The organism is Lachnoclostridium sp. An196, assembly GCF_002160135.1.
GTDB classification, from domain to species: domain Bacteria; phylum Bacillota; class Clostridia; order Lachnospirales; family Lachnospiraceae; genus Hominiventricola; species Hominiventricola avistercoris.
Genome location: NZ_NFJZ01000017.1, coordinates 1 through 47,763, shown reverse-complemented (window position 1 = coordinate 47,763; position 47,763 = coordinate 1). Strand labels below are relative to the sequence as shown.

Annotated in this window: 64 protein-coding genes and 1 pseudogene; 59 read left to right on the top strand and 6 right to left on the bottom strand. The window is 51.3% G+C overall.

The features are described from left to right. Both B5F29_RS16505 and B5F29_RS15445 read left to right on the top strand, forming a co-directional pair. Positions 1-461 (top strand): annotated as a pseudogene (locus tag B5F29_RS16505) (PD-(D/E)XK nuclease family transposase); the annotation flags it as partial. Between the two features lie 68 nt (positions 462-529). Next, the gene (locus B5F29_RS15445) at positions 530-721 is read left to right on the top strand and encodes a helix-turn-helix domain-containing protein (protein ID WP_191398082.1); all 192 of its coding nucleotides are present in this window, start codon (positions 530-532) and stop codon (positions 719-721) included. Between the two features lie 91 nt (positions 722-812). Here B5F29_RS15445 and B5F29_RS15440 read toward each other — a convergent pair whose 3' ends face one another. Next, a complete protein-coding gene (locus B5F29_RS15440; RefSeq protein WP_206414225.1) occupies positions 813-1,688 on the bottom strand; it encodes a glycosyltransferase family 8 protein in 876 nt (291 codons plus the stop codon). A 226-nt stretch (positions 1,689-1,914) separates the two neighbouring features. On the opposite strand from B5F29_RS15440, the gene B5F29_RS15435 reads away from it, so the two are divergent. Both B5F29_RS15435 and ftsH read left to right on the top strand, forming a co-directional pair. Next, positions 1,915-2,376 carry a hypothetical protein gene (locus B5F29_RS15435; protein ID WP_087155493.1) on the top strand — a complete coding sequence of 154 codons (462 nt, stop codon included), beginning with the start codon at positions 1,915-1,917 and terminating at the stop codon, positions 2,374-2,376. Continuing rightward, the gene (ftsH, locus tag B5F29_RS15430) at positions 2,369-4,186 is read left to right on the top strand and encodes an ATP-dependent zinc metalloprotease FtsH (RefSeq protein WP_087155492.1); all 1,818 of its coding nucleotides are present in this window, start codon (positions 2,369-2,371) and stop codon (positions 4,184-4,186) included. Before B5F29_RS15435 ends, ftsH begins: the two co-directional genes overlap by 8 nt. A 9-nt stretch (positions 4,187-4,195) precedes the next feature. Here the strand turns inward: ftsH and B5F29_RS15425 are convergent, their stop codons facing one another. Together B5F29_RS15425 and B5F29_RS15420 are read right to left on the bottom strand one after the other, a co-directional pair. Continuing rightward, positions 4,196-5,044, bottom strand: coding sequence for a TylF/MycF/NovP-related O-methyltransferase (locus tag B5F29_RS15425; protein WP_162608456.1), 849 nt, complete (start codon positions 5,042-5,044; stop codon positions 4,196-4,198). 152 nt (positions 5,045-5,196) lie between these two features. Then, positions 5,197-5,445 (bottom strand): hypothetical protein, encoded by a 249-nt coding sequence (locus tag B5F29_RS15420; RefSeq protein ID WP_087155490.1) that lies wholly within the window; start codon positions 5,443-5,445, stop codon positions 5,197-5,199. Between the two features lie 127 nt (positions 5,446-5,572). Between B5F29_RS15420 and B5F29_RS15415 the strand changes: the two genes are divergently transcribed. From B5F29_RS15415 to B5F29_RS15340, 16 genes are all read left to right on the top strand, one after another. Then, entirely contained in the window at positions 5,573-8,320 is a 2,748-nt protein-coding gene (locus B5F29_RS15415) for a molybdopterin-dependent aldehyde oxidoreductase (protein ID WP_087155489.1), read from the top strand. Between the two features lie 116 nt (positions 8,321-8,436). Further along, on the top strand, positions 8,437-10,653 hold the full coding sequence (locus tag B5F29_RS15410) for a pyridine nucleotide-disulfide oxidoreductase/dicluster-binding protein (protein WP_087155488.1): 2,217 nt from the start codon (positions 8,437-8,439) through the stop codon (positions 10,651-10,653). 9 nt (positions 10,654-10,662) lie between these two features. Further along, a complete protein-coding gene (locus tag B5F29_RS15405; RefSeq protein WP_087155487.1) occupies positions 10,663-10,881 on the top strand; it encodes a DVU_1557 family redox protein in 219 nt (72 codons plus the stop codon). Continuing rightward, complete coding sequence (locus B5F29_RS15400) at positions 10,878-11,576, top strand: class I SAM-dependent methyltransferase (RefSeq protein ID WP_087155486.1); 699 nt, start codon at positions 10,878-10,880, stop codon at positions 11,574-11,576. Before B5F29_RS15405 ends, B5F29_RS15400 begins: the two co-directional genes overlap by 4 nt. After that, positions 11,563-11,988 carry a DVU_1555 family C-GCAxxG-C-C protein gene (locus tag B5F29_RS15395; RefSeq protein WP_087155485.1) on the top strand — a complete coding sequence of 142 codons (426 nt, stop codon included), beginning with the start codon at positions 11,563-11,565 and terminating at the stop codon, positions 11,986-11,988. The genes B5F29_RS15400 and B5F29_RS15395 overlap by 14 nt, the downstream gene beginning before the upstream one ends. Then, a complete protein-coding gene (locus B5F29_RS15390) occupies positions 11,952-13,088 on the top strand; it encodes an NTP transferase domain-containing protein (protein WP_087155484.1) in 1,137 nt (378 codons plus the stop codon). The genes B5F29_RS15395 and B5F29_RS15390 overlap by 37 nt, the downstream gene beginning before the upstream one ends. Further along, on the top strand, positions 13,081-14,190 hold the full coding sequence (locus B5F29_RS15385; protein WP_087155483.1) for an aminotransferase class V-fold PLP-dependent enzyme: 1,110 nt from the start codon (positions 13,081-13,083) through the stop codon (positions 14,188-14,190). Before B5F29_RS15390 ends, B5F29_RS15385 begins: the two co-directional genes overlap by 8 nt. Positions 14,191-14,193: 3 nt before the next feature. Next, positions 14,194-14,472 (top strand): hypothetical protein, encoded by a 279-nt coding sequence (locus tag B5F29_RS15380; RefSeq protein WP_087155482.1) that lies wholly within the window; start codon positions 14,194-14,196, stop codon positions 14,470-14,472. After that, positions 14,448-15,830, top strand: a complete 1,383-nt coding sequence (gene trsS, locus B5F29_RS15375; protein WP_087155481.1) for a radical SAM (seleno)protein TrsS — start codon at positions 14,448-14,450, stop codon at positions 15,828-15,830. Before B5F29_RS15380 ends, trsS begins: the two co-directional genes overlap by 25 nt. Continuing rightward, entirely contained in the window at positions 15,827-17,029 is a 1,203-nt protein-coding gene (locus B5F29_RS15370; protein WP_087155480.1) for a DVU_1553 family AMP-dependent CoA ligase, read from the top strand. The genes trsS and B5F29_RS15370 overlap by 4 nt, the downstream gene beginning before the upstream one ends. Beyond that, positions 17,026-17,397, top strand: coding sequence for a winged helix-turn-helix domain-containing protein (locus B5F29_RS15365; protein ID WP_087155479.1), 372 nt, complete (start codon positions 17,026-17,028; stop codon positions 17,395-17,397). The genes B5F29_RS15370 and B5F29_RS15365 overlap by 4 nt, the downstream gene beginning before the upstream one ends. A gap of 155 nt (positions 17,398-17,552) precedes the next feature. Next, positions 17,553-18,494: a molybdate ABC transporter substrate-binding protein gene (gene modA, locus B5F29_RS15360; RefSeq protein ID WP_087155478.1), complete on the top strand. Its 942-nt coding sequence runs from the start codon at positions 17,553-17,555 to the stop codon at positions 18,492-18,494. A gap of 117 nt (positions 18,495-18,611) precedes the next feature. Then, on the top strand, positions 18,612-19,280 hold the full coding sequence (gene modB, locus B5F29_RS15355) for a molybdate ABC transporter permease subunit (RefSeq protein ID WP_087155477.1): 669 nt from the start codon (positions 18,612-18,614) through the stop codon (positions 19,278-19,280). Continuing rightward, positions 19,277-20,332, top strand: coding sequence for a sulfate/molybdate ABC transporter ATP-binding protein (locus B5F29_RS15350; RefSeq protein WP_087155476.1), 1,056 nt, complete (start codon positions 19,277-19,279; stop codon positions 20,330-20,332). The genes modB and B5F29_RS15350 overlap by 4 nt, the downstream gene beginning before the upstream one ends. 24 nt (positions 20,333-20,356) lie before the next feature. Further along, positions 20,357-21,289, top strand: coding sequence for an MOSC domain-containing protein (locus tag B5F29_RS15345; RefSeq protein ID WP_087155475.1), 933 nt, complete (start codon positions 20,357-20,359; stop codon positions 21,287-21,289). 27 nt (positions 21,290-21,316) lie between these two features. Further along, entirely contained in the window at positions 21,317-22,339 is a 1,023-nt protein-coding gene (locus B5F29_RS15340; RefSeq protein ID WP_087155474.1) for a molybdopterin-binding protein, read from the top strand. 60 nt (positions 22,340-22,399) lie between these two features. Here the strand turns inward: B5F29_RS15340 and B5F29_RS15335 are convergent, their stop codons facing one another. Next, complete coding sequence (locus tag B5F29_RS15335) at positions 22,400-23,413, bottom strand: XdhC family protein (RefSeq protein ID WP_162608455.1); 1,014 nt, start codon at positions 23,411-23,413, stop codon at positions 22,400-22,402. Positions 23,414-23,691: 278 nt separating this feature from the next. Between B5F29_RS15335 and B5F29_RS15330 the strand changes: the two genes are divergently transcribed. The 38 genes from B5F29_RS15330 to B5F29_RS15155 all read left to right on the top strand — a co-directional run bounded on the left by B5F29_RS15330 (position 23,692) and on the right by B5F29_RS15155 (position 44,347). Then, positions 23,692-24,024 carry a hypothetical protein gene (locus B5F29_RS15330; protein ID WP_087155472.1) on the top strand — a complete coding sequence of 111 codons (333 nt, stop codon included), beginning with the start codon at positions 23,692-23,694 and terminating at the stop codon, positions 24,022-24,024. Further along, positions 23,993-24,184, top strand: a complete 192-nt coding sequence (locus B5F29_RS15325) for a helix-turn-helix domain-containing protein (protein WP_087155471.1) — start codon at positions 23,993-23,995, stop codon at positions 24,182-24,184. The genes B5F29_RS15330 and B5F29_RS15325 overlap by 32 nt, the downstream gene beginning before the upstream one ends. A 28-nt stretch (positions 24,185-24,212) precedes the next feature. Next, positions 24,213-24,596: a hypothetical protein gene (locus B5F29_RS15320; protein WP_087155470.1), complete on the top strand. Its 384-nt coding sequence runs from the start codon at positions 24,213-24,215 to the stop codon at positions 24,594-24,596. A 377-nt stretch (positions 24,597-24,973) separates the two neighbouring features. After that, entirely contained in the window at positions 24,974-25,363 is a 390-nt protein-coding gene (locus tag B5F29_RS15315) for a hypothetical protein (protein WP_206414223.1), read from the top strand. Then, positions 25,269-26,249, top strand: coding sequence for a DNA cytosine methyltransferase (locus B5F29_RS15310; protein WP_087155469.1), 981 nt, complete (start codon positions 25,269-25,271; stop codon positions 26,247-26,249). Before B5F29_RS15315 ends, B5F29_RS15310 begins: the two co-directional genes overlap by 95 nt. Then, on the top strand, positions 26,246-26,530 hold the full coding sequence (locus tag B5F29_RS15305) for a hypothetical protein (RefSeq protein ID WP_087155468.1): 285 nt from the start codon (positions 26,246-26,248) through the stop codon (positions 26,528-26,530). Before B5F29_RS15310 ends, B5F29_RS15305 begins: the two co-directional genes overlap by 4 nt. Next, a complete protein-coding gene (locus B5F29_RS15300; RefSeq protein WP_087155467.1) occupies positions 26,493-26,894 on the top strand; it encodes a hypothetical protein in 402 nt (133 codons plus the stop codon). Before B5F29_RS15305 ends, B5F29_RS15300 begins: the two co-directional genes overlap by 38 nt. Continuing rightward, a complete protein-coding gene (locus tag B5F29_RS15295; protein ID WP_087155466.1) occupies positions 26,887-27,216 on the top strand; it encodes a long-chain fatty acid--CoA ligase in 330 nt (109 codons plus the stop codon). The genes B5F29_RS15300 and B5F29_RS15295 overlap by 8 nt, the downstream gene beginning before the upstream one ends. 168 nt (positions 27,217-27,384) lie before the next feature. Further along, positions 27,385-27,600 carry a hypothetical protein gene (locus tag B5F29_RS15290; RefSeq protein WP_087155497.1) on the top strand — a complete coding sequence of 72 codons (216 nt, stop codon included), beginning with the start codon at positions 27,385-27,387 and terminating at the stop codon, positions 27,598-27,600. A gap of 44 nt (positions 27,601-27,644) precedes the next feature. Next, positions 27,645-27,920, top strand: a complete 276-nt coding sequence (locus B5F29_RS15285) for a hypothetical protein (protein ID WP_143449176.1) — start codon at positions 27,645-27,647, stop codon at positions 27,918-27,920. Next, positions 27,917-28,654: a single-stranded DNA-binding protein gene (locus B5F29_RS15280; RefSeq protein ID WP_087155496.1), complete on the top strand. Its 738-nt coding sequence runs from the start codon at positions 27,917-27,919 to the stop codon at positions 28,652-28,654. The genes B5F29_RS15285 and B5F29_RS15280 overlap by 4 nt, the downstream gene beginning before the upstream one ends. Beyond that, positions 28,644-28,976, top strand: coding sequence for a hypothetical protein (locus B5F29_RS15275; RefSeq protein WP_087155464.1), 333 nt, complete (start codon positions 28,644-28,646; stop codon positions 28,974-28,976). The genes B5F29_RS15280 and B5F29_RS15275 overlap by 11 nt, the downstream gene beginning before the upstream one ends. Then, entirely contained in the window at positions 28,973-29,470 is a 498-nt protein-coding gene (locus tag B5F29_RS15270; RefSeq protein ID WP_087155463.1) for a DUF7768 domain-containing protein, read from the top strand. The genes B5F29_RS15275 and B5F29_RS15270 overlap by 4 nt, the downstream gene beginning before the upstream one ends. A 15-nt stretch (positions 29,471-29,485) precedes the next feature. Further along, positions 29,486-29,692, top strand: coding sequence for a hypothetical protein (locus B5F29_RS15265; protein WP_087155462.1), 207 nt, complete (start codon positions 29,486-29,488; stop codon positions 29,690-29,692). Positions 29,693-29,876: 184 nt separating this feature from the next. Then, positions 29,877-30,644 (top strand): rolling circle replication-associated protein, encoded by a 768-nt coding sequence (locus B5F29_RS15260; protein ID WP_087155461.1) that lies wholly within the window; start codon positions 29,877-29,879, stop codon positions 30,642-30,644. Between the two features lie 6 nt (positions 30,645-30,650). Next, the gene (locus B5F29_RS16500; RefSeq protein ID WP_162608454.1) at positions 30,651-30,821 is read left to right on the top strand and encodes a hypothetical protein; all 171 of its coding nucleotides are present in this window, start codon (positions 30,651-30,653) and stop codon (positions 30,819-30,821) included. Continuing rightward, on the top strand, positions 30,808-31,218 hold the full coding sequence (locus tag B5F29_RS15255) for a VRR-NUC domain-containing protein (RefSeq protein ID WP_087155460.1): 411 nt from the start codon (positions 30,808-30,810) through the stop codon (positions 31,216-31,218). Before B5F29_RS16500 ends, B5F29_RS15255 begins: the two co-directional genes overlap by 14 nt. A 68-nt stretch (positions 31,219-31,286) precedes the next feature. Next, positions 31,287-32,084: a ParA family protein gene (locus B5F29_RS15250; RefSeq protein WP_087155459.1), complete on the top strand. Its 798-nt coding sequence runs from the start codon at positions 31,287-31,289 to the stop codon at positions 32,082-32,084. A gap of 212 nt (positions 32,085-32,296) precedes the next feature. Further along, positions 32,297-33,586 carry a ParB/RepB/Spo0J family partition protein gene (locus B5F29_RS15245; protein ID WP_087155458.1) on the top strand — a complete coding sequence of 430 codons (1,290 nt, stop codon included), beginning with the start codon at positions 32,297-32,299 and terminating at the stop codon, positions 33,584-33,586. Between the two features lies 1 nt (position 33,587). After that, positions 33,588-33,755 (top strand): hypothetical protein, encoded by a 168-nt coding sequence (locus B5F29_RS16495; RefSeq protein WP_162608453.1) that lies wholly within the window; start codon positions 33,588-33,590, stop codon positions 33,753-33,755. Further along, positions 33,752-34,279, top strand: coding sequence for a hypothetical protein (locus tag B5F29_RS16930; RefSeq protein ID WP_242955697.1), 528 nt, complete (start codon positions 33,752-33,754; stop codon positions 34,277-34,279). The genes B5F29_RS16495 and B5F29_RS16930 overlap by 4 nt, the downstream gene beginning before the upstream one ends. Further along, positions 34,280-34,513 carry a hypothetical protein gene (locus B5F29_RS15235; RefSeq protein WP_087155457.1) on the top strand — a complete coding sequence of 78 codons (234 nt, stop codon included), beginning with the start codon at positions 34,280-34,282 and terminating at the stop codon, positions 34,511-34,513. 84 nt (positions 34,514-34,597) lie between these two features. Further along, the gene (locus tag B5F29_RS15230; protein WP_242955696.1) at positions 34,598-35,215 is read left to right on the top strand and encodes a sigma-70 region 4 domain-containing protein; all 618 of its coding nucleotides are present in this window, start codon (positions 34,598-34,600) and stop codon (positions 35,213-35,215) included. A 1-nt stretch (position 35,216) separates the two neighbouring features. Beyond that, a complete protein-coding gene (locus B5F29_RS15225; protein WP_087155456.1) occupies positions 35,217-35,441 on the top strand; it encodes a hypothetical protein in 225 nt (74 codons plus the stop codon). 217 nt (positions 35,442-35,658) lie between these two features. Next, entirely contained in the window at positions 35,659-35,958 is a 300-nt protein-coding gene (locus tag B5F29_RS15220; protein WP_087155455.1) for an HNH endonuclease, read from the top strand. A gap of 105 nt (positions 35,959-36,063) precedes the next feature. Further along, a complete protein-coding gene (locus tag B5F29_RS15215) occupies positions 36,064-36,417 on the top strand; it encodes a hypothetical protein (RefSeq protein ID WP_087155454.1) in 354 nt (117 codons plus the stop codon). A gap of 25 nt (positions 36,418-36,442) precedes the next feature. Next, positions 36,443-38,077: a terminase large subunit gene (locus B5F29_RS15210; protein WP_087155453.1), complete on the top strand. Its 1,635-nt coding sequence runs from the start codon at positions 36,443-36,445 to the stop codon at positions 38,075-38,077. An 18-nt stretch (positions 38,078-38,095) separates the two neighbouring features. Continuing rightward, complete coding sequence (locus tag B5F29_RS15205; RefSeq protein ID WP_087155452.1) at positions 38,096-39,376, top strand: phage portal protein; 1,281 nt, start codon at positions 38,096-38,098, stop codon at positions 39,374-39,376. Next, a complete protein-coding gene (locus B5F29_RS15200) occupies positions 39,366-39,962 on the top strand; it encodes an HK97 family phage prohead protease (RefSeq protein ID WP_087155451.1) in 597 nt (198 codons plus the stop codon). The genes B5F29_RS15205 and B5F29_RS15200 overlap by 11 nt, the downstream gene beginning before the upstream one ends. Positions 39,963-39,986: 24 nt before the next feature. Next, on the top strand, positions 39,987-41,216 hold the full coding sequence (locus tag B5F29_RS15195) for a phage major capsid protein (RefSeq protein ID WP_087155450.1): 1,230 nt from the start codon (positions 39,987-39,989) through the stop codon (positions 41,214-41,216). A gap of 13 nt (positions 41,217-41,229) precedes the next feature. After that, on the top strand, positions 41,230-41,616 hold the full coding sequence (locus tag B5F29_RS15190) for a hypothetical protein (protein WP_087155449.1): 387 nt from the start codon (positions 41,230-41,232) through the stop codon (positions 41,614-41,616). A gap of 78 nt (positions 41,617-41,694) precedes the next feature. Continuing rightward, positions 41,695-42,036 (top strand): phage head-tail connector protein, encoded by a 342-nt coding sequence (locus tag B5F29_RS15185; RefSeq protein WP_087155448.1) that lies wholly within the window; start codon positions 41,695-41,697, stop codon positions 42,034-42,036. Next, entirely contained in the window at positions 42,029-42,358 is a 330-nt protein-coding gene (locus B5F29_RS15180; protein WP_087155447.1) for a phage head closure protein, read from the top strand. The genes B5F29_RS15185 and B5F29_RS15180 overlap by 8 nt, the downstream gene beginning before the upstream one ends. A 1-nt stretch (position 42,359) precedes the next feature. Beyond that, on the top strand, positions 42,360-42,791 hold the full coding sequence (locus tag B5F29_RS15175) for a hypothetical protein (RefSeq protein WP_087155446.1): 432 nt from the start codon (positions 42,360-42,362) through the stop codon (positions 42,789-42,791). Then, on the top strand, positions 42,784-43,110 hold the full coding sequence (locus B5F29_RS15170) for a hypothetical protein (protein ID WP_087155445.1): 327 nt from the start codon (positions 42,784-42,786) through the stop codon (positions 43,108-43,110). The genes B5F29_RS15175 and B5F29_RS15170 overlap by 8 nt, the downstream gene beginning before the upstream one ends. 6 nt (positions 43,111-43,116) lie before the next feature. Further along, a complete protein-coding gene (locus B5F29_RS15165; protein WP_087155444.1) occupies positions 43,117-43,680 on the top strand; it encodes a major tail protein in 564 nt (187 codons plus the stop codon). An 80-nt stretch (positions 43,681-43,760) separates the two neighbouring features. Beyond that, the gene (locus tag B5F29_RS15160) at positions 43,761-44,135 is read left to right on the top strand and encodes a hypothetical protein (RefSeq protein WP_242955695.1); all 375 of its coding nucleotides are present in this window, start codon (positions 43,761-43,763) and stop codon (positions 44,133-44,135) included. A 26-nt stretch (positions 44,136-44,161) separates the two neighbouring features. After that, positions 44,162-44,347: a hypothetical protein gene (locus tag B5F29_RS15155; protein WP_235853183.1), complete on the top strand. Its 186-nt coding sequence runs from the start codon at positions 44,162-44,164 to the stop codon at positions 44,345-44,347. A 7-nt stretch (positions 44,348-44,354) separates the two neighbouring features. On the opposite strand, the gene B5F29_RS15150 is transcribed toward B5F29_RS15155, so the two are convergent. Together B5F29_RS15150 and B5F29_RS15145 are read right to left on the bottom strand one after the other, a co-directional pair. Beyond that, entirely contained in the window at positions 44,355-44,669 is a 315-nt protein-coding gene (locus tag B5F29_RS15150; RefSeq protein ID WP_087155442.1) for a hypothetical protein, read from the bottom strand. Positions 44,670-44,752: 83 nt separating this feature from the next. After that, positions 44,753-44,986 (bottom strand): hypothetical protein, encoded by a 234-nt coding sequence (locus B5F29_RS15145; RefSeq protein ID WP_087155441.1) that lies wholly within the window; start codon positions 44,984-44,986, stop codon positions 44,753-44,755. A 78-nt stretch (positions 44,987-45,064) separates the two neighbouring features. Between B5F29_RS15145 and B5F29_RS15140 the strand changes: the two genes are divergently transcribed. Beyond that, a partial coding sequence (locus B5F29_RS15140; protein ID WP_087155440.1) for a phage tail tape measure protein occupies positions 45,065-47,763 on the top strand: 2,699 nt, incomplete at its 3' end.

The window sequence follows — 47,763 nt, the reverse complement described above, 5'->3', positions numbered from 1 at the left end:
CGAAGTTTGATACGGGCCTGGAACTGTCCCTTCTTCAGGAATATTGCCTGGTATGCCTTGACGTGTTCCGGGAATTCCCTTATGCTAAAGATAAGAACGAACAGACGGCGTGGCTGAGTTTCCTGCTGACAGAGACGGTGGAAGAGGCGGAGAAGCTGGTAAGCGAATATCCGTGGCTGGAGGAGATCTACCGGGAACTGGCCATGCTGCGTCGGAAGCCAGAGGAGGTATTGGGGATGTTTTCAGACGCGTTGAAGATCATGGATCAGAATACAGTGAAATATATGATTGACGAACAGAAGCAGGTTATGAACGAGCAGCAGAAAAAAATTAACGAACAAAAAGAAGAATTAATAGAAAAAGACAGGAAATATGAAGCCCTAAAAACGGAAAGCGACCGAAAAATAAAGGAGCAGGCGGATCGCATACGTGAACTGGAAGCGCTAGTTGCGCAGAAATAGAACAGGGAGGGAGCAGTTGCTCCCTCCGATTGTACAAAAGGCGATTATAGGGAGAGGACAGGGAAAGCGTGAAAACATTAAAACAGTTCAAAAACAAGCAAATGACTGATCATGACTTTGCTGAGGAATATCAAGCTCTCCAGCCGGAACTTGATGTAATAAAAGCTATTATTGAGGCTAGAACTTCCCAAAATTTAACACAAAAGCAGCTGGCCGAACGTACTGGGATTAATCAGGCGGATATCAGTAAACTTGAATAAAAGTATGCCTGAAATGTTTCGGTGATCTGAATGTCTTTAAACAGTTCTTTCTCCGCATGCCCTTCGAACCATTTGTCTGCTTTCAGTTCTTTTAATTTATGAAAGACATATTCCCCGATTTTTTGCCGATAGCGGAAACTTCCAGAGAATGGGTCAAATGCTCATAATGCTTATACAGGATGCCGAAGCGGTAGGGATATCCCGGTTTCCAGGGCTTTGCCCGGCCGCAGAAATGGAGGATAGCCGTATGAGATATTACCCAGTCAAGATCTGCTTTTCCGGAACTGCGCAGCAGATAGCTGTTGTAGTTGCGGGCGTCATAATTCCAGACGGCATCGTCCACTTCCCAAATCTGATTTCCATACATGGCGTTGAGAATGTCCTGATCCGGCAGGAGCAGGCTTGCGCTGTGTTCGGAAAAGTAAGAAAACACATCTTCCGGCAGGATCTTCTCTCTGCCCAGTTTTAAATCCATCAGGAGTACGCCGGAATTGAAATAATCACTGTCGGTCCCCAGACGCAGCCGGTTGACGTTGTTGGCGATCTCCGTTATCCCGGTATGGGATGCCGCGGCGAAAAGATTTCCGTTTAAGTTTGTTTCCCACAAAGGACGCAGCGCGTTGATCACCAGTGTGTCGGGATCCAGATACAGGATCCGGTCCAGATCTCCCGGCAGCAGATGCGGGGCCAGCAGCCGGTAATACATCTCCTGAGGATACCGCCTGGATACCGGCGCGTTCTGAAAAAAGGACGCGTCCACCTGGATAAGGTGCAGGGAGTAATGGAAAGAACGACATTGCATACGCAGTTTTTCCAGAGATTTCTCCGGTATGTTCCTGTGTATCAGGTACAGTTCCATCTTTTCTTCAGGATTGTTGATAAAAACAGATGTCAGAAGCACCTGGAGCCGGGGAAGATAATTTTCGTCCAGGGTAGCCAGCAGCCGAATGGGCGATTGATTTAACATTGTTCACACCTCTGAAATTTTTCTGCCTACAGAATAACAGACAAGCTGCCGGCAGGGTAGTCACACTTTTTCATATTTGTCCTTACAGAATCCGCAAAGTGTCAAAAAGACTTACATTTTGCGGATTTTGTCCATACAGATCAAAAAAACTGCAAGTGGCGGGGTAAGGGAAGCTCTGTTATAAAAGAAGACAGGACATAGGATATTTGCGAAAGGAGTCTTGTCAGTGAAACTGAACGAAGGGCTGTTTGCGATAAAACTGTATGAACTGGAACAGCAGTACGGACGGATGCAGACCCGCCTGCGGATCTGCCAGCAGGAAGACCATTCCAGAATCCGGCAGGAACTGCAGAGGGCGGAGGACGATTACAGAGAGAACGAGCTTCTTCTTCAGAAGAATGTGGAGAGCAGCCGTTCTCCGGCGGTGGCGGCGCTGTCTGACGCGCAGCTTTCCTATTTTCAGAAAGCCAAGGAACTGCTGGAAACCGAGCTGCCGGAATACCTGAGCAGCGAAGCCGGCACTCCTGCAGAGAGCCGTATGGAAGCCGCCGCGCTCTATACAGAATATGCCATCGACTTTGCCGTCCAGTCCATGCGCTATGCTCTGGTCGCCGCACTGAAAGCGATCGACCTGCAGATGAGCGCGGAGGAAAATAATGAACAAAAGGAGGAATTCAATCATGAATGAAGTGAAACAGCCGAAAAAACCGTTGATCTATTATTATGTTATCGTGCTTCTGGTTCTGATGCTTTTTAACTTCCTGGCTATGCCCTGGATACTGCAGCGGCAGGTGCGGGAGGTGGATTACGGTACTTTTATTTCCATGACGGAAGAAAAGCAGGTCGGCCAGGTAGAGATTCAGGCAGAGAGCAACCAGATCATTTTTACAGATAAAGACAACACTGCCGTATACAAAACTGGTATGGTGGATGATCCGGATCTGACAGCCCGGCTGTATAATTCTGGAGCGAAATTTTCCGGTCAAATTATTGAACAGATGTCTCCGATCCTGAGTTTCCTTCTGACATGGGTGCTGCCGATCGTCATTTTTATCGGAATCGGACAGTGGATGTCGAAAAAAATGATGGACCGGGCAGGAGGACCCAACTCCATGGCGTTCGGAATGGGAAAAAGCAACGCCAAGATCTATGTAAAATCCTCTGAAGGCATCCGCTTTTCCGATGTGGCAGGCGAGGATGAGGCGAAAGAGAATCTGAAAGAAATCGTGGATTATCTGCACAATCCGAATATATATAAGGAAGTGGGAGCCGCCATGCCCAAGGGCATCCTGCTGGTAGGGCCTCCCGGTACCGGTAAAACCATGCTGGCAAAGGCAGTGGCGGGCGAAGCGAATGTTCCGTTCTTTTCCATGTCCGGCTCCGAATTTGTAGAGATGTTTGTCGGCATGGGAGCCGCGAAAGTCCGCGACCTGTTCCGGCAGGCAAAGGAAAAAGCGCCCTGCATCGTATTCATCGATGAGATCGACGCGATCGGAAAGAAGAGAGACGGCCAGATCGGAGGAAACGACGAGCGGGAACAGACGCTGAACCAGCTTCTGACAGAGATGGACGGTTTTGAGGAAAACAGCGGCGTCATCCTTCTGGCTGCTACGAACCGTCCGGAGTCTCTGGACCCGGCGCTGACGAGGCCGGGACGTTTTGACCGGAGAGTTCCTGTAGAACTGCCGGATATGAAGGGACGGGAAGAGATCCTGAAAGTACATGCCCGGAAAATAAAAGTATCCGATGACGCGGACTTTGGAAAAGTTGCAAGGATGGCGTCGGGCGCGTCCGGAGCAGAACTGGCCAATATAGTCAATGAAGCCGCCCTGCGCGCCGTGCGCAGCGGAAGAAAGGTCGTCACGCAGGCAGATCTGGAAGAGAGTATCGAAGTTGTCATTGCCGGATACCAGAAAAAGAACGCGATCCTGACGGACAAAGAGAAGAAGATTGTTGCCTGCCATGAGATCGGGCATGCCCTGGTGGCGGCCATGCAGAGCCATTCGGCGCCCGTACAGAAGATTACGATCGTACCGCGTACTTCGGGCGCTCTGGGATATACCATGCAGGTGGAAGAAGGAGAACATTACCTGATGAGCAAAGAAGAGATCGAGAATAAGATCGCCACGCTGACAGGAGGCCGTGCGGCGGAAGAGCTTGTCTTCGGCTCGATCACCACCGGCGCGTCCAACGATATCGAGCAGGCGACAAAACTTTCCAGGGCCATGATCACACGCTACGGCATGAGCGAAGAATTCGACATGGTGGCCATGGAGACAGTCACCAACCAGTATCTGGGAGGAGACACTTCTCTTGCCTGCTCTGCGGAGACACAGACACAGATCGATCAGCAGGTAGTAGAGACAGTGAAGAAACAGCACGAGAAAGCCCGCCGGATTCTGAGCGAGAACCGGCAGAAACTGGACGAGCTGGCAGACTATCTGTATGAGAAAGAAACAATTACCGGGGATGAGTTCATGGCTATCCTGAATGCGTAAACCGGCTTTTTAACCCTGGCGGACCAGTACTCCGCTTCCGTGGAGATCCGCCAGAGGAAGCACGGTCAGATTCTGCTCCCGGCAGAACCGGCGGACGGCTTTGCCCACACCTTCAAACTGCGCGCTGAAGCAGTCGTGGATCAGGATGACGCCTCCGGGGACCAGACGCGGCCAGAAAGCATTCAACCCATGCCAGACCGGTTCATACAGATCCGGATCCAGGCTGACGAAAGCAAGGGGAGGAAGATCCTGCGGCAATGTGTCCGGGAAATGTCCTTTACATATGATCGCCTGCTCCGGATACGGCAGCTTGGCAAGCACCTCTTCCACACCGGTGTCCTGAAAATCTTCGGCGGACACGCGGGTGGAAGGGGTTATTTTTTTCTCTTTTTCGATGTCTTCCTGCGAAAATCCCTCAAAGGTATCGAACAGGTACAGCGGACGGTCCGGAAAAAGGCGGTTGATCTCCGCGGCGAACACGCCCTGGTAGACTCCCAGCTCGGCCGCGGCGCCGGGCAGGCCTCTGTCCCGGATCTGCTCTGCAAGAAGGCGAAGACAGGCAAGGCGCAGATCCAGACGCTCCCGCAGCGGCGTCAGGCTTTGGATGAGGCCATGGTAGCCAAGACCGCGGAGCTGCCGCTCGATGGACAGAGAAGCCTCCCGGTTGACGACCGCGATCCACACCAGATCCGGCTGAAAAGACAGAAGATCTGAGGGAGGAATAACCGGAACCTGGCATATATAAGTTCCCCATTTCCGGGGATCATTGTCGGCGTATGCGACGGGATTATTCCCGGCCGGAAGCCAGTTTAGTACCATGCGGCCGGCCTGTCCGCAGCCAAAGATGACGATGTTCATAAGCACTCCTCTCCCTTTTTCCATACGTTTTTATTATCCTCAAAATAGAATAATAGACGAAGGAAAATTGCGTTGACCCTTATTATACAATAAACTATAATCGAAGTATAAAGACAGAAAATATTGTGCAAAACAGACAAATTTTGCGCATTTTATACCGTATGTGAACCGCAGGGATCCTGATCGGGTCCGTGTCCCGTCAGATCGTTCAGACGGCGCATCCCTGTATGGGTAATGAAAACCAGTTCACTGGGACTCCCGTCCATATTTTCTCCGCGTAAACGGAGAAAATTGGCATTTTCATAATAATCGATGGGAAGTTCCCGGCGGAAGACCTGGCCGGTGACCTCGTCGGTGACTTCCACTGTGACCAGATGAGCGCGTATTTCGTTCAGTTCCATGTACAGCCTCCAATAAGTTCTGATAAAGCCATTTTATCAGAGAAAGAGGCGTTTGAACAGATATAACGAACACAAAAGGACAGGAATATAGAGACTGCTTCAGAAGAATGTGAGAGGAGGTTATAGCATGATCAAAAAAGTCCTGATTATCAACGGAGTGGAACGCACTCTGGTGCTGGAGGGCACAGAAACCCTGGCGCAGGTGCTCAGGGACCGCCTTCTGCTGACCGGCTGTAAGATCGGCTGCGGGGAAGGCCACTGCGGAGCCTGCAACGTTATCATGGACGGGAAAGTGACCCGCTCCTGCATCACCAGGATGTCCCGCGTTCCCGACTACGCAAAGATCGAGACCATCGAGGGGATCGGCACTCTGGATAACCTGCATCCGCTGCAGGCGGCATGGGTGGCGCATGGATGCGCCCAGTGCGGATTCTGTTCGCCGGGCTTCATCATGAGCGCAAAGGTGCTGCTGGAAAACAATCCGTCTCCCACCAGGGAGGAAGTCCGCGACTGGTTCAACAAGAACCGCAATCTCTGCCGGTGTACCGGCTACAAGCCGCTGATTGACGCGGTGATGGATGCGGCGAAGGTACTGCGCGGGGAAATGTCCAAAGAAGACCTGATGTTCAAACCTACTGAAAACCGGATCCTGGGCACGACCTACGCGCGTCCGTCGGCGGTGGCAAAGGTGACGGGAAGCTGGAATTTCGGAGCGGATGAGATTAAAAACCTTCCGGAAGATACTTTGCAGATAGCCCTGGTGCAGGCAGAGGTGTCCCACGCTCTGATTAAAGGCATCGATACTTCCGAGGCGGAAAAGATGCCGGGTGTTTACAAGGTCATCACGTACAAGGATGTGCCGGGCAAGAACCGGATCACCGGCCTGATCACATTCCCGACCAATAAAGGCGACGGATGGGACCGCCCGATTCTGTGCGATGAAAAGGTATTCCAGTACGGCGACGCTATCGCTATGGTCTGCGCGGATACAGAAACGCATGCGAAGGAAGCCGCGAAGGCGGTAAAGGTCGACCTGGAGATCCTTCCCGCATATATGTCCGCGCCGGAAGCCATGGCTCCTGACGCCATCGAGATCCATCCGGGTACGCCGAATGTCTATTATGAGACGAACTGCATCAAGGGAGAAGACACGGCTCCGATCATGGAGAGCGCTCCCAATGTAGTGGAAGTAGACGCTTACTGTTCCCGTCAGCCGCATATGCCGATTGAACCGGATGTGGCGTATGCGTACATAGACGAAGAGGGACGCGTGACGATTCATTCCAAATCCATCGGTATCCATCTGCACCATGCCATGATCTGCGCCGGCATCGGCGTGGAGCCGGAGAAGCTGAGACTGGTCCAACTGCATGCGGGAGGAACCTTCGGCTATAAATTTTCCCCGACCATCGAGGCCCTGGTAGGAGTGGCCGCTCTGGTGACGGGACGTCCGGTGGCGCTGAACTTTAATATGTATCAGATGATCACTTATACCGGAAAGAGAAGCCCGGGCTTTATGCATATCAAGCTGGCGGCGGATGAAAAGGGAAAGATTCTGGCTCTGGAAGGAGACAATTATATCGACCATGGTCCTTATTCCGAGTTCGGAGACCTGCTTACCATGCGCCTGAGTCAGTTCGTAGGAGCAGGTGTGGATATTCCGAATATCCGCAACAAATCTCAGACAGTCTGTACCAACCATGCGTACGGCGCCGCGTTCCGGGGATACGGAGCGCCGCAGTCCTTCATGGGCGGGGACATTGCCATGGATATCATGGCCGAGAAGATGGGCATCGATCCTTTCGAGTTCCGCGCTATGAACTGCTACAAAGAGTCCGCAGGCTCCACTACGCCGAACGGATGCAAGCCGGATGTGTACTGTCTGGAAGATCTTTACGATCTGGCGCGCCCGAAGTGGCAGGCGAACAAGGCCTACGCAGAGAAACTGAACGCGGAGCAGAGCGAAGGCGGCAAATATAAATACGGCGCCGGCGTCTCCCTTGGCGTATACGGCTGCGGCCTGGACGGCGTGGACTCTTCCGAGGCCTGGGCGGAGCTGAATGAGGACAATACTGTGACGGTCTATGATTCCTGGGAAGACCACGGACAGGGCGCGGACATCGGAACCCTGACCCATGCCCATGAGACGCTTCGTCAGGCGGGATTCACTCCGGATCAGATACGCCTGGTCATGAACGACACTGGCCTGACTCCCAATTCCGGGCCCGCAGGCGGTTCCCGTTCCAACGTCATGACCGGAAACGCGGTGCGCGTGGCCTGCGAGATGCTGGTGAACGCCATGAAGAAACCGGACGGCACTTACCGCACCTATGAAGAGATGAAAGCGGAGAATCTGCCGCTGAAATACGAGGGCAAATGGGTGGCTACCGCATGTTCCGACTGCGATCAGGAAACAGCACAGGGCAATCCGTTCTCCGTTTATATGTACTGCATCAATCTTCCGGTTGTCCGCGTGGAGATGGCTACCGGAAAGGTGAAGGTGATCCGTTTCACCATGGTTTCCGATTTCGGAACCATCATCAACAAATCCGTGGTGGACGGCCAGGTCATGGGCGCCATTGCCCAGGGTATCGGCCTTGCGCTGTCGGAGGATTTTGAAGACCTGAAGAAACACACGTCGCTATTGAAATGCGGCATTCCGTACCCCAACGATATTCCGGACGATATCGAACTGATCTATCAAGAGAACCATCCGCGTCCGCTTGGACCGTACGGCGCTGCAGGCTGCGGCGAGGGCCCGCTGGCGGCTCCGCATCCGGCTATCCTGAATGCGATCTTCCAGGCGACCGGCGCGCGTATTACCAGAGTGCCGGCAAGGCCGGAGGTTGTGAAAGCGGCCATCGACGCTTTATAATGTATGGGACGAATCCTGCGCCGCGGCGCGGGAGCAACATGGCAGGGCTGCTTGGCGGCAGCCCTGTTTTATAAAAACACTTATCTATTTTAAGGATAATTGGAGGGAAGCGGTACATGGAGAAAAAAGAGTCTGCCCTGGTGGGAAAACATTATCTGATGAAGCAGGCTTTCGGGCAGGATGAGCTTCATGAGCGGGAAGCGGTGTGCACCCGGACAGATCCGCCTCCCTGCATGGCAGCCTGCCCGCTGGGCATCGACATGCGGAGTGTGTGCGATCATGCGGCGAAAGGCGATTTTTCCAAGGCTGCGGGGATTATCCGGATGTCTACGCCTTTTTTGTATACGCTGTCCGGGAACTGCAGCGGTGAATGCGAGAACAGATGTACGCTCTCCCGTCTGGGAGACGGTGTCCGTCTGCGGGCGCTGGAGAGAGCATGCGCCATGTACGGGGGAAGCGGCGCGGTCAGCCGGTTTATGCTTCCGAAAAAACAGAAGAAGACGGCGGTGATCGGGGACGATCTTTTTGCGTTGGCATGCTGTTGGGAGCTGGGAAAGAAGGGGTATGAGGTTTCCTGGCATACTTCCTGCGGATCACTGGTGGAACCATTGCTGCGGCTGGGGCTTCCGGAAGCGGAAGCAAAAGCGGATCTGACAGCGCTTCAGAATCTGCGGATCTTACGAAAAGAAGAGAAGGCCCTGTCGATAGAATTAATTGAGAAGGTATCAGAGGAAGCGGATGCCGTATGTATTTCGCCGGATCCGGGATTGGCCTGTCAGAAGGAGAACTGCTTCGCCGGACAGAAAGAAGAAAGCGTCGCGGGGCTTCTGGCTTCCGCAAAGAGGACGGCGCTTCTTGCCGACTGCTTTCTGCAGGGCGCGGGGACACCCCCGGAAGAAGAAAACAGAGAGAGCCGGCTCTTTGTAACCATGGATGGGGTGGAAGGATCGGAGAGTCTTCTGGATCCGGAGCATGTGACAAAGGAGAAGGCCGCGGCGGAAGCCGCCAGATGCATCCAGTGCCAGTGTACGGAGTGCATCAAAGGATGCGTCTACTTGCAGCATTATAAAAGAAATCCCAGAGCGGCGATCCGGGAGATCTATAACAATCTCTCCATCGTCATGGGCAACCACATGGCCAACGGCCTGATCAATGCCTGTGATGAATGCGGGCAGTGCAGGGCGGCCTGTCCCAATGGATTTGATTATCCGGATGTATGCCGGATCGCGCGGCATACCATGGTGGAGACGAAGAAGATGCCTCCGTCGGCTCATGAATTTGCCCTTCTGGATCAGCAGTTTTCCAACGGGGAAGCTTTCCTGGCAAGGAAACAGCCGGGGTTTGAGAAATGCCGTTATGTGTTCTTCCCGGGCTGTCAGGCATCCGCGGTATCGCCGGATACGGTGGAGGCTGCTTACCGGGATCTGAGCACAAGGCTGGAGGGCGGCGTAGGATTGATCCTGGGCTGCTGCGGGGCTGTCTCCGAGTGGGCGGCCAGAGAGGATCTGCTTGCGGAAGCGGAAGAAAGATTCCGGTCTGCCTGGGAAGAGATGGGAAGGCCGACAGTGATCTGTGCCTGCCCTACCTGCCGGAAGATTTTTGACCGTTACTTTGAGGCAGAGACGGTGGGGATCTGGGAAATTCTGCTGAAACTGGGCGTGGAGCCTCTGGAGAGCCGTCCGGCTGCGGTTCACGACGCCTGCGGGGCCAGAGGCGACAAGAAGACGCAGGAGGTGGTGCGCGCTCTGGCGCGTGCCCTGGGATGCCGAGTGACGGAAGCGCCGTTTTCCGGAGATCTGTCCCCATGCTGCGGTTTTGGCGGCCTGGTAAAATACGCCAATCCTCAGATGGCGCGGGAGAAAGCAGATTTTGCGGCCGGACGCGCGGACGGAATGATCGTGACCTACTGTATGGCCTGCAAAGACCAGTTCGCAAGGACGGGAGCCGGGACGCGGCATATCCTGGAACTGGTCTACGGGACCGGGGATGATACAGTTCCGGATCTGTCCCGCAGAAGAAAGAACCGGCTGAAATTGAAACAGAAACTGCTGCGGGAGATCTGGAAGGAGGATATGTATATGGAAGAAATGCTCCCTGTCCGTTACGCGCAAGGAGCCATGGAAGAGATGGAAGACCGCATGATTCTGAAAAGCGATGTGGATGCGGTGCTCCGGGCGTACGAAGAATCCGGCGCGGCGGTCTTCGATCAGGAGCATGGCTGGCTTGTGACCTGCCGCAGGCTGGGAAATGTAACATTCTGGGTAAAGTTCCGGAAGGAAGAAGACGGATACCTGGTATTCGGCGCTTACAGCCACCGGATGACTGTGGAGTAGGAGGATGCCATGGCGGAAAAAAATTATTACAGCGTAGATCCCATGGGAAAATTGATGTGTGCCCGGTGTAAGAAGGCGATGGTGAAAGGGAAAGCGATGTTCTCTTATATGGGAAACGCGTTCCCTGTGGAGCTTCCGGTCTGTCCGGAATGCGGATTCGTCTATGTGCCGGAGGATCTGGCCATGGGCAAAGTACTGACCGTGGAACGCAGTCTGGAGGATAAATGAACGGAGAAGCGAAGGCGAAAACACAGAAAAAGGAACACAAGACGTGCCTGCCGGGGGGACATCCGGGAGGAATCTCTCTTACAGAGAGACTCCTGAAAATGGGTCAATGCCGGATCCGGGAGCAGGAGACCGGAAACGCCCAGATTTCGGATGCAGGTTCAGAATCGCCGCGGGCGCTGGATCTGGGAGCAGGAGATGGAACCGCGGTACGGTTCCTGAGAGAAAACGGATACGACGCGGAGGGGATCGATCTGTTTCCGGGATCGGAAGAAGTGAGGGAACAGGATATGCGCAGCCTGCGCTGCCGGGATGAATCCTATGATCTCTGTCTGGCAGAATGCAGCTTGTCCTCCTGCGGCGGACGGGCGGAGGCGCTGCGGGAAGCGCACCGGATCCTGAGGCCGGGAGGGAAATTCCTCCTGTCGGATGTGTTTTTTCAGAAACGGACAGACCTGGAACCGCTGCTTGGAGGAGATCTTACCTGGGAAGGCTGGAGAAAGGCATTTGCAGACGCCGGATTCCGGATCTGCTCCATGGAAGACGAAAGCATTCTGTGGAAGGATTTTTTCCTGGAAAGTCTGTGGAAAGGGAATGCGGAAGAAACGCTTCTGGATTTCTTCCGCTCTGCCGGAAAGACCGGCTGCGGATATTTTCTGGCCTGCCTGGAGAAAGGAGAGGGAAATGGAACTGTTTGACCGGATGCTGGAATTATCGGGACAGGGGTTTTACTGCGCTCAGATTCTCCTGATCCTTGCCCTGGAGTCGGAGGGAAAAGAGGATCCGGACCTGATCCGTGCCATGAGCGGGCTGAACGGAGGGTTGGGGTTCTCCGGCAGGACGTGCGGCGCGCTGACGGGAGGATGCTGCCTGCTGGGATATTTCTGCGGGAAAGGAGAGGCCGGGGAACTGGAAGACCCCAATGCGTCTGCCATGATCTGTGAACTGGTGGAATGGTTCGAGGAATCTATGGGGGAGGCGTACGGCGGGTGTTCCTGCGGGCAGATACTGGATGGAGATCCGGGAAATAAGATGCGCCGGTGCCCGGGGATCGTGGAAGGAGTGTTTGAAAAATGCCTGGAGATTCTGCAGAAAAACGGGACCATATGAGAGACTGGCGGGGACTGATCGTGGCGGCGGGGCAGTCCAGGCGCATGGGCGCGTTCAAACCGCTGCTTACGCTGAACGGATTTCCCATGATCCAGATGACGGTTCAGAGCCTAAAAAACGGAGGTATCCAAGATATCACGGTAGTGATCGGCAGGGAGGCGGACCGGATGCGGGAGATCCTGGCCCCTATGGGAGTGCGGCTGACAGAGAACAGGGACTTTGCCTCTACGGATATGCTGGCGTCCGTGAAGAAAGGGCTGTCAGGCATGAGAGACGCGGAGGGCGTTTTCTTCCTGCCGGGAGATCTGCCTCTGGTATCTCCGAAGACGATGGCTTATCTGAAGAAGGAGGCAGAGGGGCTGGAGAAGGGGATGCAGGGGATGATCCCGCTTCTGAACGGCAAGCATGCTCACCCGCTGTTTTTAAGCCCGGAAGGATATGACGAGGTGCTTTCCTATGGAGGAGAGGGAGGACTGGGCGCCGTTTCCAGTAAGATGCGGATGAAAAAAGCAGAGAGCAGGGATCCGGGAACCTTAAAGGACGCGGATTATCCTTCGGATCTGGAGGAGATGAGGGTGTATGCCCGGAGGTTCCGGGGGATCTCGGCAGACTGCTGCGTACAGTTGTATGAAGAGGTGCGGCTGCCCGCGCATATCCGGGCACATTGCCGGGCAGTGGGAGATCTGGCCGCCCGGATGGCGGAATCTCTGATCAGCCGCGGGGCCTGCCTGGATGTGGAACTGTGCCGCAGCGGAGGTTATCTGCATGATCTTTGCCGCCTGCAGCCGCATCATGAACAGGCCGCGGCATTATTCCTGGAAGAAAAGGGGTATGCGGCTCTGGCGGAGATAGTCGGCGCGCACGGCGGATTTGAAGAAGAACCGGAGAGTATCTGCCGGGAATCCGCGATCGTCTTTCTGGCGGACAAACTGGTACAGGAAGACCGGAGAGTGACGGTAGCGGAGCGTTATCAGAAAGCGCTCGGGAAAGATCCGGTAAAAGAGCGGGTGAGGAAAAATATCGCCCTTTGCCGGCGCCTGATCGCGGAATTTGAAGAAAGGACAGGTGAAAGGCTTGAGGAGACATGTGTACATGAATAATGCCGCCACGTCCTGGCCAAAGCCGGAGGAGGTGGGGGAAGCCATGGCGAAAGCCGTGCGCAGGCTTCCCGGAGCCGCCAACCGGGGAGGAATCGAGGATGTGAACGTGTTTGATGAAGCGCGCAGAGAACTGGCATCTCTGATGGGCGTTTCCTGTCCGGAGCGGATCGCGCTGGGATGCAATTCTACCTGGGGACTGAACGAAGCTCTTTTCGGCTGGCCTCTGCAGGAGGGGGATACGGTGCTTGCCACGAATGCCGAGCACAATTCGGTGCTCCGGCCGCTGTACCGGCTGGAACAGAGCGGCGTCAGGGTGGTATATGTACCGGCGGATGAGACCGGGCGGATCCGGCCGGAGAGATGGAAGGAGACGGTACAGAAATACCGTCCGAGGCTGTGTGTACTGAATCACGCGTCCAATGTGACGGGGGCGGTAAATGACGCGGAAGCCATGTGCGCGTCGGCGCATGCGTATGGGGCGGCCTTCCTGCTGGATATGTCCCAGACGCTGGGATGTGTCCCGGTCAGACTGGAGAAATGGGGAGTGGATATGGCGGCCTTCACCGGCCATAAATATCTGCTGGGACCTCAGGGCACCGGTGGTCTCTATGTACGGCAGGGGATTTCCCTGCGTCCGTATATGGTGGGCGGCACGGGCATCAAAAGCGATCTGAAGGAGATGCCGGATGAGATGCCGGTTCATCTGGAAGCCGGAACCGGAAACGAGCCGTCTTATCACGGCCTTCTGGCAGCCCTCAGGTGGAGCAGGGAGCACCCGGCGGATAGGGATATCATAAGCGCCCGGATGCGTCAGCTGGCGGACGGCCTGGCCGGCATAGGCTGTCAGGTGATCCGCCCGGAAGAACCGTGTATGCCGGTGCTGTCTTTTGTGATACCGGGATATACGCCGGAAGAGGCGGGAGATATCCTGACCGACAGTTATGACATCATCTGCCGGACCGGACTGCACTGCGCGCCCGGCCTGATGAAAGACATCGGGATGCCGCAGGGGACCATCCGGCTCAGTCTGTCCAGATTCACATCAGAGAAAGAGATAGAGACCGTATTGTCGGCAGTGCGGGATCTGGCGGAGAGTGTGTAAAAGATGGAATTTCGATGTAAGAAAACGGAAAATTGTTTTGCCGGGGCGCGCACATATGAATATGAACTTCCTGTCACCGGAAAGGAGCTGACCAGGCTGCTGGCCGACTGGGATATCCGGGAGAACCACCGGTTCCGCCGGCCGGTGTTTTCCGCGCGGAGAGAAGGGATGGAGATCAAAGGCATCCTGGCGGCGCGGGTGGTGAAAGTCAATTTTACGGAGGAAAACTGGGAAGAAGAGAAGAAAGGGCTGGAGCGATGGCTGGAAGAGACAGAAGCGTAAAAGCGATCGGAGAGACGCAGAGCGTCTGCCCGGAATGCCTGCGGGTGATCCCGGCTGTGAAGACGGAAGAAGAGGATGGCATCTATCTGGAGAAGACATGTCCGGAGCATGGGGATTTCCGCGCTCTGATCTGGGAAGGGAGCAGGGAGAGCTATGAGGCCTGGGGCGCCGGAGCGCGTCCGGCGGACCGGATCCTGAAAGCCGGACCTTCTGAAAAGGGCTGTCCGCTGGACTGCGGTCTCTGTGAGGCTCATGAGCGCCGGGGCTGCTGCGTTTTGCTGGAAGTGACGAAAAGATGTAATCTAAGGTGTCCGGTATGTTTTGCGGACGCGGGAGAAGGAGAAGATATTTCTCTGGAAGAACTGGGCAGACAGATGGACTTTCTGATGGAACACGGGGGTCCCTTCAATCTGCAGCTTTCCGGAGGAGAGCCTTCCATGCGCGACGATCTGCCGGAGCTGATCCGGATGGGGAAAGAGAAAGGATTTACTTTTTTCCAGCTGAATACCAACGGAATCCGTCTGGCGGAAGAAGAGGGATACGCGAAAGCTCTGAAAGAGGCAGGACTCTCCTGCGTATATTTACAGTTTGACGGGATCGGGGATGAAGTCTGTCAGGTGTTCAGGGGGAAGGCTTTGTGGGAGCAGAAAAAGGCTGCCGTCGATGCCTGCGAAGAAGCCGGGCTGGGGATCGTGCTGGTTCCGGTGATTGCCCGTGGGATCAATGAAGACCAGGTGGGCACGATTCTTAAATACGCCGTGGACCGGATGCCGGCCGTGCGGGGAGTGCATTTTCAGCCCATGAGTTATTTCGGCAGATATCCGGAAGATCCGGGAAGCTATCGCGTGACGATTCCGAAGCTCCTGGCCCTGATCGAAGAGCAGACGGGCGGCATGATGAAAGCAGAGCATTTCACCGGGGGAAACGCGACGAATCCTTACTGTACGTTCCAGGCAAATTATCTGCGCCGGGAGGATGGAAGCCTGAGTCCTCTGGCGCATGGCGAGTCGCGCAGAGGAGGAGCTTCGGAACAGGCGAGAAAATACGTGGAACAGCAGTGGAGCGGCGCGAAAACAGGAAGCTGCTGCTGCGGAGAAAACGAACCGGAAACACAGAACTGCTGCTGCGGGGAGAGTACAGAACAGATGCGGCTGGACACTTCTTCGCTGGACGAATTCCTGATGAAGCGGCACAACAACACGTTTGCCGTTTCGTGCATGCTGTTTCAGGATGCTTATAATCTGGATCTCGCCCGTCTTCGCCGCTGTTACATCCTGGAGACAGACAGCCGCTACGGGATGGTGCCCTTCTGCGCCTATAATCTGACAGACCGGAGGGGGAGATTTCTGTACCGATGAAAAGAACGAATCTGGACGGCTGGATCCGGAGACAGGAAGGTGTACAGGATCTGGAAAGGAAACAGATCGAAGAGATCCAGCTTCGAAAGTTAAATATTCTGCTGAAAAGGGAGAAGGAGCGGGGCGGTTTTTACCGTTCTCTGCCGGACCGGCTGGATACGCTGGAGGATCTGCGCAGACTGCCGTTCACCACGGAAAAAGACCTGATCCGGGAAGGCCACCGCATGGTATTGACGAGCCAGAGCGGGATCGAGCGTGTACGTTCCCAGGAGACTTCGGGAACTGCCGGAAAGGCGAAGCGCGTCTATTATTCGGCAAAGGACAATGAGAGAACGGTTTCATTTTTCGCGGCAGGCCTTTCGGAACTGGTCTTCCCGGGAGAGAAGGTTATGGTTTGTATGCCTTTTTCCGGGAACCGGGGGCTGGGAGAACTGATCGCGGAGGCGGTCGGACGGCTGAAAGGGATTCCTCTGGCGGCAGGAACCGGGCGCAGCTATGGGGAACTGCTGGATATTTTGGATGTTGAAAGACCTCAGGTGTTTGTGGGCATGCCTGTCCCGCTGCTGTCCCTTTTGCGGCTCCGGCCTGAGAACAGCCTTGTAAGGGCGCTGGTGAGCGCGGACGCCTGCCCCGATACGGTCAGAAAAGAGATCGAAGCCCGCCTTGGAACCAGACTGTATCCGCATTATGGCTCCAGGGAGATCGGACTGGGCGGAGCGGTGACCTGTCCGGCGTTTGAGGGGATGCATCTGCGGGAAAATGACCTGATCGCGGAGATCGTGGATGAAGAGGGAAGGGTTCTGCCGCGGGGAGAATGGGGAGAACTGGTTCTGACTTCCATTGAAGCGGATGCCATGCCGCTGATCCGGTACCGGACCGGAGACATCACCAGGATCCTGCCGGAACCTTGCCCCTGCGGCAGCGCTGTTATAAGGTTGGACCGGGTACGCCGCAGGAGCAGATGTACGGCGATGGAAAAACTGGACGACCGGATGTTTCAGTATGAGGAAGTGGTGGATTACCGGATGCGGATGGAGGGAGATACGCTATATGCGGAAGGCTATCTCCGGAAGGACAGGGCGGATTTTCCGGAAGAACTGGAAGGATATCCGATACGGTACCGGTGGAAAACCGTTGCTATGGAAGACATGCCGTGCTATGCTGGAAAAAGAAAAATAACGGGGATGGAGAAGCGATGAATGGTCTGTACTATAATGTGCGCGTGCGTGTAAAAGGAAAAAATGTGGATGGCAGGGATTATTTCGGCAGAGGCGTAGCGGATCTGCTGCACGGGGTAAAAGAGTATCATTCTCTGAACCAGGCGACCAAAGAGATGGGTATGGCTTACAGCAAAGCCTGGAGGATCGTCCGCCAGGCGGAAAAGACGCTGGGCATGCCGCTTCTGGTAAGAATGGGAAAAAATGGGTCCGTGCTGACTCCGGAAGGGGAAAAACTTCTGGAAGTATATGAAGAGGCGGAGAAAAAGGCTGCCGGAGTGGTCAGAGATGTATTTGAAAAGTATTATGGAGAAAATGTGAAATTGGTAGAAAATAACGAAAAACACTGATGAAATTAAAAATATATAATTAAATATTGACAAATTAAATATGTAAATAACTTGAAAAGGATGCTGCGGTTTGTTATATTATCTTTTGCGAGAACAAAACGTGTAAATCCGCGTTTTGAATATTTTTTTCTGAAAAAGAAAGGAAGGAGAAAAAGATGCAGAAAAAACTTTTGGCATCGCTGCTCGCATGTGCGTTGGGTATCAGCCTGGCAGCCTGTGGGTCATCAAGCACTTCCTCCAGTACGGAGGACACAGAGGTGGCCGCTGCCGCAGATGAAACCGAAGCTGCAGATACAGCTTCAGAGGAGGAGACAACGGAGGCGGAGGAGCCTGCGGAAGAGACCGCAGACACTGCAGAAAATGTGGAAGTGGTCGTATTCGCGGCCGCGTCCATGACGGAAACCCTGACCGAGATCAGTGAAATGTACAAGGAAGTTGCTCCCAACGTGACGCTGACTTTCAACTTTGATTCTTCGGGAACACTGAAGACACAGATCCAGGAGGGCGCAGCGTGCGACTTGTTCATTTCCGCAGGACAGACCCAGATGAATCAGCTGGACATCAACGCGGATCCGGAAGTCAACACGGAAGGACTGGACTTTGTGGATGAAGATTCCAGAGTCGATATTCTGGAAAACAGAGTGACGCTGTGCGTGACGCCGGACAATGAGGCGGGCCTTGAGTCGTTCGACGATATGGCGGCGGCTCTTCAGGACGGAAGTATTTTAATGGCTATGGGCAACAGCGATGTGCCGGTAGGTCAGTATACACAGAGAATCCTGGAGTATTACGGTCTCAATGAGGAAGAACTGGCAGCGTCCGGTGTGATTTCCTATGGCAGCAATGTAAAGGAAGTGGCGACTCAGATCGCGGAGGGCAGCGTGGACTGCGGCGTGATCTACTGTACGGACGCGTACTCTGAGGGATTGAATATCGTGGACTACGCGACGGCAGATATGTGCGGACAGGTTATCTATCCGGCGGCAGTGCTGAAGACTGCGGCTCATCCGGAAGAGGCTCAGGCATTTCTGGATTATCTGCAGACAGATGAATGCATGGCTGTATTTGAAGAAGTCGGATTTTCAGGGGTAGAATAAAGATAACAGTTCAGGCAGGGTGAGAAGATATGCCGTCCTGAACAGTTGATAAAGGAAAATACGCGGGGCTGCTGCAGGACAGGCAGCCCCCGGCTGTAGAGAACGGAGGTGCGGAGTTTGGACTGGTATCCGCTTATCAACTCTCTGAGAATTGCGGCGATAAGCTGTGTGATGGTATTTTTTGCCGGTATATTCGCGGCGTATTATGTGGCGCGGCTGCCCCGTGCCATAAAAGGAATTCTGGATGTATTCCTGACGCTGCCCATGGTTCTTCCGCCTACTGTATGCGGATATTTCCTTCTGTTGATCTTTGGATTGAAAAGGCCTTTGGGGATGCTGCTGTCGCAGTGGGGGATTCAGTTCGCCATGACCTGGTATGGAGGAATCCTGACATCTGCGGTGGTGGCGTTTCCTTTGATGTATCGGACAGCCAGAGGCGCATTTGAAAGTTTCGACGTAACGCTGGCTTATGCAGGACAGACTTTGGGTCTGTCCAATACTTATATTTTCTGGAATATCCGGATGCCTGCCTGCAGACAGGGAATCCTGGCAGGGACGGTGCTGGCGTTTGCCCGCGCATTGGGCGAATACGGAGCGACCAGCATGCTGATCGGATATATTCCGGGCAAGACGGCGACGATTTCCACGACGGTATATCAGCTGTGGAGAACGAATGACGAAGCGGGCGCGCTCTTCTGGGTACTGGTCAATATGGCGATATCCACGGTGGTGCTGCTGATTGTGAATATGCTGGAATGCAGAAACGGAAAGGCAGGTGCGTCATGAGTCTTTCGGTTCACATTAAAAAGGATTTTGGAGGGTTTCTGCTTTCTGTTGATCTGGAACATGAGAGCGGGATCATGGGGCTTCTGGGAGCATCCGGATGCGGCAAAAGCCTGACGCTGAAAAGTATCGCCGGGATCGTCACGCCGGACGAGGGACGTATTGTTCTGAACGGCAGAGTTCTTTTTGACAGCGAACAGCATATGAATCTGAGTCCGCAGGTAAGGAACGTAGGTTATCTTTTTCAGAATTATGCGCTGTTTCCCAATATGACGGTGGAAAAGAACATACTCTGCGGGCTGAACCGGGAAAAAGACAGAAATATCCGCAGGGAAAAGCTGGAAAATGTGCTGGAGATGATGGAACTGACAAGTCTCCGCAGATCCCTTCCGCATCAGCTTTCCGGAGGACAGCAGCAGAGAGCGGCGCTGGCGCGTATTCTGGTCAGCGGACCGGAACTGCTTCTTCTGGATGAGCCGTTCAGCGCGCTGGACTCCTATCTGAGGGATTCTTTGCAGATTCAGGTAAAGGAACTGCTGGAAAATTACGGGAAAGATGTACTGTTGGTCAGCCACAGCAGAGACGAAATATATCATCTTTGTTCCAGAATGGCGCTGATTGACAGCGGAAAGGTATTTGGGACCGGCGGGACCAAAGAGATCTTTGCTGATCCCGGGACCCGGGCCGGGGCTGTTCTGACCGGCTGCAAGAACATTGTCAGGGCCAGAAAGTCAGGGGAATATGAAGTGGAGGTTCCGGAGTGGGGGATCTGCCTGAAGACAGGAAAACCGGTGGGGGATCATGTCTGCGCCATCGGTATCCGGGCGCATTATTTCAATTCCAGAGCCAGAGAGAATGTATTTCCGGTAGTCTATGCGGACCGCATGGAAGAACCTTTTGAGACTACGATTCTGTTCCGCTATGCAGGGCAGGAAAAGGACAGTACGCCTGTATGGTGGAGGATTCCAAAGGACCGGATGCCGGACAAAATGCCGGAGCAGCTGGGAATCGCGCCGCAGAATGTGCTGCTTTTATATCCGGAGGATAACAGGTAAAAAAGAGACAGGAGGTAATGTGGTATGGGAAAGATCAGAGCAGTCTGTATCAGCAGAGAAAAGGGGACGCCGAAAGAAAATGTGGGTTCCGGAATGCTGGTGGAAGGCTTCGGACTGGAGGGAGACGCGCATGGAGGAAACTGGCACAGACAGGTAAGCCTCCTGTCCGGGGATAAGATCGACGAGTTCCGGAAAAAAATCTGGGTGGAATACGGAGCGTTCGGCGAGAATCTGGTGGTGGACGGCCTGGATTTTCGGAATTTACCGGTGGGCAGCCGGTTCGGCACAGGAGACGCCGTACTGGAAATGACGCAGATCGGAAAAGAATGCCACAGCGACTGTATCATCAGGCAGAAGACCGGAGACTGCATTATGCCCAGAGAAGGAGTCTTCGCCCGGGTATTAAAAGGCGGGAAAGTGTCTGTGGGGGATGAACTGGTACTGCTTCCTCCGGAAGAGAATCCGCCTCTTCGGGCGGCTGTGATCACACTTTCAGACAAGGGGAGCAGAGGAGAGAGAGAGGATCTCTCAGGCCCGCTGATCGTGAAGATGCTTACCGAAGCCGGATACCGGGTGGAAGAAACTCTTTTGCTGCCGGACGGGATCCAGCCGCTGAAAAATCAGCTGATTCGTCTGGCGGATGGGCGTCAGATGGATCTGATCCTGACGACAGGAGGCACCGGATTTGCTCCTACGGACGTGACTCCGGAGGCCACGATGGCGGTGGCGGACCGGAACGCGCCGGGTATCGCGGAGGCTATGCGCGCTTACAGCCTGTCGATTACACCGAGAGCTATGCTGTCCAGGGCAGCCAGTGTGCTGAGAGGCAAGACGCTTATCGTAAACCTGCCTGGTAGCCCTAAAGCAGTGAAAGAACATCTGGAATATATTCTGCCAACATTGGAACACGGAATCCTGCTGGCAGGAGGGCGCGACGGCGAGTGCGCCCGCAAATAGCCGAAATAATAACAGGAGAGTGAAATTATGAAACTGATCAGAACAGAGGATGCGGTCGGACAGGTGCTGTGCCATGATCTGACGCAGATTATCCCCGGGGTGAGTAAAGGTCCCCGGTTCAGAAAAGGCCATATTGTGACAGAGGAAGATATCCCGGTGCTGCTCAGCATGGGAAAAGACCATCTCTACATATGGGAAAAAGATGATACTATGTATCACGAAAATGACGCTGCAGAGATCCTTCGGCAGATCTGCCAGAACGACCATATGAAGGCTTCTGAGGTGAAAGAGGGCAAGATTGAACTGACTGCCGAATGCGAAGGTCTGTTCCAGGTGGATGTAGAGCGTCTGGATGCGGTCAACGACATTGATCAGATCATGATTGCCACAAGACATACGAACAGCCCGGTGAAAAAGGGCGAGAAGCTGGCGGGCACCAGAGTGATCCCGCTGGTGATTAAAAAGGAGAAGATGGAGCTGGCGAAAGAGCGCGCAGGAAGTGAACCGCTCTGCCGTCTGCTTCCCTACCGCCTGAAGACGGCAGGTGTCGTCACCACCGGCAACGAGGTGTTCTATGGACGGATCGAGGACAAGTTCACTCCGGTGGTGGAGAGAAAGCTGCAGGCTTACGGTATCGAGCTGAAAGAACATCGGATCGTGGGCGATGAGAAGGCGGACATCGTGTCGGCGATCCGGGAGATGAAAGATAAAGGACTGGATCTGATCATAGCCACAGGCGGCATGAGCGTGGATCCGGATGACCAGACGCCGGGAGCGATCCGGGAAGCGGGAACAGAGGTTGTCACCTATGGGGCTCCGGTGCTGCCGGGAGCCATGCTGTGTCTGGCATATTTCCCGGACGGGACGCCGGTGATGGGGCTTCCGGGATGCGTCATGTACGCGAAAGCTACGATTTTTGACCTGTTATTGCCGAGAGTGGCGGCGGGGATACCGATCTCGCGCAAGGATATCACCACACTGGGACACGGCGGACTTTGCCTGGGATGTCCGGAGTGCCATTATCCGGACTGTGGTTTCGGAAAAGGATAAAAGATAAAAAGAAGGCGGAAATTCTCCTTTGAAAGAAAAAGGAGTTTCCGTCTTCTTTTTTTATACTTCTTTTGCCGCGGCTCTGCACTGGATCATCTCGGCAGCGATACAGACCGCGATTTCCGCAGGCGTCTCGGCTCCGATATTCAGGCCGATGGGAGAGTGGACCACATCATAGGCGTCGTCCGGAAATCCCAGTTCGGACAGCTTTCTCCGGGTCTCGGCGATTTTCCGGCGGCTGCCGATGCATCCGATATAGGCCATGGGGCGTCTCAGGAGCTGAGCCAGGATCTCGAAATCAGCCTGGTGTCCGCGCGTCATGACCACGGCGGAATCCTTTTCGGTCAATGTAATGGAGGCGGCGAGGTTTTGAAAATCTCCCAGAATCACTTCCTGTACACCGGGGAAAAGCGCCGGATCGGCGAATGCTTCCCGGTCCTCAAATACTGCCACCGTGAATCCCACATGAGCCAGCAGCGGAGCCAGCTCCTGGGAGACGTGCCCGCCGCCGAAGACGTATACCCATCCGGCCTGAACGATGGGCTCCGCATAGTAAGAAGGATCTCCGCTCAGGAAAACAGCCCTGGATTTCAGAAGCCCTGCCGGAAGAGAACCGGACAGATCATCGCCCCAGAAATGTCCGTCTTCGTCACAGGCAGCCATGGCTGTCACCCGGTTCTGCTCCATTCTGCGCACGAGCCAGAAGTTTTTATTCTCGGAGAACGCGTCCAGGAGACGTTCGAACAGGGGGAGGCAGGCATCTCCGTCCAGGTACTGGAAATATACGGTGACGTCTCCTCCGCAGACCATGCCGAGACCGGCCACATCTTCCTTGGACAGGCGGTAGCCTACCGTATCGGAAGTGCGTTCATGCAGAAGCCGGACGGCGTGCTGATGTGCGGCGTGCTCCACTGCGCCGCCTCCGATGGTTCCTTCCGCGTGCCCGTCTTCAAATACCAGCATCAGTGCGCCCGCCCCCCTGGGCGTAGAGCCGGAACTTGCCAGGATACTGACCAGGATCAGGGATTCCCGGCGTTTGAGAGTGCTCAGAATCGCTTTGATTCGTTCTTTCATGATGTACCCCCTGTGTTTTGATAGATGCGCCCGGCTTTCTGCGGCAAGCGCGGAAACCGGTATGCGCGATGGTATCATTCGCATTCTGTGTTCATTATAACATATATCACAGATATATGTTATTCTAGTTTGATAAGTTTTAGAATGAAATTCGACAGGAGATATTAAATCTCAAGCCGAATTTCATTTTTTATATACAGGAAAATGAAAAGCGCGTTTAGAGACTAAAAATCTCTGGACGCGCTTATTTTTTTATCCACGAAAGAGAGGCAGGAAATATGAAGTTAAACAAAGAGAGATTTTTAAAGACAGAATTAGGCGGAGCTTTAAAGGAATGTATAACAAGCTGGGATATATCTTTAGACGCTTGCAGAAAGCATGGGTATTATACGGACGATTATAAAAGGGGAAGAAAAGCGGCGGATTGGTGCCAAGCGCAGTGGGAAGTTTATAAAATGGCGATACGGCAGTTTTACGGCGTAGAGTATTGCTTTACAAGAACAGATACGTATTACGGGTTGGTTACAGAAGATGAAACAGACTGGCTTTTTAGAGTTGAAAGAAAGGGGAGCAGAGACAATGGCGAGAAAATACAAAAGACTGTGCTATAAGGACAGGCAGACCATAGAGAACATGAGCAAGGCGGGCAACAGGGTAGTTGAGATAGCAGCAGCGCTGGGAGTGCATAGAGATACGATTTATAAAGAGCTTACCCGCTGCGGAGCCACGCAGGAGACTTACAGCGCAGACAAGGCACAGAAAACACTTTAACCAAAGAAAAACGAAAGAGAGGTAAACCATGAAAATTGCAAACTATGAAAAAATGAAGTCGGGAGATTTGGTGCAGGTTCCGCGTACACAATTTGCGCCCATGCGTCGGGGTTGGAATGGCTGGCTATTCAGTGAAGCTGTGGTACTTAGAAAAGCAAGAGGCAAAAAGAGCAAGAGGCCAATGGTGATAGTAGAAATGAGAACACCGGGAGGGAGAAACGATTACGGAACGGCAGAAAGGACGTTTTACGCAGATTGCGTTTTTCAAACTAATGCAGCAGAGAGAGCAAAACAACTTATGAACGAGGACGGAGTAACCACAAAAGAAGAATTTTACAGATTCATACAGCGAGAAGATGTTACGGGCTGTGACTGGATAAAGTTTTTGGTTGATAAGGGATTTTTGTTTTAGAAAATATGGGCGGCAGTGGCCGCCAGTAAGCGCCTTTGCCGGGAGAAAACCGTAGTAATTCTAGGTAAAATGCGGCGAGTATTTGGGGCACAGTGCAACTGGACGCAGGGGCTTAAGCTGACTGGTTCGACACCAGTAAGGCGTATTTGTAGCAGGTTTGGCAGACCTGCGGCGGAGGACGGCAGGCAAATAGCCGTATCTGTATACTGTGAAAAAATAGCAGCGGTCATACCAGCTATAGAGTATGTGGCAGGTCAACAGGTTTTTAAGCAGCTTTTTTAATGTGAAAAAGCGCCAACACAGTAAATATACGCCAGAGTAGGAGAGCGGAGGCAGTGAAGCAGATAAGAGCGCCACCGCAGGAGGAGAGGCAGAGAATGAGGTACGCGGTCATTATACTTACCGACAGCACAGAGGCAATAGCGGAATATAAGAGGGCGGAGAGGCACAGGCGCAGGAGGGAGCAGTTGCGCAGGCAGAGGCGCTGGTATTTTATCAAGCAGAAATTAACGGGTATATCAGTGCTGGCTTTTACTGCGTTTGCAGTATGGCTGCTGGACGGAGACGCGACAATAGCGGTATTGACTGTACCGCTGGGGCTGTATCTGGTATTCAGCCGGGAAATGCTGATAACGAATAATTTTTACTGGCAGACGAAAGAGAGGGAAAAACGTGGTACAGATTTTGGAACTGTTTGGAGGGATAGGCAGCCCGCGCTGTGCGCTGCGGAATATCGGGATACCTGTAAAAGCCATAGATTACGTTGAAATCGACGAAAAGGCAGTGCGTTCCTATAACGCTATGTTTTCAGAGGAATTGCGATATAAAACGCAGAGCGTTGTAGGCTGGAATTTAAAGCCGGATATTCTGATACACGGCAGCCCATGTCAAGACTTTAGCATAGCAGGACACCAAGGGAAAGCAAAGGCAGAGGGAGGACGGATAAACAGAGGGAAAGGCGCAGACGAGGGCAGCGGAACACGCAGCAGCTTAATGTGGGAAACCATTCACATTATAGAGCAAATGGGAGAATGGCGGCCAAGGTACGTTATCTGGGAGAACGTAAAGAATGTATTAAGCCGATACATGAGGGCGAATTTTGACAGGTACATAAAGGAAATGGAGCGTCTGGGGTATAGCAGCAGCTTTAAGATTTTGGACGCGCGCGAATTTGGTTTACCGCAGGCGAGGGAAAGAGTATTTACCGTATCGACACTGGGAGAAAAAGCATTTTCCTTTGACGATTTGATAAAAACGCCCATGAGGGATATAAAAGAGTTTCTTTTACCGGACGCGCCGCCAGTGTACGACGTTACGCAGCCGAGCGTATTAAGCGTGATAGGGGAAAAGGGCATAAGGCGCGCAACAGTGATACAGGACTATGCCTATACAATAACAGCCAGACAGGACAGAACGCCTGCGCAGGTAATTGATATGGGAAACGGACGCTACAGGTATCTTACAGAATTGGAATGTTGGCGTTTGCAAGGATATACCGACGAGGATTTTAAAGCGGCAGCGGCAGTACATGAGAAAAACGGGCGTTATAAAATGGCGCTTTATAAGCAGGCGGGCAATAGTATACCTGTACCAATTTTTGAGAGCCTGTTTAGGAAAATTCTTCTTAATCAAACCATGGAGGTAAAAAAGTGAAGTCAACATATCAAATAAAGGAAACAAAGAACGAGCGGAGTTTTTCATATACAGGAGATTTAGCAGAGGCTATAGAAAAAGCAAAGAAAGACTTGCGGAAAGAAAAAGAAAATCCAGAAATACCATATTGGATATGGATAAAAGGAAAGGCACAGAAGCAAATAGAAGCACACAATAGAAAGATTGAGAGGATAGAGGCTTTTATAAGAATTGCGGAAAAGTACTTAAAAGAGGAGCGGGAAAATGAGAAAGCAACACAGGAGAGAAAACAGGATACTTAAGGCGCTGATACGTGCGGCAGCAGGCGCAGCGGCTTTTATAGCGGCGCTGGTATTACTGCCTATGCTTATCTGGTGGAGAGGGCAGCGGGAAGAACCGCAGACAGACGAACAGGTAGCGGCGATTATGCAGCAGGAGCAGGCGGAGCCGCTGGTTATTGAAATACCAGAGCCAGCAACAAAAGGAACCGTAACCATATATACGCCGGACGGCGCGGTATATGGTTATTACGGAGAAATCACGATAAACAGCGACGGCAGCGCCGGGCAGGACATTGACATAGTGTGCGCCGGATATTTGGAGGGATTTTTAGAACACGGAGAGCCGGAATACACAGAGGAAAGCGAGGATAGCAGGAATGAGTGAGGTTTACATACGGAGCCAGAACAGAGAAAAGTTGTACCGTTTTGGAATTTCCTTTAATGCGCTGGAATACAGCGAGAAACAGGATTTTAAGAGAGGAAAAGAGGCGGAGGTACACCATACAATCTGCATTTCTGACGGCTGCTTAGAGGAGATAGCAGAGTATGAGAGTAAGGAACGCTGCTTAGAAGTGCTGGACGAGATACAGCGCGTATGCGCCCAGTATTTGACGTGGAGCGGCGGGGCAGCGTTAATACGCGGTGGCATGGATATACAGCCGGGAGCGGTGGCAATACCGCGCGTCTATGAAATGCCGGAGAAATAGCATGGCAGAAATCATATTGCACCCGCAGCACCCAGACTATTGTAAAGAGTGTGTTTACCACGACGACAAAAACGGGGCTTGCATGAGCAAGGATTACGCACAGAACAGCTATAAGGTAGTATGCGTTTGGCATTACTGCAAATATAAGCGAAAAAGGGAGGTATGAGCGTGAAATACAGGTATTACAGCACGCAGCGCCCGGTCACGCCGGGGGCGTATCCAAAGCCAAAGAATAACCCGGTTATGCTTATCCATAATTTCAGCAGCCGGGAATACGTGCCGGAGATTGGGCGGCAGGCGTGGGGATATGTGGAGTATGACAGGCCGCTTGAAAATGAAGATATAGACGGCTACGAGCTGGCACCAGCCGCCTTTTTCTCTTAATTATGGCGCAGGAGTTTAGAGAGATAAGCCCAGAGCTGGAACGCGTGGCATATAAAGAGGCGTGGAGCATTGAGAGTATGGAGGCACACGGAGCAGGCGGGCGAGGGGTAACGTACATAGGCAGTAAGATAAGCGGAGCATTGGACGGGGACGAAAGGAACGGGCGGCTTGTCTTTGATTATTACCGGGACACAGCGGGCGCATGGTGGTTTGAAAACCGCGCGTTATTGCCGTCCGGGGACATTGTAAGCATGGATATGTACCTATTTGGGTACGAGAGGAAACGGAAGAAAGGAGAGCGGCAACAGTGGAGAAGATGAAAAAGCCGGATTTTCTGGGAGAAATCAATAAAGAGATTTTAGAGGAACTGACAAAGCGCGGGAGAGCGCGGAACGTGGCGGGGCTGGTGGGAGAGGTTAAGGAACTGGCGGAGGTTACGCAGATATGCGGCCCGCCGTTCGCTGGGTATCTGGGGAAAATCGAGATACCGAGGCCGAGCGGGATAAAGGACGAGGTAGCGGTAGCCTTTGAGCAGGACACGCCGTATAAGGCGGCACAGGGAGAGCTTGACGTATTGCGGGAATTTGCGCCGGGCAGCAGGCTTTTAATCACAGGGAAGATACAGACGCTTAAGGACTTTGAAACGGGGAAGTGCCTTGTATTTATTCTGGCTGATTATGTAGCTGCAAGCCCAAAGGCAGAATTTCAGAACGACGTAGCCATAACGGGCGAGATTGTGTTTAAGCCGACGCACAGGGAAACGCCCAGAGGAAAGCGTATTTCAGATATTTTCATAAAGGTACAAAAGGAGCTTGCGCCGGGAAACTGCTTTATTCCCTGTATCTGCTGGCAGGAAACCGCAGACGAGGTAGCAGGCTGGGAGCAGGGGACAAAAGTAAGGCTTCTGGGGAGATACCAGAGCCGGGAATATGACAAGGAAATAGCAAAATATTACACAGACGGAAAAGAGGCTTACCGGGAGACTGAACGCCGGACGGCCTACGAGCTTTCTGTACAGCTGATAGAGAAAATGGAGGCAGGGAATGAGAAGTAAACTTTTTGTAAATCCAGACGGCACAGCGAAAATGCAGGAAATCAGAATAGAAGCCCGCGGGAAAGGAGGGGCTATAGGCATAAAAGCTGTTTCGCGTCTGGCGAATATGGTAAACAGCTTAAAAGCCTGCAAAACGCCGCAGGAAGTGTACGACAGGTACATACAGATTACAGGGTATTGCAAATGCTGCCTTGACTGTGAGTTTATCGACGAGAAAAGCGCTGATGATTTAATGTGTCTATCTGCATATCTGGCAGGAAATGAGCAGGCCAGAGCAGAGGCACAGCAGAGGGCGGTAAGAGCCAGAAAGGGCAGAGCATGAAGCGGGTATATATTTGCAGTCCGTACCGGGCAAAGGACGGCGCGGAGCTGGATAGAAACATAGAGTACGCACAGGCGCTTACAAAGCAGGCGCTCAATGCCGGATTAGCGCCGATAACGCCGCACTTATATATGACGCAGTGCTTAGACGATAAAAAGCCACAGGAGCGGGAGCAGGGAATGGCTGCGGGCATGGCATTGCTTAAGACCTGTGATTTTGTCATAGTTGGCGTGAAATATGGAGTAAGCGAGGGTATGAGCCGGGAGATACAGACGGCGGACAGGCTGGGTATCGAGGTAGTAAACGCAGACAGGCTGGCATTTAAGCTACTGGACGATAGGCGGCAGGAGGAAATAAAAGCAGAAAGATACGCGAAAATGAACTGCTGCAATTTCTGCAAAGGTAGCAGGCTACATACCTGTACTGGTTATGATTGCAGTTTACCATACCGGACAGCCTTTGCGTTTGCGATTACACACATAGAACTTTTGTAAAGGAGATTTAGGAGAATGAGGAAATTAAGACGGGCAGTATTGAGAAATGAGGCAAACAGATTGAGCCATTACGGGCAGAACGGAAAGAGTATTGCAATTTTCCGCAGTCTGTGGGCGGATTACAAGGAGCTGAAACGCCATAAGGCGGCAGAAGCCGCAGAAAACGGCCTGCTGGCGCAGATTAAGGCAATCCGCAAAAAGAAAGCGGCAAAACGCCTGTAAATCCATGACAACAGTAAAAAGCCCCTACGGTACGGGAATACCATAGGGGCTAAGCTATACAGCTTTTCAACCTAAATCCAGTATAAGCATTGTATGGCGAAAAGTCAAGGAACTACACGGGCTGAAATGCCCGTTTTACCACTTGATAAAAGTATTAACTATCCGACAGGGAGGATAAATATATATGCCATACGTAGAGAGGATAACAAGGGCTGGAAAGACCATAGAGGTAGAGCGTTACTTTACCAGCAGATATAAAAAGCCGGGGATAAAGAGAGGGGATAAGGTTAAGCCCACAAAGGAGCAGCAGGTAAAGGTAAACACCAGACAGGCAGAAAGAAAGCTGCGTATCCTGATGAACGCTAATTTTGGCTATGGAGATTATCACGTCATACTGGACTACATACGGGAGAAAGGAAAGGAGCCGAGGAGCCGGGAGCAAATGCGGGAGGATATAGATATATTCCTGCGGGAGCTGCGGAAAGAGTACAGGAGACAGGGGAAAGAGCTTAAGTACATACATGTTATGGAGATAGGCGAAAAAGGGGCAAGGCACCACCACCTTGTCATAAACCAGATAGACACAAAGGTATTGCAGCAGTGCTGGTATAAGGCTTATGAGGGGCACAACAGGGTAAAGGTTTTTCCGCTGGACGATACCGGGAATTATGCGAAGCTGGCAAGCTATTTTATCAAGTATACGGACAAGCATAGAACGAAAGAGGACGGGGCGCTACAGGGTAAGCGCTGGAATTGCAGCAAGAACCTTGTGAGGCCGGAGCCGGAGATAAGGATAATAACAGAGCGCGCATGGTTTAAGGCAGAGCCGAGGGCGATAAAAGGGTATTACGTGGATAAGGACAGCGTAAGCAAGGGAATACACAGCCCGGATTATTACGGGTACGGATATTTCAGATATACGCTTGTAGAAATCGAAAAGGACGGAGGATAGAACGATATGGGAAAAGTGATTTTGATAGCCGGAATTGTATTTATAGCGCTGGCCGTTATAGAAATCGTCTGGTTTATTCTGCGGGGGATTACGTCGGGTATCAATCAGTGCCACGAATGGGAAGAAAACCCGGACAAAAAGGAAAGCGAGGAGACGCGGGAACATGAGAAACTTTAGACTGGACGACGAGAGCGGGCAACAGGAGGCGCTTTTCAGCTGGGCGGCCTACAATACTGGGCGTATGCCGGAGCTGGAATATATGCACCACGTCCCAAACGGAGGAAAGCGGGACGCGGCGACGGCAATAGCACTGAAACGGCAGGGAGTAAAGGCAGGCGTGCCGGATATTTGTTTACCAGCACCGAGGGGAATATACCACGGGCTTTACATAGAGCTTAAGGCCGGGAGGAACACAACAACGGCAAAGCAGAGGAGCTGGTTAGACTACCTGCGGCAGCAGGGATATTTCACGGCGGTATGCTACGGCTGGCAGACAGCGGCAGAACTGGTAGAGCGGTATTTACTGCATACCGGGCAGCTGGGAGAGCCGGGGCAAACGCTGGGGAAAGCGTGACAGAACAAAAGAGTAGGAAACATACAAACAGCTGCGCCCGGAGGCGGCGCAAGAAAGCGAGGTAGAGAATGAGGACAGTAAGCATTTTAAATTTAAAGGGAGGAGTAGCCAAGACCTTTACGGCGGTAAATATGGCTTATGAGTTGCACCGCAGAGGCTTTAAGGTACTGCTGGTTGACAATGACAAGCAGGGGAATTTAAGCCGGGCGTATGGGCGATATGACGCAGAGAGCGTAGCGCCAGTGAGCAGGATATTAAGTGGGGACTGGCGGGCAGCGGTAGAGCTGATACAGCACACGGAGTACGAGGGCTTAGATATTCTTACAGCCAATATGTCACTTATGGGCGCTACGTGGCAGCTGACAGCGGAGGAGGCGGGAAACCAGATAGACCGCTTTAAGCAGTTTATGGAACACGCAGACTGGGTAAACGGGTATTATGATTACTGCATTATCGACAATCCGCCAGATATAGGGCTTAACGTGGTAAATGCGCTGGCGGTAACGGACGAGGTTATAGTACCCGTGAAGATTGATGAATGGGCGCTTGACGGGCTGGACATTCTGGCGGAGCAGATAGAGGACGCGAAGCAGATTAACCCGCGCCTCTGCCTGCGGGGGATACTGATTACAGCATACCAGAATACGGACGGAGAGGCAGCGGGCAAGGAATGGCTGGAACGGCAGAAAAGAGAGGCGCATATAACAGGAGAGCCATACTACAGCATTTTAGGAGTTATCCGATATTCCAGAAAAGTAGCGGAAAGCACATTTAATTTTAAGCCGATTTATGAATATAGCCCCTGCTGTGGCGCGGCACAGGATTACAAAAAATTTGTGACACGGTACACCGGGAAAGCGAGGTAGAACATGGCACATAAAGAGAGCTGTTGCGCGTACTGGGATTGCAGCAGAAATGGCGGTACTACCTGCTGGAACTGGGGCGGTAAATTTGCCGGGCGCGCCTGCCCGCAAAGCGACGCTTGCGAACATTGGAGAACCTGCGAAATGTGCAACGGCATAATGGGACAGTGTAAGAAAAAGATTGAGATAGAGAGGCGGAAAGCGAGGTAGAGGGTATGGCAAAGTTTGGATTTAATGACATTTTGAACGCAAAGAGCAAGGCGGCGGGAGCAGGAACGGTTACGGATTATACGGAAATCTGGTTAAATCCGCATGATGTAAAACCGTCCGAAAATAATTTTTACTCACAGGAGAATATAGAGGAGCTGGCAGACAGCTTTTTAGCAGTAGGCCAGCAGCAGCCTACGGTACTGGGGAGGATAAACGGAGAGTTTCGCATAGTAAGCGGACACCGCAGAAACCTTGCAAATATTATGAACCTTGAACGGGGGCATGAAGAATATAAGCGCGTCCGTTATCTTTACAAGGATATGACAGCGGCCATGCTGGACTTGTCGCTGATTATCGGAAACGCATATAACAGGGAGCTTACACCGTGGGAGAAAACGCAGCAGGCGCAGAAGCTCAAAGAAGCGCTTTTGAGGGCGAAGAAAGAGGACGGATTAGAGATTACCGGAAAACTGCGGGATGTTATCGCGGATTTGATGAATGAGAGCAGCACAAACGTAGCCAGAATGGATAGTATCAACAAAAATGCCACGCCGGAGATTAAAGAGCAGTTTGCACAGGGGAATATAGGCATATCCGCTGCGTATGAGGCGGCAAAACTGACACCAGAGGAGCAAAAAGAGATAGCGGAGCAGGCGGCAGCAGGCGCAGACATAAGGGCAAAAGAGATAGCGGCAAAGGCGGCAGAGAAAAAAGCCGGGGACGATTACAAAACGCCGCACCCGGAAAGCATAACGTCCCTGTGCTATTCCTGCCTGCATTATAAGGACTGCAACGTAAAGACGGGAACCTGCGAGAAATGCGACCAGTACATAGATAAAGCAGAGGCAGAAAAGACGGAGGAGCAGCGATATAGTGAGGAGCAGGACAAAATAGACCGGGAGACAAAAAAGAAGCTGCGGGAGCAGGCAGACCGGGAGAAAATGGAGCATTTACCGAGCGACAGGGGAACGGGGAGCAAGGTACATGATATAAAGATTGCAGCAACGTATTATGACGACGTAGTAAGCGGGAAAAAGCGTTTTGAACTGCGAAAAAATGACAGAGGCTATAAGGCGGGAGAAAGCCTTAATATGCTGGAATTTAAAGACGGGAAATTTACAGGGCGCACAATAAGCGCAGATATTACCTATATGCTGCAAGATTATACCGGGCTGGCAGAGGGTTATTGTATTTTGGGGATTGAAGTAACGGGGCATACAGGTGATATGTCCGAAACGGACACCCAGATAGAGGGGCAATTAAGTTTTGGTATGAACCCGCCAGAGGAGGCGTGAAGTGAATAAAATTGTAATAGAAATCCCTATAACCTATGTAAACGGGGAAACAGATAAGATATATATAAAGGGCTTTATAGATTGGGATTTTGGAGGCGGGAATACAATAGCGGAGATAGACAGACCGAGGATTTTAAGCGACAAGGAAAGAGAGGAAATAGGGCTATGAAATACAGACAGTGGAAAAAGAATTATAAAAAGCGGTACGGAGTAAATCCGACACCAGAGATTGACAAACGAAAGCGTAGAAAACAGGCAGCAAGGGCGTTTAATGCCCTTGCTTATGCTGATTTAATAAAGGCAGCAGAACAGGCGACAGATACAATTACAAATGTGATTGCAGAGTTTATGCGGGCATTGGGGAGAGGCTGCGATACGGCGGGGACGGCTTTTAGAAATGTGGCAGACGCAATAAAACCGCTGGATATAAAAGGGCGTATTTTTAGCTGGGAAGTGCGAAGCTACGGAACTGATTTATACGCCGTCTATGAAATAAATGCGCTGGGAGGGGCAGACGAGCTTAGAGCGCTTACGCACAGTAAGAGCACTGCGGAGAAAATAGCCGAACTTTTGGAAAACGACCAGATAGAGCATTTTAAGGCGACCTGCCCGGAACGGGTAGTAAAAAGAGACGACGGCATAGACGTTTTGACTTATGCGGGCATAGCTGCGAATACAGGGGAGGCGCTGTAGATGTTTGAATACATGGACGAGATAGTAGAGGGTTTACAAGGATTTTGGGAAAGTGTGGAAGAATGGGCGGCGGCAATTTTGCTGTTTTTTATAAAAGCAACAATTTTAATCACAACGCCCATTTGGATATTACCGTATGTGATTTTGCGGGACAGGAACGGCGGGAAATGCGAAAATCAAGACTGTGAAAACTGCCCGTTTCCGCCTTGTGAGAAAGGAGAGTGCAGGCTATGACGGATTTTTTATTGATAATCATAATATTTTTACTGCTTGCGATATTTGGGCGGCTGGAAAATGTGGGAAAAGGAGAAAAAGACAATGCAGGTAAAAGAGACAGAAAATAAGGGAGTAGAAGCGGAAGAAATGACGGGGCAGGAAATCAAGGCAGGAAACGGAGAGCTGACAGAGGAGGGAGAAAACCCAAAGGGCGAAAGCTGGGTAGCAATTCCAGAGGCGGAATTAGAGGGGCTGATACAAAAGGCGGCGAAAGCGGCGGTATCAGAATTTAAGCGGCAGGAGGAAAAGGATAAAAAGCGGGATAAGTACCACAATACCTTTGCCCTTATGAAATGTTACCGTGACGCGGTTTTCCATATCGAACACGCAGTAAGCGACGGGGAGCAACTGGGGCTTGCCGGAATGACGGAGGAGCAGCAGAGGACGTATTTAGAGAGTGTGCGCCGGAGCAGGTTTAAAACACTGATTATGACAGCACATATAGACAAGGCCATAGAGGAGATAGAGCGCAGGAGGAAAGAGGCAGACAGGGAAGTAGAATACAGAGCCTTTGAGCTGTACTTTATGCAGGGCTGGGATTATGCGCAGATTGCCGAGGAACTGAATACAGGAAAGAACACGCCGCGCCGCTGGGTTACTGGCATAATCAATGAGCTTTCAATACTGCTGTGGGGAATTGACGAGGAGAGGATAAAATAACATGAAAGTAATAGCGGAGTACGAGGACGGAACAAGGAAAGAGCTGGGAGAGATAGAGGAACTAAAAGGGGTACAGGAAAATGCGCGGGCGCTTGTAGTACAAACGGATTGCCTGCTTAAGCAGGAGGACAGAAAAGAGATAGAGCAGCAAATAGAGAATAAAACGGGCATACCTACATTGGTAGCAGACAGCAGGATTAAGGCAATCTATGTTATACCGCAGTGAGCCATACAGGGCAGCAGGCATGGGGCAAGCGTGGTAAAATCGTGGTGTTTACATGGTAGAACGAAAGAGATACAATGATAGCATGGAAAGAGTAGGCGAGAGCTTAAGCATACAGCATGAGCGGCCTACTCTTTTCTTTTGCTTACTCATTCTTAACCTCCTACCCAGCGCATGAAACTTAGGGCGCTGGGGATTTTAAAGAAAGGAGCGGGGCGGTATGAAAGCATGGGCGAAAGCATTTTATTTATCGGCGGCATGGGAACAAACCCGCGCCGCTTATCTTATGTCACAAGATTATATTTGTGAGCGCTGCGGGGAACCTGCAAAGGTAGTACACCATAAGCAGTACATAACCAAAGAGAACATAGGAGACGCAGGCGTTACGCTATGCTGGGATAACTTAGAGGCGCTGTGCCAAGACTGCCACAACAAAGAACACCACAGGAAGGAACGGCAGCGGCGGTATCGGTTTGACGAGGACGGCGGGATACTCCCCCCTATCTCAAAGAAAAATTAAAGGGGACAGATACCGAGGGGGATACCCTAAAATTACCCTGCGGGCGCGCGCATACGTGGTGTAGGGGGTGTGGTGTAGCGCAGGAAAGGAAAGCGGGGTAAAGGAATGGCAGCAAAGAAAGAGAGGACAAAAGAGCAGAGGATTAAGGCAGAGAAAACCAGACTTAAAGGGATTTTCAAAGAGTTAGACGAGAATAAGAAAAAGTTGGTAACGCCGCTGATAGAAAAGGCTGCATTTATGAGTATCGAGCTGGACGATTTGCAGGAAACCATACGGCAGGAGGGCTGGACGAGCGAGTACCAGAACGGAGAAAACCAGTGGGGAACCAAGAAAAGCCCGGAGGCTGATACTTACATAGCGTTGAGCAAGAATTATGCAGCAGTCATTAAGCAGCTGATAGATTTAGTGCCAGCTGCGAAACGAAAGGTAAGCAGGCTGCAAGCCCTGCGGGACGAGTAACACGGCTGCGCCGTACAGGAACTATATCTATGAGTACCACGCGAAAATAAACAGCGGCGAGATTACGGCGGGAAAGTGGATAAAGGCCATATATAAAATTATTGTGGACGGGCTGGAAAAGCAGGAGTATTTCTTTAACGCAAAGACCGCAAATAAGGCCATACGCTTTATAGAAAATTTCTGCCACCACAGCAAAGGGCGCAACGATTTAATCAAGCTGGAACTGTGGCAAAAGGCCATAGTTTCCGTGATTTTTGGCATACAGGACGCGGAAAAAGTGCGCGTTTTCCGCGAAATTTTTATAGTAATCGGCAGAAAAAACGGCAAAAGTTTGTTTGCTTCTGCGATTATCGCATACATGGCGTACTTAGAACCGGAATACGGGCAGGAAATCTATTGCTTAGCGCCGAAGTTAGACCAAGCAGCGCTTGTGTATGACGGGTTTTATCAAATGGTACAGGCAGAGGACGAGCTTTTAGAGCTGGCAAAGAAGCGCAGGAGCGATATTTATATTGCGGAGACGAACACGGTAATAAAGCCGATTGCCTTTAATGCGAAAAAATCAGACGGCTTTAACCCGCAGCTGGTGGTATGTGATGAAATGGCAGCATGGAGTGGAGACGCTGGGCTTAAGCAGTATGAGGTTATGAAGTCTGCATTAGGAGCGCGTACCCAGCCCATGATTTTAAGTATCAGCACAGCCGGATACATAAACGATAGTATTTATGACGAGCTGATGAAGCGCAGCACCAGCTTTTTAAAAGGCAACAGCAAGGAACGCAGGTTATTACCATTTCTTTACATGATTGACGACGTGGAGAAATGGAATGACATAGAGGAACTAAAGAAAGCAAACCCGAATATGGGAGTATCCGTAAAGGAAAGTTTCTTTACAGACGAGATAGCGATTGCAGAGAGCAGTTTAAGCAAGAAAGCAGAGTTTTTGACAAAGTATTGCAATATCAAGCAAAACAGCTCGATTGCATGGCTGGAATATACGACCGTAGACGGGGCAGGCGTGGAAAAGACCTTAGAAGATTTTAGGGACTGCTACGCAGTGGGAGGCATTGACTTAAGCCAGACAACAGACCTTACGGCGGCCAGCGTAGTAATTGAAAAGGGCGGTGTGCTTTACGCCTTTACTCAATTCTTTATGCCGAGGAACCGGGTAGAGAGCTTGCAGGCCACGGACGGCGTACCCTATGACATATTTGTGAAAAAGGAGCTGATTACCTTAAGCGGCGAGAACTACGTAGACTATAAAGATGTGTTCAACTGGTTTGTTATGCTGCTGGAAACCTACGGAATAAGGCCGCTGCAAATTGGATACGACCGATACAGCGCCCAGTATCTCATAAACGATATGAAAAACTATGGTTTTCACATGGACGACGTTTTCCAAGGGGAGAATTTAACGCCTGTAATACGGGAATTTGAGGGCATCATAAAGGACGGCAATTTCAAGATTGCCAATAACAACTTGCTTAAATCACATTTCCTTAATGTGGCGCTTAAGCAGAACATGGAAACCCGGAAATTCAGACCGATAAAGATAGAGCAGCGGGCGCACATAGACGGTTTTGTATCTGTCATAGACGCTATGACAGTGCGCCAGAAATATTACGAGGAGTGCGGCGAGCTGCTTAAAAACGCTGCATAGAAAGGGGAGAGTAAACGCATGAAATTTATAGATTACCTGTTTCATGGAAGAAAAATGCAGGTAATAGACAGCTATTTTAAAATGCTGAACGGGTACAGCCCGACGTTTACCAGCTTTAACGGCGGCGTGTATGAAATGGATTTGACAAGGGTAGCAATCAACAGCTTTGCTACCCATTGTAGCAAGCTAAAGCCGGAGGTTGAGGGTAGCGCCCACAAGCGATTAGAGCGGGTATTACAGTATAAGCCAAACTACTTTATGGATACAGTGAAGTTTATAAAACGTCTGGCGACAATCTTAGCGGTGGAAAACACCGCTTTTATTGTGCCTATTGAGGACGAGGCAGGAAACCTGTGCGGCTGGTATCCGATACGCCCGCAACGCTGCGAGGTGGTAGAGGCAGCAGGACAAGTATACTTGCGGTATCTGTTTGCAAATGGAGAGTACGGCGCTATTGAGTTTGAGCGGGTGGGGATTATGACGGACTTTGAATATTCAGACGACCTTTTTGGAGAGGACAACACAACGCTTAAGCCGACAATGCAGCTGATACATACCCAGAATGAGGGAATTATTAACGCTGTAAAAAATTCTGCAAATATCCGCTTTCTTGCAAAGGTGGCAAATATGCTGAAGCCGGAGGACATTAAGAAAGAGCGGGAACGGTTTACCGAGGACAACTTAAGCGCAGACAACAAAAGCGGAATGATTATTTATGATAATAAATTCAGCGACTTAAAACAGGTGGAAAGCAAGCCGTACACGCCAAATGCGCTGCAAATGCAGCAGATACAGGACAGCGTATGTACCCATTTTGGTACAAGTATGGATATTCTGCAAAATAAATTTGATGAAAACACATGGAACGCCTATTACGAGGGAAAAATAGAGCCTTTTGCAATCCAGCTTTCCCTTGTAATGACGAATATGACATTTACAAAGCGGGAAATTGCACAGGGAAACGCTATTGTATTTAGCGCAAACCGCCTGCAATATGCCAGCAACGCCACAAAGCTACAGGTAAGCACGCAGCTTTTCGACCGGGCGCTTTTGTGCCGGAATGATGTAATGGATATATGGAACATGGCGCACGTAGAGGGAGGCGAAAAATACTATATCCGAAAGGAATATACCGAAGTTAGCAGGCTGGACGATAAAAAAGAGGAGCCGAAAATAATAGTGCAGCCGATACAGCCGGGGCAGCAGGAGCCGGAGGAGCCGCCAGCAGGCGGGGAGGAGCCGGAACCGCCGCAGCCGGACGATAAAGGGCAGAAAGGAAGTGGAGAAAATGCCGTTTAAGACAGACAGGGAATATAGGGCACTGGCCGCGCCTTTATCAGTGCAGGCAGCAACGAAGCGGATAGATACGGAGTATTACGTAGAGGGATATGCGACAACTTTTGATAAGCCGTACCTGCTTTACGAGTTTGAGGACGGCACAAAGTTTTACGAAAGAATAGACGCACACGCGCTGGACGGCGCAGATATGAGCGACGTTATCATGCAGTACGACCATGAGGGGCGGGTATTTGCCCGGCAGTCCAATAAAACGCTGCTTCTGATACCAGACCATAGGGGACTTTTGATTGCAGCCGATTTGGGAAAGACAGATTTAGCCCGTGGACTTTATCAAGACATAGAGGCAGGCATGATAACAAAAATGTCGTGGGCGTTCCGGGTGCAGGAAGAAAGTTACGACCGGGCGACACGCACAAGGACAATCTTAAAAATCAAAAAGGTTTATGACGTGTCCGCCGTGAGCATACCGGCAAACGGCGACACTGAAATAAGCGCCCGCAGTTTTGCGAGTAGGAGTTACGAAGCAGAGAAGCAGGAGCGGCTTTATAAGCGGGTGCAGCTGCTAAAGATTAGAGCCAGTTTATAAGACGAGAAAAGGAGAATTAAAAGCATGAAAACTTTAAAGGACATTGAGGCGAGATTAGCCCAGATTAAGAACGAGCTGAACACCAGAGGAGCAGAGCTGACGGAGGCAGAGATTGCTGCTTTTGAAACAGAGGTAGGAGATTTGCAGGAGCAGAGGCAGGCACTTTTAGACAGTGCGGAAAAGAGAAAGAAGCTGCTGGAAAAGATTGCAAACGGAGAGCCTGTAGACGACGGGGACGGAGGCGAAACAACGCCTACGGTTTTGAGGAACTTTAAGGGCGCTGCGGGGGAAACGGACGGCGATAAATACGCGAGCATGGAGTACAGAAAGGCATTTATGCAGTATGTGTGCCGCGGTACAAAAATCCCCGCAGAGTACCGGGCAGACGCGGTAAGCACAACTACAGACGTGGGGGCAGTCATTCCTACTACGGTACTTAACCAGATTGTGCAGAAGCTGGAAAGTACGGGAATGATTTTAACCCTTGTTACCAGAACGGCATATAAGGGCGGCGTGGCAATCCCTGTATCTACGGTTAAGCCTGTGGCAACGTGGGTAAGCGAGGGGAAAGGCAGCGATAAGCAGAAGCATACCGCAACAAAAGACGGCATGATTACTTTTGCATATCATAAGCTGCGCTGCGCGGTAGCGGTATCTCTGGAAGTGGATACAATGGCAATCAGCGCCTTTGAAACCCTACTTATCAACAATATTGTGGAGGCAATGACAAAGGCGCTGGAGCAGGCAATCATTGACGGCGACGGTACGGGAAAGCCGAAAGGCATTTTAGCGGAAACGCCGGAGGAAGGGCAGGCAATCGAAAGCGCCGCGCCCGCTTACGCCGACTTAATCGCAGCAGAAGCCGCGCTGCCGCAGGCATACGAAAACGGGGCGGCATGGTGCATGAGCAAGAAAACTTTCATGCAGTATTACGGGCTGACAGACACCAACGGGCAGCCTATCGGCAGGGTAAACTATGGACTTGCAGGAAAGCCGGAGCGTACCCTTTTAGGCCGTCCGGTAGTGTGCTGCGACTATGTAAAGAGCTATGCAAGCACGCTGGCGACAGGGGACGTGTTCGCTTTCCTTTTCAATTTCAAGGACTATGTGCTTAACACAAACTATGCTATGGGTGTGAAAAAGTACGAGGACAACGACACGGACGACCAGATAACAAAGGGTATCATGCTGGCAGACGGAAAGGTAGTTGATAAGAACAGCCTTGTAACAATTAAGAAACTGGAAGCTGCATAAAGGAGTTGGAAAAATGAAAGGGAATTTAGATACTAAACAGCTGGAAAGCATGAAGAAAGCCGACTTGCAGGCGTTGGCGCGGGAGCTGGGAGTAAGCGACGAGGGGACGATTAAGGAAATTGCCGCACGCTGCGCGGCGGTAGAGGTGGACGTACCCGACGAAAGCGAACTGACGGAGGAAGATAAAGAGCTTGCGCGCGAAGCAGAAGCGGAGCAGGCAAAACAGGAAAAGCGGCAGCAGGAGAACAAACCGGGAGAGGGAAAAGCGAGGGTAAAGGTACTGGAAAGGTACTTAGATAAGCGCTTAAACCAGATTAAAGAGCCGGGAGAGGTTTTTATTACGGACAAAGAACGGGCAGAAGTTTTGGCCGGAAAGGAACTTGTAAAAATCGTAGAGTAACAGAGATAAGAGGCGAGAGCTATGGGGACATACGCGACCGCCTCTTTTTTGACATTCACTTAGAAAGAGGGTACGGGTATGGCAGCAGATACCACACTGACAGAGAAAATGCGGGCGGCGCTGCGTATCAGCAGTACCAGCGCAAAAATCACAGAGGAAATAGAGGACTGTATAGAAGCTTGCAAAGCAGACCTTAAGAACGACGGTGTAAAGAGGGTTGATGAAAACGACGCGCTGATTATCCGGGCAATTACGCTGTACTGTAAAGCGGAATTTGGATACCAGAATAACGCCGAAAAATTCAGAAACTCTTACGACACTCTGAAAATGCGGCTTTCTATGTCACAGGAGTACAATACTGTGCCGGATATGTCCGAAACGGACACCACAGGCGGGGAAAGCGGGGCAGAAAATGGCTAAATGGGCGGACGAAATCACACTGATAAGCGAAACGGAGCAGGCAGACCGGGTAAATGACAATGGCTTTCCCGTAGAGCCTGCGGAAAGCAGCCGAACTGTTTTCTGTAACATGAAATCCGTAGGATACAACGAATATTTCAAGAGTGAACAGACAGGAAAAGTGGTAGAGCGCAAATGTGAGGTACATAAGGCAGATTATGGCGGCGAGGATACCGTAGAAATGGACGGGCGGCGCTATTTTGTCCTTAAAACCTACGACATTGACGAGGACACATTAGAGCTTACGCTTACAGACCTGCGGCACAAAGGAGAGGGGGCATAAAATGGGAGCATTTAATACCGTGGGCTTAGAGGCTGTTATTGAGTCTTTCAGCAAGCGGGAGCAGGCGACCGTTTCCGCTGTCCCTAAAATGCTGAAAGCAGGCGCAGACGTGCTGGTAGAGGCACAGAGGGCAGAGGCAAGGGCTATGGGTATCGTAGAAACGGCTGGTTTTGTCAATTCCATTAAGGCGACAGCGGTAAAGGGAGACGAGCGGGAGCAGCACATTGACGTATACCCGCAGGGCAGGGCAAAACACGGGAACGACCGCAAGGGCGATAAAAGTAAAGTGCGCTATGCAACTATCGGATTTGTGGCGGAATATGGAACGAGCAGCCAAGCAGCACGCCCTTATATGACGGTAGCCAATGAGAAAGCGCACGACAAAGTAGTAAACGAGCAGCTGAAAATATGGGAGCGTGAAAACAATGGATAGCTTGCAGAATGTATTAGAGAGCGCCGGGCTGCCTGCACAGAGAGGAGTTTACACAGGAAAGAAAAAGCCAGCCGCCTATTATACATTCCTGCGGATTATGAAAAATGCCGCTGTAAATGCTGATGATAAGCGGCAGGGCAGCCGGGAAATGTACCGGGTAACGCTTTTTTCCAAAGCGGACTTTGAGGAGCAGTTAGAAAAGACGCTGGAAATATTGGAGGCAGCAGGATACTACATAAACAGCGTGGATACAGAAGAATTTGAAACAGAAACCGGGTACTGGTATGTGCCTATCACAATCGAAATATTAAAGGAGTGAAATAAAATGACATTAGGATTGAAAGACCTTTACTATGCGTTATGCACAGAGGAGGACGGAGTAGAGAGCTACGAAACGCCTAAGAAAATGTCCGAAGCTATGACCGCTTCTCTTTCCGTAGAAACGGCCAGCGCTACGCTTTATGCAGACGACACATTGAGCGAAAGCGTACAGGAGTTTTCCAGTGGAACACTGACGCTGGGGATTAAGGATTTAACGCCGGAGGTACTGGCGGAGCTTCTGGGGCAGGAAGTAGACCAGAATAAAGTTGTATGGGCTGGAAAAGACGACGAGCCGCCCTTTGTGGCCGTTGGATTTAGGGCGAGAAAGACAGGCGGTAAATACCGCTATGTATGGCTGCTGAAATGCAAGTTTAATCTGCCGTCCGAAAACTACGAGACGAAAGGCGAAAGCATTACTTTTAACACGCCGGAGATTGAGGCCAGTATTACCGCGCGTAAATCGGATGGGCGTTGGAAAGCAGATTTTGTAGGAGCAGAGACAGACACGGCGGCGACAACGTGGTTTACGGAAGTACCGGAGCCTGCGCACGCAATGGAATCAGTATAAAGAGAGGAGGAGAGGCGCGGCGCAGGCCGCGCCTTATTTAAGATATGAGCGCATTAAAAGACGGAGGATATACAGTTACGTTGAAAGGAAAGGAGTACCGTTTACTCTTTACCCTTAACGCACTGGACGAGATACAGGGGAAGTTTGGCGGGTACGATAAGCTGAACGAGGTTTTTAACCAGAATAACCCGGACTGGGTAAAAGATACAAAATGGCTGCTTACGCTGCTTTTGAACGAGGGACTTTTAGAGGAGGACGAGAACGCAGAGCTTTTGACAGAAACGCAGGTAGGCAGAATGATACACACAGGAAATTTGCAGGAAGTACAGAGGGCTATTTACGCGTCCTTTGTTGCCGGGACAGCAGGAGACGGAGAAAAGGACAACGAGAACGGGGAGGAGCCGGGAGAGGAAAACGAAGATAAGGGGGAAGTGACAGCCGCGCAGGAAGATTAGACACTGCGCGGCTTTTATATATCGCTATGGTGCTGCTGGGATACCGGGAGCGTGAGGCGTGGAGGAAAACACCGTATCAGATTGTGACGCTGTTTAAGTATCACAAAGAGTATAGCCAGCCTGCTTTTGTACCAGTGCAGACGCAGGCAGCAGTACCGAAACAGGCAGCAGGAGGCATGGACGCTATCGACATAGCATTAGGGGGACTGTAAAGCATGGCTATTTATTACGCAGTTTTAAAGTGATTTTACACCCGTAAGAAATTGCCCGCCCGTCCTTTCCGTGGCCGCCACCGTAAACATCTATGGCGCTTACGCTGTCAATACGTTCCCAATTATCAGAAACAAATTGGACTTTATCAGCTGGGATATTTCCGATTTGCAGGCCATTAGCGTAAACACCGTAGGCAGGGCTGCCCTCAAATTCGTAGGGCTGTAATTCTAATTCTATGTATTCGTCAAAGGGAGCGTCATGGAAATTTATTTTACGCAGGATAGATTGACGCAGTGCGCCGTTTTCGTTTTTGAATGTCACGCCGGACAGCTTTATAACAACAAATTCAAACTCATTTTTAGGCGCAGAGATAGGAGCAGAAGAAACAGAAGTAGGAGGAATTGTTAAATTGTCTGAATTTTCTGGGGGGGGGGGGTAGTATTATTTGCAGACTTTACGCCTGCTGTAGCACTTGTGACGCTATCGGAGGTTTTAAAAGAGCGATACGCAAGGAAACCCAAAATTGCAGCTATAACGAGACAGCCGACAGCGCCAGCGGCATTACCGCTAAATAATCCGCTTACAGCAGAAAGGGAAAACAGTAGCGTTAAGCCGCAAAAAATAATCTTTTTTTTCATGGAGATTTACCGCCTTTCTTGTTTTGAAAAAATTATAAAACATTGTCGATTTAAAAGCAACAAAAAGGAGGGGAGAACGTGGCAGATAAGGCACAGAACATAAGAACAAGATTAAGCATTGACGGAGAGAAGCAATATAAAGAAGCCTGTTCCAGTATAAACAAAAGCCTTAGTCTGCTTAATTCTGAAATGAAACTTGTCACTGCGGAGTACAAAAACAACGCAGACAGTACAGAAGCATTAAAGGCGAAACAGGATATTTTACAGAGGACATATGAGGAGCAGGCGAAAAAAGTAGCTGAAACGGAAAAACAGTTAGAAAGATGTAGGGACATCTACGGGGAAAATTCAGACGCGGTTTTGAAGTATCAGAAAGAATTAAATTACCAGAAAACAGCGTTACAGAATACAACAAATGCCCTTAAAGAGAATGAAAAGATACAGAAAGAAGCGGTTAGTACACAACGGCAGTATGAAAATTCCTGTAAAGATATAGACCAAAATTTAAGTTTACTGCGGGCGGAATTGCAAGAGGTAAACGCAAAGTATAAGGACAATGAGAACAGCGCAAAGGCGCTGGTAGAAAAGCAGGATTTATTAAAAAAGGCGTATGCCGAGCAGGAGCGCAAGGTAAACGAAACAGAAACAGCCTATAAAAGTATCGCAGACCAGTACGGGAAAACCAGCAAAGAAGCAAAACAACTGGAAGAACAGTTGCATAAGGAAAAGGCCGCTTTATATGAGGTGGATAACCAGATTAAAGATACAGAGGTAAGTCACAGCAAATTTTCTGCTACTTTAAGCGGTTTAGGCGGCGCTATGGCAACGGGAGTTAAGGCAATCGGCACAGCAGCGGCAGCAATCGGCACAGCCGTTGTAGCCGGGCTGGGATATGCCGTAAGCCAGGCAGACGAGGCAAAAGGCGCTTTAAATGACTTCTGCGCCGCGACAGGAACCGCAACAGACGAAGCCGACCAGTATAAGCAGGTTATGGAGAATATCTATAACGGCAATTACGGAGAGGGCTTTAAGGATATTGCGGCAGCCATGACGACGGTAAAGCAGCAGGCGGGCGATTTGGGAGCAGACGAGCTGGAAAAAATGACGACCAACGCTTTAGCCCTGCGGGACACTTTCGATATGGACGTAGCCGAGAGTACGCGGGCAGCCACGCAGCTTATGCAGAAATTTGGGCTTTCCGGCGAGGAGGCATATAACCTTATCGCGCAGGGGGCGCAGCAGGGGCTTAATCAGAACGGGGATTTGCTGGACGTTATCAATGAGTACAGCAATCAGTATTCGCAGGCCGGGCTTAGTGCCGAGGATATGTTTAACTCTATCAAAAACGGAGCTGATACAGGCGTATGGAGCATTGACAAAATGGGCGACGCTTTCAAAGAGTTTAGCATACGCATGAACGACGGCACAGCTAATGAATACCTTACCAGTCTGGGGCTTAATGCAGACGAGCTGGTTAGCAAATTCCAGACAGGCGGGGAAAGCGCAAAGGAGGCCATGGGCGAGATAAGCAGCGCCCTAAAAAACTGCGACGACGAGAGCCTACAGTACACCGCAGGCGTAGGGCTTATGGGTACTATGTGGGAGGATATGGGCGCAGACGCTTGCACAGCCCTTATGGACGTTGAGGGGCAGATAAGCAGGACAACGGACGCTATGGGGCAGATAAATGCAGTCAAGTATGATACGTTTGGCGAGGCAATTAAGGGAGCCGGACGGATATTGCAGACCAGCTTTATTATGCCGATAGGGGAGCAGGCGTTACCGATATTCAGCGATTTTGCAAACGAAATCAGCCGGGGAGCTGCGGAGGCGGGCGGCGATATTGGGAAATTTGCGGATAGTTTTGGGACAGCCATAAAGAACCTTACCAGCGGGCTTACGGAACTGATACCGCAGATTGCAGATTTTGCCGTTGAAATGGTATCCGGGCTGGCGCAGGGGATAGTAGAAAACGCGCCTACGATTGTGCAGGCGGGCGTTGATATTATCAAGTCTTTAGCTGACGGGATTATAGAGGCAATCCCTACACTGACAGAAAGCGCCGTGGAAATCGTAACTACACTGCTGGACGGGATTATAGAAATGATACCCAGTTTAGCAGACGGAGCGGTACAGATTATTGCGGGACTGGCGACAGGGATAGGACAGGCGTTGCCGGAGCTTGTGCCGAGTATAATTGACGCAGTGCTTACTATCGTGGAGACGCTGGCAAACAATATACCTATGCTGGTGGAGGCGGCCTTACAGCTTGTTTCCGGGCTGGCTGACGGTATCGTAGCGGCGCTGCCTGTGCTGATAGAGCGCCTGCCGGAAATTATTACAGCAATCATAAACGCGCTGGTAGAGGGGCTGCCTATGATTATGGAAAATGCGGCAGACATTGTGATAGCGCTTGTGGACGGCATTATAAATGCAATCCCGCTGTTAATTGAGGCAATCCCGCAGATTATCGTAGCCATTGTTACGGGGCTGGTAAACGGCTTGCCGCAGATTGTGGCGGCAGCAGGCCAACTGGTGCTTGCAATCATTACGAAGCTGGCAGAGCTGCCGGGACAGATTGCAGGCGCGATAGCTGACGGCATAACAAGGATTGCGGAATGGGGCGCGAATATGCAGGCCAAAGCCAGCGAAGTAATGAACGGTATGCTTACAGGCATTGTGAATATCGTAACCCAGACACCGCAGAAAATCTGGAACTGCATTGTAGGAGCCGTGACGCAGGTAGCCACATGGGGCGCGAATATGCAGGCGAAAGC

Bases quoted from the DNA above. Each gene is read 5' to 3' on its own strand.
- B5F29_RS15320 (WP_087155470.1), top strand. From the start codon at position 24,213: ATGAAAATTGCAAACTATGAAAAAATGAAGTCGGGAGATTTGGTGCAG.
- B5F29_RS15215 (WP_087155454.1), top strand. From the start codon at position 36,064: ATGGCAGCAAAGAAAGAGAGGACAAAAGAGCAGAGGATTAAGGCAGAG.
- B5F29_RS15415 (WP_087155489.1), top strand. From the start codon at position 5,573: ATGATCAAAAAAGTCCTGATTATCAACGGAGTGGAACGCACTCTGGTG.
- B5F29_RS15255 (WP_087155460.1), top strand. From the start codon at position 30,808: ATGAGAAACTTTAGACTGGACGACGAGAGCGGGCAACAGGAGGCGCTT.
- B5F29_RS15420 (WP_087155490.1), bottom strand. From the start codon at position 5,445: ATGGAACTGAACGAAATACGCGCTCATCTGGTCACAGTGGAAGTCACC.
- B5F29_RS15230 (WP_242955696.1), top strand. From the start codon at position 34,598: ATGCAGGTAAAAGAGACAGAAAATAAGGGAGTAGAAGCGGAAGAAATG.
- trsS (WP_087155481.1), top strand. From the start codon at position 14,448: ATGGCTGGAAGAGACAGAAGCGTAAAAGCGATCGGAGAGACGCAGAGC.
- B5F29_RS15395 (WP_087155485.1), top strand. From the start codon at position 11,563: ATGGAACTGTTTGACCGGATGCTGGAATTATCGGGACAGGGGTTTTAC.
- B5F29_RS15205 (WP_087155452.1), top strand. From the start codon at position 38,096: ATGAAATTTATAGATTACCTGTTTCATGGAAGAAAAATGCAGGTAATA.
- ftsH (WP_087155492.1), top strand. From the start codon at position 2,369: ATGAATGAAGTGAAACAGCCGAAAAAACCGTTGATCTATTATTATGTT.
- B5F29_RS15170 (WP_087155445.1), top strand. From the start codon at position 42,784: ATGGATAGCTTGCAGAATGTATTAGAGAGCGCCGGGCTGCCTGCACAG.
- B5F29_RS15405 (WP_087155487.1), top strand. From the start codon at position 10,663: ATGGCGGAAAAAAATTATTACAGCGTAGATCCCATGGGAAAATTGATG.
- B5F29_RS15225 (WP_087155456.1), top strand. From the start codon at position 35,217: ATGAAAGTAATAGCGGAGTACGAGGACGGAACAAGGAAAGAGCTGGGA.
- B5F29_RS15155 (WP_235853183.1), top strand. From the start codon at position 44,162: ATGGTGCTGCTGGGATACCGGGAGCGTGAGGCGTGGAGGAAAACACCG.
- B5F29_RS15330 (WP_087155472.1), top strand. From the start codon at position 23,692: ATGAAGTTAAACAAAGAGAGATTTTTAAAGACAGAATTAGGCGGAGCT.
- B5F29_RS15365 (WP_087155479.1), top strand. From the start codon at position 17,026: ATGAATGGTCTGTACTATAATGTGCGCGTGCGTGTAAAAGGAAAAAAT.
- B5F29_RS15425 (WP_162608456.1), bottom strand. From the start codon at position 5,044: ATGAACATCGTCATCTTTGGCTGCGGACAGGCCGGCCGCATGGTACTA.
- B5F29_RS15260 (WP_087155461.1), top strand. From the start codon at position 29,877: ATGCCATACGTAGAGAGGATAACAAGGGCTGGAAAGACCATAGAGGTA.
- modA (WP_087155478.1), top strand. From the start codon at position 17,553: ATGCAGAAAAAACTTTTGGCATCGCTGCTCGCATGTGCGTTGGGTATC.
- B5F29_RS15295 (WP_087155466.1), top strand. From the start codon at position 26,887: ATGAGTGAGGTTTACATACGGAGCCAGAACAGAGAAAAGTTGTACCGT.
- B5F29_RS15400 (WP_087155486.1), top strand. From the start codon at position 10,878: ATGAACGGAGAAGCGAAGGCGAAAACACAGAAAAAGGAACACAAGACG.
- B5F29_RS15300 (WP_087155467.1), top strand. From the start codon at position 26,493: ATGAGAAAGCAACACAGGAGAGAAAACAGGATACTTAAGGCGCTGATA.
- B5F29_RS15145 (WP_087155441.1), bottom strand. From the start codon at position 44,986: ATGAAAAAAAAGATTATTTTTTGCGGCTTAACGCTACTGTTTTCCCTT.
- B5F29_RS15270 (WP_087155463.1), top strand. From the start codon at position 28,973: ATGAAGCGGGTATATATTTGCAGTCCGTACCGGGCAAAGGACGGCGCG.
- B5F29_RS15370 (WP_087155480.1), top strand. From the start codon at position 15,827: ATGAAAAGAACGAATCTGGACGGCTGGATCCGGAGACAGGAAGGTGTA.
- B5F29_RS15245 (WP_087155458.1), top strand. From the start codon at position 32,297: ATGGCAAAGTTTGGATTTAATGACATTTTGAACGCAAAGAGCAAGGCG.
- B5F29_RS15410 (WP_087155488.1), top strand. From the start codon at position 8,437: ATGGAGAAAAAAGAGTCTGCCCTGGTGGGAAAACATTATCTGATGAAG.
- B5F29_RS16930 (WP_242955697.1), top strand. From the start codon at position 33,752: ATGAAATACAGACAGTGGAAAAAGAATTATAAAAAGCGGTACGGAGTA.
- B5F29_RS15250 (WP_087155459.1), top strand. From the start codon at position 31,287: ATGAGGACAGTAAGCATTTTAAATTTAAAGGGAGGAGTAGCCAAGACC.
- B5F29_RS15275 (WP_087155464.1), top strand. From the start codon at position 28,644: ATGAGAAGTAAACTTTTTGTAAATCCAGACGGCACAGCGAAAATGCAG.
- B5F29_RS15340 (WP_087155474.1), top strand. From the start codon at position 21,317: ATGAAACTGATCAGAACAGAGGATGCGGTCGGACAGGTGCTGTGCCAT.
- B5F29_RS15175 (WP_087155446.1), top strand. From the start codon at position 42,360: ATGGGAGCATTTAATACCGTGGGCTTAGAGGCTGTTATTGAGTCTTTC.
- B5F29_RS15440 (WP_206414225.1), bottom strand. From the start codon at position 1,688: ATGTTAAATCAATCGCCCATTCGGCTGCTGGCTACCCTGGACGAAAAT.
- B5F29_RS15190 (WP_087155449.1), top strand. From the start codon at position 41,230: ATGAAAGGGAATTTAGATACTAAACAGCTGGAAAGCATGAAGAAAGCC.
- B5F29_RS15380 (WP_087155482.1), top strand. From the start codon at position 14,194: ATGGAATTTCGATGTAAGAAAACGGAAAATTGTTTTGCCGGGGCGCGC.
- B5F29_RS15200 (WP_087155451.1), top strand. From the start codon at position 39,366: ATGCCGTTTAAGACAGACAGGGAATATAGGGCACTGGCCGCGCCTTTA.
- B5F29_RS15235 (WP_087155457.1), top strand. From the start codon at position 34,280: ATGTTTGAATACATGGACGAGATAGTAGAGGGTTTACAAGGATTTTGG.
- B5F29_RS15335 (WP_162608455.1), bottom strand. From the start codon at position 23,413: ATGAAAGAACGAATCAAAGCGATTCTGAGCACTCTCAAACGCCGGGAA.
- B5F29_RS15185 (WP_087155448.1), top strand. From the start codon at position 41,695: ATGGCAGCAGATACCACACTGACAGAGAAAATGCGGGCGGCGCTGCGT.
- B5F29_RS15180 (WP_087155447.1), top strand. From the start codon at position 42,029: ATGGCTAAATGGGCGGACGAAATCACACTGATAAGCGAAACGGAGCAG.
- B5F29_RS15220 (WP_087155455.1), top strand. From the start codon at position 35,659: ATGAAAGCATGGGCGAAAGCATTTTATTTATCGGCGGCATGGGAACAA.
- B5F29_RS15265 (WP_087155462.1), top strand. From the start codon at position 29,486: ATGAGGAAATTAAGACGGGCAGTATTGAGAAATGAGGCAAACAGATTG.
- B5F29_RS15390 (WP_087155484.1), top strand. From the start codon at position 11,952: ATGCCTGGAGATTCTGCAGAAAAACGGGACCATATGAGAGACTGGCGG.
- B5F29_RS15325 (WP_087155471.1), top strand. From the start codon at position 23,993: ATGGCGAGAAAATACAAAAGACTGTGCTATAAGGACAGGCAGACCATA.
- B5F29_RS15350 (WP_087155476.1), top strand. From the start codon at position 19,277: ATGAGTCTTTCGGTTCACATTAAAAAGGATTTTGGAGGGTTTCTGCTT.
- B5F29_RS15385 (WP_087155483.1), top strand. From the start codon at position 13,081: ATGAATAATGCCGCCACGTCCTGGCCAAAGCCGGAGGAGGTGGGGGAA.
- B5F29_RS15195 (WP_087155450.1), top strand. From the start codon at position 39,987: ATGAAAACTTTAAAGGACATTGAGGCGAGATTAGCCCAGATTAAGAAC.
- B5F29_RS16500 (WP_162608454.1), top strand. From the start codon at position 30,651: ATGGGAAAAGTGATTTTGATAGCCGGAATTGTATTTATAGCGCTGGCC.
- B5F29_RS15280 (WP_087155496.1), top strand. From the start codon at position 27,917: ATGAAAAAGCCGGATTTTCTGGGAGAAATCAATAAAGAGATTTTAGAG.
- B5F29_RS15345 (WP_087155475.1), top strand. From the start codon at position 20,357: ATGGGAAAGATCAGAGCAGTCTGTATCAGCAGAGAAAAGGGGACGCCG.
- B5F29_RS15165 (WP_087155444.1), top strand. From the start codon at position 43,117: ATGACATTAGGATTGAAAGACCTTTACTATGCGTTATGCACAGAGGAG.
- B5F29_RS15315 (WP_206414223.1), top strand. From the start codon at position 24,974: ATGAGGTACGCGGTCATTATACTTACCGACAGCACAGAGGCAATAGCG.